57 protein-coding genes, 5 pseudogenes and 1 riboswitch (1 of these 63 only partly in view) are annotated in these 55,260 nt (G+C 64.8%); of the genes and pseudogenes, 34 read left to right on the top strand and 28 right to left on the bottom strand.

Annotation, left to right across the window (positions count from 1 at the left end; genetic code table 11):
* From ABIN76_RS15130 to ABIN76_RS15095, 8 genes are all read left to right on the top strand, one after another.
* Window positions 1–412 carry the 3' portion of a DUF305 domain-containing protein gene (locus ABIN76_RS15130; protein WP_346960496.1) on the top strand. 194 nt of this gene lie to the left of the window's left edge, so 412 of the gene's 606 nt are visible here — the last part of the coding sequence; its start codon lies beyond the left edge, outside the window; it ends in the stop codon at window positions 410–412.
* 77 nt (window positions 413–489) lie between these two features.
* Complete coding sequence (locus tag ABIN76_RS15125; protein WP_346960495.1) at window positions 490–1,380, top strand: F510_1955 family glycosylhydrolase; 891 nt, start codon at window positions 490–492, stop codon at window positions 1,378–1,380.
* A gap of 4 nt (window positions 1,381–1,384) precedes the next feature.
* Entirely contained in the window at window positions 1,385–2,134 is a 750-nt protein-coding gene (locus tag ABIN76_RS15120; RefSeq protein ID WP_346960494.1) for a cytochrome c biogenesis protein CcdA, read from the top strand.
* Between the two features lie 40 nt (window positions 2,135–2,174).
* Window positions 2,175–3,743, top strand: coding sequence for a multicopper oxidase family protein (locus tag ABIN76_RS15115; RefSeq protein ID WP_346960493.1), 1,569 nt, complete (start codon window positions 2,175–2,177; stop codon window positions 3,741–3,743).
* A gap of 12 nt (window positions 3,744–3,755) precedes the next feature.
* A complete protein-coding gene (lgt, locus tag ABIN76_RS15110) occupies window positions 3,756–4,661 on the top strand; it encodes a prolipoprotein diacylglyceryl transferase (protein WP_346960492.1) in 906 nt (301 codons plus the stop codon).
* On the top strand, window positions 4,658–5,293 hold the full coding sequence (locus tag ABIN76_RS15105; protein WP_346960491.1) for a DUF3105 domain-containing protein: 636 nt from the start codon (window positions 4,658–4,660) through the stop codon (window positions 5,291–5,293). The genes lgt and ABIN76_RS15105 overlap by 4 nt, the downstream gene beginning before the upstream one ends.
* Window positions 5,294–5,323: 30 nt before the next feature.
* Window positions 5,324–5,581 carry a hypothetical protein gene (locus ABIN76_RS15100; protein WP_346960490.1) on the top strand — a complete coding sequence of 86 codons (258 nt, stop codon included), beginning with the start codon at window positions 5,324–5,326 and terminating at the stop codon, window positions 5,579–5,581.
* A gap of 2 nt (window positions 5,582–5,583) precedes the next feature.
* On the top strand, window positions 5,584–6,492 hold the full coding sequence (locus ABIN76_RS15095; protein ID WP_346960489.1) for a cytochrome c oxidase assembly protein: 909 nt from the start codon (window positions 5,584–5,586) through the stop codon (window positions 6,490–6,492).
* Window positions 6,493–6,536: 44 nt separating this feature from the next.
* Here the strand turns inward: ABIN76_RS15095 and ABIN76_RS15090 are convergent, their stop codons facing one another.
* Both ABIN76_RS15090 and ABIN76_RS15085 read right to left on the bottom strand, forming a co-directional pair.
* On the bottom strand, window positions 6,537–6,869 hold the full coding sequence (locus ABIN76_RS15090; RefSeq protein WP_346960488.1) for a M23 family metallopeptidase: 333 nt from the start codon (window positions 6,867–6,869) through the stop codon (window positions 6,537–6,539).
* Between the two features lie 156 nt (window positions 6,870–7,025).
* Window positions 7,026–7,178, bottom strand: a complete 153-nt coding sequence (locus tag ABIN76_RS15085; RefSeq protein WP_346960487.1) for a hypothetical protein — start codon at window positions 7,176–7,178, stop codon at window positions 7,026–7,028.
* Between the two features lie 443 nt (window positions 7,179–7,621).
* Here ABIN76_RS15085 and ABIN76_RS15080 point away from each other — a divergent pair, with 443 nt between their 5' ends.
* From ABIN76_RS15080 to ABIN76_RS15070, 3 genes are all read left to right on the top strand, one after another.
* Window positions 7,622–8,281 (top strand): TlpA disulfide reductase family protein, encoded by a 660-nt coding sequence (locus tag ABIN76_RS15080; protein WP_346960486.1) that lies wholly within the window; start codon window positions 7,622–7,624, stop codon window positions 8,279–8,281.
* 177 nt (window positions 8,282–8,458) lie between these two features.
* The gene (locus ABIN76_RS15075; RefSeq protein ID WP_346960485.1) at window positions 8,459–8,869 is read left to right on the top strand and encodes a four-helix bundle copper-binding protein; all 411 of its coding nucleotides are present in this window, start codon (window positions 8,459–8,461) and stop codon (window positions 8,867–8,869) included.
* A 372-nt stretch (window positions 8,870–9,241) separates the two neighbouring features.
* Window positions 9,242–9,760, top strand: a complete 519-nt coding sequence (locus ABIN76_RS15070; protein WP_346960484.1) for a hypothetical protein — start codon at window positions 9,242–9,244, stop codon at window positions 9,758–9,760.
* Window positions 9,761–9,790: 30 nt separating this feature from the next.
* Here ABIN76_RS15070 and istB read toward each other — a convergent pair whose 3' ends face one another.
* The 3 genes and pseudogenes from istB to ABIN76_RS15055 form a co-directional block, all read right to left on the bottom strand.
* Complete coding sequence (istB, locus tag ABIN76_RS15065; RefSeq protein ID WP_346960483.1) at window positions 9,791–10,609, bottom strand: IS21-like element helper ATPase IstB; 819 nt, start codon at window positions 10,607–10,609, stop codon at window positions 9,791–9,793.
* A pseudogene (istA, locus tag ABIN76_RS15060) lies at window positions 10,606–12,277 on the bottom strand (IS21 family transposase). The gene istB and the pseudogene istA overlap by 4 nt, the downstream one beginning before the upstream one ends.
* Before the next feature lie 184 nt (window positions 12,278–12,461).
* The gene (locus ABIN76_RS15055) at window positions 12,462–12,626 is read right to left on the bottom strand and encodes a hypothetical protein (RefSeq protein ID WP_342451796.1); all 165 of its coding nucleotides are present in this window, start codon (window positions 12,624–12,626) and stop codon (window positions 12,462–12,464) included.
* 558 nt (window positions 12,627–13,184) lie between these two features.
* Here ABIN76_RS15055 and ABIN76_RS15050 point away from each other — a divergent pair.
* From ABIN76_RS15050 to ABIN76_RS15040, 3 genes are all read left to right on the top strand, one after another.
* Window positions 13,185–14,579, top strand: a complete 1,395-nt coding sequence (locus ABIN76_RS15050) for a peptidoglycan DD-metalloendopeptidase family protein (protein ID WP_346960482.1) — start codon at window positions 13,185–13,187, stop codon at window positions 14,577–14,579.
* 112 nt (window positions 14,580–14,691) lie between these two features.
* Window positions 14,692–14,853, top strand: a complete 162-nt coding sequence (locus tag ABIN76_RS15045; protein ID WP_346960481.1) for a hypothetical protein — start codon at window positions 14,692–14,694, stop codon at window positions 14,851–14,853.
* Window positions 14,854–14,893: 40 nt separating this feature from the next.
* Window positions 14,894–15,391, top strand: coding sequence for a hypothetical protein (locus ABIN76_RS15040; RefSeq protein ID WP_346960480.1), 498 nt, complete (start codon window positions 14,894–14,896; stop codon window positions 15,389–15,391).
* Between the two features lie 466 nt (window positions 15,392–15,857).
* Here the strand turns inward: ABIN76_RS15040 and ABIN76_RS15035 are convergent, their stop codons facing one another.
* The 3 genes from ABIN76_RS15035 to ABIN76_RS15025 all read right to left on the bottom strand — a co-directional run bounded on the left by ABIN76_RS15035 (window position 15,858) and on the right by ABIN76_RS15025 (window position 19,101).
* A complete protein-coding gene (locus ABIN76_RS15035) occupies window positions 15,858–16,676 on the bottom strand; it encodes a M23 family metallopeptidase (RefSeq protein WP_346960479.1) in 819 nt (272 codons plus the stop codon).
* Between the two features lie 10 nt (window positions 16,677–16,686).
* A riboswitch (cyclic di-AMP (ydaO/yuaA leader) is annotated at window positions 16,687–16,931 on the bottom strand.
* A 923-nt stretch (window positions 16,932–17,854) separates the two neighbouring features.
* The gene (locus ABIN76_RS15030; RefSeq protein ID WP_346960478.1) at window positions 17,855–18,505 is read right to left on the bottom strand and encodes a hypothetical protein; all 651 of its coding nucleotides are present in this window, start codon (window positions 18,503–18,505) and stop codon (window positions 17,855–17,857) included.
* A 338-nt stretch (window positions 18,506–18,843) separates the two neighbouring features.
* The gene (locus ABIN76_RS15025) at window positions 18,844–19,101 is read right to left on the bottom strand and encodes a hypothetical protein (protein WP_346960477.1); all 258 of its coding nucleotides are present in this window, start codon (window positions 19,099–19,101) and stop codon (window positions 18,844–18,846) included.
* A gap of 285 nt (window positions 19,102–19,386) precedes the next feature.
* Between ABIN76_RS15025 and ABIN76_RS15020 the strand changes: the two genes are divergently transcribed.
* The gene (locus ABIN76_RS15020) at window positions 19,387–19,689 is read left to right on the top strand and encodes a four-helix bundle copper-binding protein (RefSeq protein ID WP_346960500.1); all 303 of its coding nucleotides are present in this window, start codon (window positions 19,387–19,389) and stop codon (window positions 19,687–19,689) included.
* Between the two features lie 465 nt (window positions 19,690–20,154).
* Here the strand turns inward: ABIN76_RS15020 and ABIN76_RS15015 are convergent, their stop codons facing one another.
* The 3 genes from ABIN76_RS15015 to ABIN76_RS15005 form a co-directional block, all read right to left on the bottom strand.
* The gene (locus ABIN76_RS15015) at window positions 20,155–20,466 is read right to left on the bottom strand and encodes a hypothetical protein (RefSeq protein WP_346960476.1); all 312 of its coding nucleotides are present in this window, start codon (window positions 20,464–20,466) and stop codon (window positions 20,155–20,157) included.
* Window positions 20,467–20,755: 289 nt separating this feature from the next.
* Entirely contained in the window at window positions 20,756–21,460 is a 705-nt protein-coding gene (locus tag ABIN76_RS15010; RefSeq protein ID WP_346960475.1) for a TIGR01906 family membrane protein, read from the bottom strand.
* 378 nt (window positions 21,461–21,838) lie between these two features.
* The gene (locus ABIN76_RS15005; RefSeq protein ID WP_346960474.1) at window positions 21,839–21,961 is read right to left on the bottom strand and encodes a hypothetical protein; all 123 of its coding nucleotides are present in this window, start codon (window positions 21,959–21,961) and stop codon (window positions 21,839–21,841) included.
* Between the two features lie 109 nt (window positions 21,962–22,070).
* On the opposite strand from ABIN76_RS15005, the gene ABIN76_RS15000 reads away from it, so the two are divergent.
* From ABIN76_RS15000 to ABIN76_RS14990, 3 genes and pseudogenes are all read left to right on the top strand, one after another.
* A complete protein-coding gene (locus tag ABIN76_RS15000) occupies window positions 22,071–22,328 on the top strand; it encodes a hypothetical protein (RefSeq protein WP_346960502.1) in 258 nt (85 codons plus the stop codon).
* A pseudogene (locus ABIN76_RS14995) lies at window positions 22,325–22,549 on the top strand (AAA family ATPase); the annotation flags it as partial. The gene ABIN76_RS15000 and the pseudogene ABIN76_RS14995, both read left to right, overlap by 4 nt.
* 14 nt (window positions 22,550–22,563) lie before the next feature.
* Window positions 22,564–22,842, top strand: a pseudogene (locus tag ABIN76_RS14990) (integrase core domain-containing protein); the annotation flags it as partial.
* A gap of 2,038 nt (window positions 22,843–24,880) precedes the next feature.
* Here the strand turns inward: ABIN76_RS14990 and ABIN76_RS14985 are convergent.
* The 4 genes from ABIN76_RS14985 to ABIN76_RS14970 all read right to left on the bottom strand — a co-directional run bounded on the left by ABIN76_RS14985 (window position 24,881) and on the right by ABIN76_RS14970 (window position 28,849).
* Window positions 24,881–26,194, bottom strand: a complete 1,314-nt coding sequence (locus tag ABIN76_RS14985; RefSeq protein WP_346960473.1) for a type II restriction endonuclease — start codon at window positions 26,192–26,194, stop codon at window positions 24,881–24,883.
* Window positions 26,195–26,641: 447 nt separating this feature from the next.
* The gene (locus tag ABIN76_RS14980) at window positions 26,642–28,003 is read right to left on the bottom strand and encodes a phenylacetate--CoA ligase family protein (RefSeq protein WP_346960472.1); all 1,362 of its coding nucleotides are present in this window, start codon (window positions 28,001–28,003) and stop codon (window positions 26,642–26,644) included.
* Between the two features lie 19 nt (window positions 28,004–28,022).
* Window positions 28,023–28,595 carry a sulfocyanin-like copper-binding protein gene (locus ABIN76_RS14975; RefSeq protein ID WP_346960471.1) on the bottom strand — a complete coding sequence of 191 codons (573 nt, stop codon included), beginning with the start codon at window positions 28,593–28,595 and terminating at the stop codon, window positions 28,023–28,025.
* On the bottom strand, window positions 28,592–28,849 hold the full coding sequence (locus tag ABIN76_RS14970) for an SHOCT domain-containing protein (protein WP_346960470.1): 258 nt from the start codon (window positions 28,847–28,849) through the stop codon (window positions 28,592–28,594). Before ABIN76_RS14970 ends, ABIN76_RS14975 begins: the two co-directional genes overlap by 4 nt.
* Window positions 28,850–29,171: 322 nt before the next feature.
* On the opposite strand from ABIN76_RS14970, the gene ABIN76_RS14965 reads away from it, so the two are divergent.
* Window positions 29,172–29,597 carry a hypothetical protein gene (locus tag ABIN76_RS14965; protein ID WP_346960469.1) on the top strand — a complete coding sequence of 142 codons (426 nt, stop codon included), beginning with the start codon at window positions 29,172–29,174 and terminating at the stop codon, window positions 29,595–29,597.
* A 1,312-nt stretch (window positions 29,598–30,909) separates the two neighbouring features.
* Here the strand turns inward: ABIN76_RS14965 and ABIN76_RS14960 are convergent.
* The 4 genes from ABIN76_RS14960 to ABIN76_RS14945 are packed head-to-tail and all read right to left on the bottom strand — an operon-like array spanning window position 30,910 to window position 34,127.
* Window positions 30,910–31,587 (bottom strand): TIGR00730 family Rossman fold protein, encoded by a 678-nt coding sequence (locus tag ABIN76_RS14960; RefSeq protein ID WP_346960468.1) that lies wholly within the window; start codon window positions 31,585–31,587, stop codon window positions 30,910–30,912.
* Window positions 31,584–32,312, bottom strand: coding sequence for an ABC transporter ATP-binding protein (locus ABIN76_RS14955; RefSeq protein WP_346960467.1), 729 nt, complete (start codon window positions 32,310–32,312; stop codon window positions 31,584–31,586). Before ABIN76_RS14955 ends, ABIN76_RS14960 begins: the two co-directional genes overlap by 4 nt.
* A complete protein-coding gene (locus ABIN76_RS14950; RefSeq protein WP_346960466.1) occupies window positions 32,309–33,415 on the bottom strand; it encodes an ABC transporter permease in 1,107 nt (368 codons plus the stop codon). The genes ABIN76_RS14955 and ABIN76_RS14950 overlap by 4 nt, the downstream gene beginning before the upstream one ends.
* A 37-nt stretch (window positions 33,416–33,452) precedes the next feature.
* Window positions 33,453–34,127, bottom strand: coding sequence for an isoprenylcysteine carboxylmethyltransferase family protein (locus tag ABIN76_RS14945; protein WP_346960465.1), 675 nt, complete (start codon window positions 34,125–34,127; stop codon window positions 33,453–33,455).
* Window positions 34,128–34,633: 506 nt separating this feature from the next.
* Between ABIN76_RS14945 and ABIN76_RS14940 the strand changes: the two genes are divergently transcribed.
* Window positions 34,634–34,978 carry a heavy metal-associated domain-containing protein gene (locus ABIN76_RS14940; RefSeq protein WP_346960464.1) on the top strand — a complete coding sequence of 115 codons (345 nt, stop codon included), beginning with the start codon at window positions 34,634–34,636 and terminating at the stop codon, window positions 34,976–34,978.
* 63 nt (window positions 34,979–35,041) lie between these two features.
* On the opposite strand, the gene ABIN76_RS14935 is transcribed toward ABIN76_RS14940, so the two are convergent.
* Together ABIN76_RS14935 and ABIN76_RS14930 are read right to left on the bottom strand one after the other, a co-directional pair.
* The gene (locus tag ABIN76_RS14935; protein ID WP_346960463.1) at window positions 35,042–35,473 is read right to left on the bottom strand and encodes a hypothetical protein; all 432 of its coding nucleotides are present in this window, start codon (window positions 35,471–35,473) and stop codon (window positions 35,042–35,044) included.
* A gap of 48 nt (window positions 35,474–35,521) precedes the next feature.
* A complete protein-coding gene (locus ABIN76_RS14930) occupies window positions 35,522–35,974 on the bottom strand; it encodes a universal stress protein (protein ID WP_346960462.1) in 453 nt (150 codons plus the stop codon).
* 208 nt (window positions 35,975–36,182) lie between these two features.
* Between ABIN76_RS14930 and ABIN76_RS14925 the strand changes: the two genes are divergently transcribed.
* The 3 genes from ABIN76_RS14925 to ABIN76_RS14915 all read left to right on the top strand — a co-directional run bounded on the left by ABIN76_RS14925 (window position 36,183) and on the right by ABIN76_RS14915 (window position 38,423).
* Window positions 36,183–36,653: a hypothetical protein gene (locus tag ABIN76_RS14925; protein WP_346960461.1), complete on the top strand. Its 471-nt coding sequence runs from the start codon at window positions 36,183–36,185 to the stop codon at window positions 36,651–36,653.
* Window positions 36,654–36,797: 144 nt separating this feature from the next.
* Window positions 36,798–37,442 (top strand): DUF305 domain-containing protein, encoded by a 645-nt coding sequence (locus tag ABIN76_RS14920; RefSeq protein WP_346960460.1) that lies wholly within the window; start codon window positions 36,798–36,800, stop codon window positions 37,440–37,442.
* 165 nt (window positions 37,443–37,607) lie between these two features.
* Window positions 37,608–38,423 (top strand): F510_1955 family glycosylhydrolase, encoded by an 816-nt coding sequence (locus ABIN76_RS14915; protein WP_346960499.1) that lies wholly within the window; start codon window positions 37,608–37,610, stop codon window positions 38,421–38,423.
* A 196-nt stretch (window positions 38,424–38,619) separates the two neighbouring features.
* On the opposite strand, the gene ABIN76_RS14910 is transcribed toward ABIN76_RS14915, so the two are convergent.
* From ABIN76_RS14910 to ABIN76_RS14895, 4 genes and pseudogenes are all read right to left on the bottom strand, one after another.
* Window positions 38,620–39,042, bottom strand: coding sequence for a sulfocyanin-like copper-binding protein (locus tag ABIN76_RS14910; protein WP_346960459.1), 423 nt, complete (start codon window positions 39,040–39,042; stop codon window positions 38,620–38,622).
* Between the two features lie 145 nt (window positions 39,043–39,187).
* Window positions 39,188–39,439, bottom strand: a complete 252-nt coding sequence (locus ABIN76_RS14905; RefSeq protein WP_346960458.1) for an SHOCT domain-containing protein — start codon at window positions 39,437–39,439, stop codon at window positions 39,188–39,190.
* Between the two features lie 108 nt (window positions 39,440–39,547).
* A pseudogene (locus ABIN76_RS14900) lies at window positions 39,548–39,983 on the bottom strand (recombinase family protein); the annotation flags it as partial.
* A 336-nt stretch (window positions 39,984–40,319) separates the two neighbouring features.
* Complete coding sequence (locus tag ABIN76_RS14895; RefSeq protein ID WP_346960457.1) at window positions 40,320–41,273, bottom strand: potassium channel family protein; 954 nt, start codon at window positions 41,271–41,273, stop codon at window positions 40,320–40,322.
* 66 nt (window positions 41,274–41,339) lie between these two features.
* Between ABIN76_RS14895 and ABIN76_RS14890 the strand changes: the two genes are divergently transcribed.
* The 11 genes from ABIN76_RS14890 to ABIN76_RS14840 all read left to right on the top strand — a co-directional run bounded on the left by ABIN76_RS14890 (window position 41,340) and on the right by ABIN76_RS14840 (window position 52,858).
* On the top strand, window positions 41,340–41,762 hold the full coding sequence (locus ABIN76_RS14890; protein ID WP_346960456.1) for a four-helix bundle copper-binding protein: 423 nt from the start codon (window positions 41,340–41,342) through the stop codon (window positions 41,760–41,762).
* An 83-nt stretch (window positions 41,763–41,845) separates the two neighbouring features.
* On the top strand, window positions 41,846–42,448 hold the full coding sequence (locus ABIN76_RS14885; protein WP_346960455.1) for a DUF305 domain-containing protein: 603 nt from the start codon (window positions 41,846–41,848) through the stop codon (window positions 42,446–42,448).
* Window positions 42,449–43,081: 633 nt separating this feature from the next.
* Window positions 43,082–43,432: an NADH-quinone oxidoreductase subunit A gene (locus tag ABIN76_RS14880; RefSeq protein WP_346960454.1), complete on the top strand. Its 351-nt coding sequence runs from the start codon at window positions 43,082–43,084 to the stop codon at window positions 43,430–43,432.
* The gene (locus tag ABIN76_RS14875; protein ID WP_346960453.1) at window positions 43,423–44,556 is read left to right on the top strand and encodes a hypothetical protein; all 1,134 of its coding nucleotides are present in this window, start codon (window positions 43,423–43,425) and stop codon (window positions 44,554–44,556) included. The genes ABIN76_RS14880 and ABIN76_RS14875 overlap by 10 nt, the downstream gene beginning before the upstream one ends.
* Window positions 44,557–44,564: 8 nt before the next feature.
* Complete coding sequence (locus ABIN76_RS14870; RefSeq protein ID WP_346960452.1) at window positions 44,565–45,494, top strand: complex I subunit 1 family protein; 930 nt, start codon at window positions 44,565–44,567, stop codon at window positions 45,492–45,494.
* Complete coding sequence (locus ABIN76_RS14865) at window positions 45,494–46,177, top strand: NADH-quinone oxidoreductase subunit J (RefSeq protein WP_346960451.1); 684 nt, start codon at window positions 45,494–45,496, stop codon at window positions 46,175–46,177. Before ABIN76_RS14870 ends, ABIN76_RS14865 begins: the two co-directional genes overlap by 1 nt.
* Window positions 46,174–46,476 carry an NADH-quinone oxidoreductase subunit K gene (locus ABIN76_RS14860; RefSeq protein ID WP_346960450.1) on the top strand — a complete coding sequence of 101 codons (303 nt, stop codon included), beginning with the start codon at window positions 46,174–46,176 and terminating at the stop codon, window positions 46,474–46,476. Before ABIN76_RS14865 ends, ABIN76_RS14860 begins: the two co-directional genes overlap by 4 nt.
* Window positions 46,473–48,398, top strand: coding sequence for a proton-conducting transporter membrane subunit (locus tag ABIN76_RS14855; RefSeq protein ID WP_346960449.1), 1,926 nt, complete (start codon window positions 46,473–46,475; stop codon window positions 48,396–48,398). Before ABIN76_RS14860 ends, ABIN76_RS14855 begins: the two co-directional genes overlap by 4 nt.
* Window positions 48,399–48,400: 2 nt before the next feature.
* On the top strand, window positions 48,401–49,879 hold the full coding sequence (locus tag ABIN76_RS14850; protein WP_346960448.1) for an NADH-quinone oxidoreductase subunit M: 1,479 nt from the start codon (window positions 48,401–48,403) through the stop codon (window positions 49,877–49,879).
* 15 nt (window positions 49,880–49,894) lie between these two features.
* Window positions 49,895–51,301, top strand: coding sequence for an NADH-quinone oxidoreductase subunit N (locus tag ABIN76_RS14845; RefSeq protein WP_346960498.1), 1,407 nt, complete (start codon window positions 49,895–49,897; stop codon window positions 51,299–51,301).
* Window positions 51,302–51,826: 525 nt separating this feature from the next.
* Complete coding sequence (locus tag ABIN76_RS14840) at window positions 51,827–52,858, top strand: DUF4192 domain-containing protein (RefSeq protein WP_346960447.1); 1,032 nt, start codon at window positions 51,827–51,829, stop codon at window positions 52,856–52,858.
* Between the two features lie 8 nt (window positions 52,859–52,866).
* On the opposite strand, the gene ABIN76_RS14835 is transcribed toward ABIN76_RS14840, so the two are convergent.
* The 3 genes and pseudogenes from ABIN76_RS14835 to ABIN76_RS14825 all read right to left on the bottom strand — a co-directional run.
* A complete protein-coding gene (locus tag ABIN76_RS14835) occupies window positions 52,867–53,958 on the bottom strand; it encodes an alpha/beta hydrolase (RefSeq protein ID WP_346960446.1) in 1,092 nt (363 codons plus the stop codon).
* Between the two features lie 85 nt (window positions 53,959–54,043).
* A complete protein-coding gene (locus ABIN76_RS14830) occupies window positions 54,044–54,493 on the bottom strand; it encodes a hypothetical protein (protein WP_346960445.1) in 450 nt (149 codons plus the stop codon).
* Window positions 54,490–55,260 (bottom strand): annotated as a pseudogene (locus ABIN76_RS14825) (hypothetical protein); the annotation flags it as partial. The gene ABIN76_RS14830 and the pseudogene ABIN76_RS14825, both read right to left, overlap by 4 nt.

The following is a 55,260-nucleotide window of genomic DNA, read 5'->3' as shown; positions in this document are numbered from 1 at the left end:
CACCCAGGCCGTGGAGATGAGCGACCTGATTCTCAAGAAGCAGGGTATCGACCCCAAGGTCACAACCCTGGCCACCAGGATCAAGGCCGCACAGGCACCCGAAATCGAGAAGATGACGGGCTGGCTCAAGCAGTGGAACGAACCCGCCCAGATGGCCGGCGGCGACATGTCCGGGATGACATCCGGAACGATGAGCAGCGACGACATGACGAAACTGGACGCCGCGCAGGGCACCGAAGCGGCCAAGCTCTACCTGACCCAGATGATCGCCCACCATCAGGGGGCAGTGACGATGGCCAAAACCGAGGAATCGACCGGTAAAAGCGCCGATGCGGTCGCCCTGAGTAAAAGCATCGCCACATCCCAGGCAGCGGAAATCGAGGAAATGAAGAAACTGCTGGCCGCCCTGTAGCCAGCACTGCATGGCACCGGTCCCCGGGCGGGACCGGTGCCGCGGACCCATTACCCTCCCTCGATCTGGAGTCACCCATGCCCTTCCCCACCATCCTGCAGCGGCCCATTGCCGCAGCCACGGCTGCTGCCGGTCTGCTCCTGGCCCTCTCGGCCTGCACACCGGCCTCCTCTACCCCGGAATCAGCCCCGCCCTCCTCGTCGACAAACGACGCGGCGGCGGGCCTGCCCGGCACCCACGTCCATGGCCTCAGCGTTAACGGCGCAGCCGGTCAGGTGCTTCTGGCCACTCACGAGGGCCTCTTTGACGTGTCCAAGAAACCGGCCGTCAAAATTGGCCCCGCCAACGACCTGATGAGCTTCACCGCCGCCCGGGGCCAGGGCGTCTTCTACGCCTCGGGACACCCGGGCAAGGACTCGTCGTTGCCGAGCCCGATGGGCCTGATCAGGACCATCGACGGCGGCAAAACCTGGGAACAGCTCTCCCGGCAGAACGAATCCGACTTCCATGCCCTCGCCGCCACCAAGTCCGGGATTGTGGCTTTCGACGGGAACCTGCGCACCAGCACCGACGGCGCCACTTGGAAATCCGTCGCCGCAAGCTTTACCCCGGCAGCCCTTGCGGGGAATCCCTACAGCGACACCGTCCTTGCCACCACCCGGGACGGTGTGCAGCGTTCGACCGACGGCGGTGCCACCTGGACGCTGGACAAGGCCGCCCCGGTGATCCAGTTCGCCGCCTTTGCCAGCGCCAGGGAAGCCGTAGGGGCCGCACCCGACGGGACCGTGTATTACTCCGCGGACGCCGGCTCAACCTGGAAACAGACCGGCAAAATCCCCGGCGAGGTCCAGGCCGTCGCCGCCACGGAAGGCACGGATGGCAACCCCTGGCTCTGGGCCGCCACCCCCACCGGGCTGGTGGTGTCCACCGACGGCGGGGCCACGTTCCGGCCCTCAGACGCGGACTGAACCGATGGACATCGGCGGCTTCTTCGCATCTACGGTGACCTCCGGGGCCCTGATCATCGCCATACCCTTGGCTATGGCAGCAGGCCTGGTGTCCTTCCTTTCGCCATGCATCCTGCCCTTGGTACCGGGCTACCTCGGTTACGTGTCCGGGCTGACCGACCCGACCCAGCCGCATAACCGCCGCCGCGTTCTGGCCGGGATCGGACTCTTCGTACTCGGCTTCGCCGCCGTTTTCACCCTCTACGGAGCCGCCTTCGGCGCGATCGGGTCCTGGCTGCTGCGCTTCCAGGATGTCCTGATGCGCGGCCTGGGCGTGGTCGTGATCCTGATGGGCGCGTCCCTGCTCGGATTTGTACCCTGGCTTCAGCAGACCCGCAAGCTCACCCTCGGCCGCAGGACAGGCCTGGCGGGGGCGCCCCTGCTGGGCATCGTCTTCGGACTCGGCTGGACCCCCTGTATGGGTCCGACGCTGAGCGCTGTCCTGTCCCTGAGCGTCACCACCGCCAGCGCCGGACGCGGAGCACTGCTGGCCTTCGCCTACTGCCTGGGCCTGGGCATCCCGTTCGCCCTGACCGCCTTGGGTCTGAACTGGGTCAGCACCGCGCTGGCCTTCGTCCGCCGGCACATCCGGGTCGTCAACATCGCCGGAGCCTCCATGCTGATCATCCTGGGCGTCCTCATGGTCAGCGGACTCTGGGTGCAGTGGATCTATCAGCTCCAGAACCTCTCCGGAACCTTTCTCACACCCATCTAATATCTAGGCCCGTCACGGGCCCCACCGCGAAGGACTTCACATGAACAACCACACCGATCACCACCTCGGCCGGCGCCGCTTTCTGGGCCTGTCAGTCGCAACGGCCGCAGCGGCGGCCCTCGCCGCGTGCACCAACACGAAGGTCCCCACCGGCCTCCCGGACCGAGTCATGCCCGGAGACGCTATTGTCGCCGATTACGAAGTCCGCCGGGCGTTCAGCGGAAAAACTGTCACCCAGAAGCTGACAACCGAATCATTTCAGGCAACTGTCGCGGGGAAGCCGGTCACAACATGGGGCTACAACGGCGCGCTGACCGCGCCGACACTCCGGGCCAAGGCCGGGGACCGGCTCCAGGTATCACTGGCCAATAATCTGAAGGACGTAACTAGCATCCACTGGCACGGCCTGGCCCTGCGGAACGATCAGGACGGCGTTCCGGACGTCACCCAGGACCCAATCGCCGCCGGTGCCAAATTCACGTATGATTTCCGCCTCGCCCATCCCGGCACCTACTGGTACCACTCCCACGTTGAAATGCAGCGCGAGCGCGCCCTCTACGGGGCGCTGATCATTGAGGACCCGGCGGAGAAACTCATCTACGACCGGGACTGGGTCATCGTCCTCGATGACTGGATGGACGGCATCACCGGGACCCCGGACGACGTCCTGAAAGAACTCTCCGGCGGCATGTCCATGTCCGGGATGTCCATGTCCGGCATGGACATGGGTTCCTCCCCCTCCCCCTCAGGCGGCTCGATGGGCACGGGCATGAAGCATATGCTGATGGGTTCCCGCAGCGAATTCCTCGGCGGCGACGCCGGGGACGTCAGCTACCCGTACCACCTGTTCAATTCAAAAGCCCCGGACCAGGCCGAGATCCTGTCCGCGAAGACGGGTCAGGTCATCCGGCTGCGGATCATCAACGCCGCCGGAGACACCGCCTACCGCGTCGGCATCCCCGGCCAGAAACTCACCATCACCCACACCGACGGGTTCCCCGTCCAACACCAGGACGTCGACGCCGTCGTACTCGGAATGGGCGAACGCATCGACGCCCTCCTCACCGTCAAAGACGGCTTCACCCCCGTCATGGCGCTGCCCGAAGGTAAAACCGGGCAGGCACTGGGATTCATCAGCACTGGCACCGGCAAGCAACCCCTTCCCGCAACCCTGCCGGGCACGTTGGAGGGAACCGTCGTGGACGGCGGCCAGCTCAAAGCCGACCCCGCCGTCAACCTCAAGGACAAGACCCCGGACCGTACCCACGAAGTGCACCTCACCGGCGGGATGGCCAAATACGACTGGGGCATCAACGGCCACCGCTTCGACATGACCAAGCCGTTCGAGAACACCTTCGACATCAAGGCCGGCGAACGCGTCGAAGTGAAATTCATCAACGACACCGACATGTGGCACCCCATGCACCTGCACGGACACACATTCCAGATGGGCGCCGGGGGCGCCCGCAAAGACACCGTCATCGTCCGCGCCAAACAAACCGTCACAGTGATCTTCGACGCCGACAACCCGGGCCAGTGGCTCACCCACTGCCACAACGCCTACCATGCCGAACGCGGCATGATGGGCGTCTTCTCCTACATCAAATAAGGGACACCGACCATGAACACCCCTGTCGCAGCAGAACTGTTCTTCCCCTCCCCGGCCGTCAGCGCCTTCCAGCTCGGGCCGCTCACCATACGCTTCTACGCCCTCGCCATCCTGGCCGGCATCGTCTTCGGCGTCTGGCTCACCGCCCGTCGCCTCCGGGCCCGGGGCGGCACCACCGCCCAGACCCTGGACATCGTGGCCTGGGCGGTGCCCTCCGGCATCGTCGGCGGAAGGCTCTACCACGTCATCACCGACAACCAGCTCTATTTCGGACCCGGCAAAGACCCCTGGGGGGCGTTGCGGATCTGGGAGGGCGGCCTCGGGATCTGGGGAGCCGTCGCCCTCGGGCTCGTCGGCGCCGGCATCGGCGCCCACCGCGCCGGTGTCCCCTTCGCCGCGTTCGCCGACGCGGCCGCCCCCGGGCTGCTCCTGGCCCAGGCCCTGGGCCGCTGGGGCAACTGGTTCAACAACGAACTCTACGGCGAACCCACGGACCTGCCCTGGAAACTTCAGATCTACAAGATGGACATGGCCACCGGCCAGGCCCTGACCGGTCCCGACGGCACCCCGGAAATCCTCGGCTACTTCCAGCCCACCTTCCTCTACGAATCGCTCTGGTGCCTGGCCGCAGCATCGCTGCTGATGTTCCTGGACCGGAAGTACACGCTCGGCGCGGGGTCAATATTCGCCCTCTACATCGTGCTCTACACCGCCGGGCGCTTCGTCTTCGAACTGATGCGCTCGGACCCCGCCAACCTGATCCTGGGCCTGCGGATCAACACCTGGGTCTCCGGCCTGCTCTTCCTCGCCGGCCTCGCCCTCTTCCAGCGGCTCAGGACCCGTCCCCGCTCCGCCGTCCCACCCGCACCCGTCCAGAAGCACGACACTGAAGTGCCCGGCAAAGGAATCCCCGCATGAGCAACACCAGCAAACGCTCCTCCGAACATCAAGCCATCGTCGCCGCGATCCGCAGCCGGCAACAAGCCAAACAGCGCCGCTTCAACATACTCGTCTACGGCGGCTTCGGCCTGGTCCTGGCCGCTATCATCACCGCCGTCGCCTTAGTTGTTGCCGGGTCCGTCCAGGAACGAAACGCAGCCGCCGAAGCGGCCAAAAAACCCATCGACGGGATCCAGACCTTCGCCGGGCTGTCCCGCAACCACGTCCAGACCGCCGTCGCCTACCCCCAGCAGCCCGGCGCCGGAGGAGACCACTCCCCCGTCTGGACAAACTGCGGCATCTACACCGACCCCGTCAACGGACAGCGCGCCGTCCATTCCCTGGAACACGGCGCCGTCTGGATCACCTACAACCCCGGCCTGCCGGCAACCGAGATCACCAAACTCACCACTCTGGCCAAAAACAAGCCATACCTCCTGCTCAGCCCGGACAAGAACCAAACCACCCCCATCACCGCCACCGCCTGGGGCACCCAGCTGGCAGTCCAGGACGCCGCAGACCCGCGCATCCCCGCCTTCATCGGCGCCTACGCCCAATCCCCGAAAGCACCGGAACCCGGCGCGCCCTGCACCGGCGGAACCGCCGGCTAAGCACACCACCTCTCAAGCAAAAGGAAACCCATGAAGAAGTTCCATAGGCCCAAAGCAGCGGCCGACGCCGGGTCACGCTACCGCCGGCACCGGCTGTTCGTCCGGCTCGGCCAGGTCCTCATGGCCGCTGGCGCCCTGGTCGCCATCAGCCACTGGATCGCCCACCTCGCACCCACCGGACAAGGACCGGGCATCACCGAGGACATATTCATCGGCTACCCCACCGGCGGCGTGCTGATCCTCCTCGGCGCCATCATCGCCGGCCGCACCGAGACCGAGAAGCGCTGAACATGCCGCCCTGGGACGTTGTCCTGTCATCGTGGACCCTGAACTGGCCGGCCCTGGCACTCCTGGTCCCCGCCGCCGGACTGTATGCCCGCGGCCTCCGCGCAGCCAGGCGCCGCGGGATCCACTGGCCGAGGCGGCGGACACTGACCTTCTACGTCCTGGGCCTGGGCAGCTTCGCTGCGCTCAGTTTCGGCTTCACCGGCGTCTACAGCCACGACCTGCGCTGGGTCTTCACCCTGAAGATCACCTCATACCTGTTCATCGTCCCGCTCCTGGTCACCGCGGGCAAACCACTGACGCTTGCCAGGGAAACGCTGGGACCGGCCGGGGCGCAACGGCTCCGGATATCTCTGGGACACCCGGTGATGCGTTCGCTGAGCAATACCGTCGTGGCCGCGCTGCTGGGCCTGGGAATGTTCACCCTCTTCCTGACCCCCCTGTTCCATCCCCTAAGAACCGACCCGCTCTGGGACGTCGTCCTGACCGTTCTGGTGCCGCTAACAGGGATGCTGATGGTGGTGCCGATCATCGAAGACGAGTCGGCCAAGGCCGTCAGCGCGCTGATCATCGTCGAATTCATCTACGTGTTCATCGAACTCGTCGCTGATGCCGTGCCCGGGATCATGATGCGGATCAGTCCACAAATCCTGGACGGGGCAACCCAGGCCCTCACCGGGCATCCGGGCTGGCTTCCCGGACCGCTGCGGGACCAGCAGCTCGCCGGAGACCTGCTGTGGTTCCTGGCCGAAATCGTCGATGTGCCCCTGATCATCCTGATGTTCGTCAGGTTCGCCCGCAGCGACCGGAACGAGGCGACCTCCTTCGACAGCCTCACCAACGAACAGCTCGAGGCGCTGAACCGCGAACACCTCAGTGGTCCGCACGCACCCCGCGGCGGGCGCGATGCGTAGAGCCCTCTGCGCCCTGATTGTCCGGGGAACCGCGGAAAGCCCGCTCAGATGAACGCGGCGGGATTGACCGTCCGGCCGTTGACCATAACCTCGAAATGGAGGTGGCATCCGGTGGAGTTCCCGGTCGTCCCCACACCGGCGATCAGCGCGCCCGCGGCTACGACCTGCCCGACGGAGACACCGATGCTCGCCAGGTGGTTATACGTGGATTTCAAGCCGTTGCCGTGGTCCACAACGATCCTGTTTCCGCCGCCGTACTGGCTCCAACCCGCCTCGAGCACCGTTCCAGCACCGGCGGCGAAGACCGCGGTGGAACACGCCCCGGTTAAGTCGATCCCGGTATGCCACTCACCGGATTTTCCGGTCAGCGGGTTCACCCTGAGACCAAAGGGGGAACTGACATTCACGGAGGACAATGGCGCCCGCAACCCCATGCCCGGAACGGACGCCGGAGCCGGGCCAGCCCCCGGCCCGGTCGTTATTGGAGCCCCGGCCGACTGGGCGATTGGTGCAGGTGAAGCCTTCGGTGCAGGTCAGGAGCGGACGGCGGGCCGTTCAAAGGCGACGCCGGCGCCTGCGGCCGCCGTGACCGCTGGCTGTTCAGCTGCCGTTGCCGAGGCGGCCGGGCGTTTCTGGGCGGCGTTCAGGCGGTCCGGATCGGCCTGCGGTGCGGAGAGCATCGTCATGGCAATCAGCCCCGTGACTGTCGCGGCGGCGCCAAATCGCTGCCCACGGCTTCCCCAGACGGCGGACGGAAGGACGGCTGCCCTGCGGCGGCGCTTGGCAGGTGAGGACGCGGCAACAGCGCGGCGGCGACCGTGTATACGGTGGGAAGGCAAAACGCCAGTCCTCTCGGCGCCGGCGAAGTTAGCTGTCGGATTCGGACGAGTGGGCTGTCCGGCCCGCTCCGCCGGCCGCCGCACAGGCGTGTACTCACAGAGCCGGCTCAACCTCAAGGCGCGCTATGGCGCCGTTTGTGAGTCCTCCGCCGCCGCCAGAAGACTGAAAGTTCGTGGACCGCCGGCGGGGCATGGCGAAGCGGCCTCACGCATACCCGTGAGGGGTATGTATTGCGTCAACCCTATCCAACCTGGCCTCGAAGTTACAATTCCGTTATCAAAGGATCGCCATGCATAAACCCAGCCGCCGGACACCGCCCGCCCCCGCTCCCCGGGCTCTGGAGACATTTCCGGGTTTCTCCCGGCGCCGCCTGCTTTCGTCAGCTCTTCTGGGCGCACTGGCCGCCCCGGTTCTCGTAGGATGCGCCTCCGGCGACCCCCTCGCCCAGCAGGCCAAAGCCGGTGACAACAAGAACTACATCGCCGGGGACGGCTCCGTCACCGAATATGCAGCGGCCGAGCGGAAGCCACCGGTGGTAGTAACGGGCGAACAGTACGACGGGACGGTCGTTAACTCCAGTGACTGGGCCGGAAAAGTGATTGTCCTGAACTTCTGGTATGCCGCATGCGCCCCGTGCCGGCTCGAAGCTCCCCGGCTGGAAGCACTCTGGAACGAGTTCCAACCACAGAATGTCCTCTTCTACGGCGTGAACGTCCGCGACGAGGAAGCCGCCGCTGTCGCCTTCGAGCGGACCTTCGGAATCACCTACCCCAGCATGCAGGACAAAAACGGGGGCATTCTGCTGGCCATGACCCAGTACGTGCCGCCGCAGGCGGTCCCGACCACCCTCGTACTCGACAGACAGGGACGGGTCGCCGCCAGGATCCTCGGCCTGGCCGATCAAAGCATCCTCAAATCCCTCATCGCCGCCGCCGTGGCCGGCGGCTAGCCCGGAATCGTTTGCTCCAGGAATGCGGGGGAAGGAAGCGCGTGGGAGATCGGAAGGTCCTGGTGAAGATGCCCGAGTTAGCGGGTCGTTGGCCTCCAAGGGCCGCAGAGTTATTGTGGAGGCGGCGGCCGGCTCCAGCCCGCCGCTCACGTCACCACCAGCGACAGGAGAAGCACAATGAGCCATCACATCAGTGCGATGCTTGACGCCCACACGACGGAGCCGGGCTCCATCGAGAGGAAGAAACCCGCCGAATGCATCACTGCATGCTTTCAATGTGCCCAGGCCTGTACGGCCTGCGCTGACGCCTGCATGGGCGAGCACATGGTCGCCGATCTGACCACGTGCATCCGCACGGATCTGGACTGCGCTGACATCTGTGGCGCGACCGGCAGCGTCCTGTACCGCCAGACAGGAACCAACGAGGGCGTCCTCCGAGCGGTTCTTGAGGCCTGCCGTGCTGCCTGCGGCGCCTGCGGCGAAGAATGCGAGCGGCACGCGGACATGCACGAGCACTGCAGGATCTGCGCCGAGGCGTGCCGTCGGTGCGAAGCCGCCTGCACAGAACTCCTGGCAGCCCTGGCCTGAGCATCACCGATACGCGCCGAAGTCCGAAAGCCTGGCAACCCGCGGGTCTGAACTTTGCGCCCACGACAGATCCGGTCGGAACTTCACCTTCAGCCCGGACAAGGCCAGCGATGCCCGGACAGGGCCGGAGATGAACAAGACTAGCCAGTTCCGGTGTCCCGGTGGTGTTTCCTTGGCCAAATTCAGCTGCCCAAACGTTGGTCTGGAGTAACGTGAATATGTCAATCTGAACGGAGCCCGGCATGGCGGCCAGAACGGTACCCACCCCACGACTCGCCAAACACTAGGGGACGCCCTGGACATGCTTCGCGTTAGGCGTGAAGATCATGGGCTTCCTATGTTTCCGATGCTCGACATGCGAGGCTTCATGCCATGGGAAAGCCATTGGTATTCAGAAATGCCCCTATTGCCGGACTGAGTTTCGTCCGTAGGGCTGCTGTCCTTCTTTCCCTTACGCTAGCGGCTACTGGGTGCTCCTCTGAAAGCCCGTTAGCTGCTTCCGCCGAGCCATCAACGACCAAGGCTGAATGTGCATCACCCTCGCGAATCGTAAAAAGTGCTGTCAACGGTACCGAAGTTGAGGGTTCGTCCAAGGACGGAATCACACTGTATGGCCAGGATCAGTCGGAAGGATTCCTTCTGGCCTCTGATACTGAAAAGAAGATTGTTTGGCGCATCAGCGGCTCGGGCCAGCCAGCCGTGACGGTGACCCGACCCGGCGGCGACGAATCGGGTCTGGCGTGGGGTCCTGAATTCCACTCATCAAGCAACTACGCCCGCCCCGGCGATGAATACGGCACTGCTCTAGTAGTTGACCAGCCAGGATGCTGGAATATCAAATTCACCAGGGACTCCCGAACCGCTAATGTTTGGCTGCAGGTGGGCACCTGATCCTCACCGGCTCACGAGCCGGCTGGTGCTCTAGGGGGCTGCCTGCCGGGCGAGTGTGGCAGCGAGGCGGTAGGAGTCGGTGCCGGTTTCGATGATGGTGCCGTTGAAGGTGAGCCGGTCAACGATCGCGGCGCAGAGGCGCGGGCCGGTGAAGGTCTTGGTCCAACCGGAGAACGACTCATTGGAGGCGATCGCGGTGGAGTTTTTCTCTTCGCGTTCGGTCAGGACCTGGAAGAGGAGTTCGGCGCCGCGCCGGTCCAGTTCCATATAGCCCAGCTCATCAATACACAGCAGGTCCACCCGCCCGTAGCGGGCGATGGTCTTGGCGAGCATCTTTTCGTCGGCGGCCTCGACGAGTTCGTTCACGAGCCGGGTCGCGAGGGTGTATTTGACCCGGTAGCCTTTCTCCGCCGCGGCGGTGCCGAGGCCGATGAGCAGGTGGGATTTCCCGGTCCCGGAGTCCCCGATAAGGCACAGGGGTGCGCCTTTGCGGATCCATTCCCCGGTCGCGAGGGTATGGATCGTGGCGGGGTTGATGTTCGGGTTTGCGTCGAAATCGAAATCCCCCAGCCACTTATCCCGAGGGAAGTTCGCGGCTTTGACCCGGCGGATCGAGGAGCGCCGGTCCCGGTCATCACACTCGGCCAGCAACAGCTCGGCCAGGAAGCCTTGGTAGGAGAGCTGTTCCTTCCCCGCAACGGTGAGGGCTTCGTCCAGGACCGCCCTCACGGTGGGCAGACGAAGCCGCCGGCAGGCCTGGTCCACGGCCGCCACCGCGGCTTGCTCGGTGAGCCCGCGCCGCCGGCGCAGGGTCGGGGTGATGGTGGTGGCCGGTGCGGTGGGGCTCATGAGATGTTCTCCTTCGACACGGTTCCTGCAGGGTGTTCGGTGCGTTTGGCCAGCAGCTCGTCATAGGCGCTGACCGAGGGCAGCGGCCGGGTATCGGCCGGGAGCCCGGCGATGACCGCTGCCGGGTCCATGAGCCGGCGCTGGGTGAGGCTGACAACCCGGTGCACTTTCGTCTCAGCAAGTGCACCGGGATGACGGTCCGAACCGGACCCACCCCGGGAGGGCATCGTGGCGTGTCGGAGGGCTTCGACGGCAACGACGTCGGCACTGACAGCACCGACTTCCAGCGCCGCACTGATCCCGGCCTGGATTTCGGATGCGTCCAGGGAGCGGTGGAGCAGGAGCACGTCGATGAGTTCCCGGGTGCCGTCGGCATCGCCGTTGACTCTGCGGGAGGCGGCCCAGAACGCCTCGTGGGCGGAGGTGAAGGCCCCGGACTGGCGGGCCCGGGCCAGGGCGGTGGAGCCGGGCAGGGCTCCGGGTTTGGTCTTGAGGACCTCGAGGTAGTGGTCCAGCTGGACTGAGCACCCGGAGCGGGCCGCGACCCGCTGATGCCTGGCAGCCACGGCGCGGCCGTCGAAGACCACGACCTCGGAGGCCCGCAGCGAGACCCGGACCTTCCGGCCGATGAACCGTGCCGGGACCGAGTACTTCACCATCCGCACCGTGACCATTGAAGACCTGTCCACCCGCGGGTTCAACACCAGCCCCGGATCAAAGCCCTCCACCGGCAAGGGTGCCAGGAAGGGCTGCTCGGCGGCGAAGTCCTGCCCGATCGTGCGGATCCTGTCATTGATCCGCCGGGCATCGTCTTGGGCTTCCCAATCCCGGATGCGGTCGTTGAGCTCATCCAGGGATTCAGCGACAGGCATTGGGGAGAGCCGGTTGCGCCGGAACCAGCCCACCTCGCCCTCAACGCCGCCTTTCTCGTGCGCCCCGGCGATGCCTGGCTGGCAATAGAACGCATCGAAATTGTAGAACGATCTGAATAGCACCCACCGGTCATTTTCCTGACGCTGCCGGCCCTGGCCGAACACCACGGCCGTGACCGCGGCGGTGAGGTTGTCATAGCGGATGTGCCTCACCGGCACCCCGCCGATCTCGTTGAACGCCTCGATATGGCCTTCCAGGAACGCTTCCTGGGCCTGGGTGGGGTAGATCCGGTGGATGGCCTTGCCCGAATGCGAGAGCCGGAAGACGAACATGTGGCACTTCGTCTTCACTCCGTCCAGCACCACCCAGACTTCCCCGAAATCCACCTCGGCCTCCGCACCCGGGGCGTGTTCCTGCGGGATGAACGCCTCCACCCGGCGCCCGGCCTCCACATCGATCTGCGCCCGGCGGATGCGCACATAGTCACGCACGGTCGAATACGAGAGCTCCCCCGCGCCGCGCTCCTCAATGAGCCGGGCCAGGATCCGGCGCGCGGTATGGCGCTGCTTCCGCGGCGCCGTCGTGTCCTCGATGAGCATCGCATCGATCGCCGGCTTGATCCAGCCGGGGCGAGGACCTCTGAGGGGTTTTCCGCTCCGGCGGGACCGGGCAGTTCAACGCCGTCCGCACGGTCTTTCTCGCCACCTGATGTCTGCGCGCAAGCTCTCGGATCGACACGCCCTCGACTCGGGCGTCCCTTCGGATTCTCGCGAACAACTCCACTCTTGACCCCATCCCGGCCCTCCTGCAGTTGACCTCCACAATGATGGGATCAACGCTCACAGGTGGGTACCATTCAAGCCGTCATTAGCTCCGGCATGTCCCGCAGGTGGGTACCGTTCTGGCCGTCCTAACGGGCTCCGTTCAGATTGACATATTCAGTAACGCCTGCGCTGGCGGCGTTCACCGGGTGAAGCCCTTAGTCTGCGGTGTCGCCGGCATCTCCGGCGTCACTGAGCTGCCCGCGGTAGCGAACACGCCGGATCCGCCGTGTCATGGACACCATCAGCAGAATGACGGCGATGACCATGAAGGCCGTCATCACGAAGCCAAGAAGCCCGGGCGTAATCTGGTCAGCAGTCAAGCCAGCACGAAGGCCCCCATCGCCCGGGGACGGGGACGGCGACGGCGCCGGCGACACAGTCAGGACCGTGAGTCCGCGGGCCAGGAACACGGCCATCAATCTCGACCCCACACCAGATTGTCTCCCGATGCCGGGTCATGCCAAAAAGCAGGAGCGAGTTGGCGGCGTGTGCGGGTACTTCCAGAGCCGGTGCTCATAACGGAGTGTCCTTGTCGGTTGTGGAGACGTGAATCAGGATCCTGGCTTGTCCCGCTTTCGCCCTCCGGAGAGCCGGCGGGTTTGGGCTCCGGGCATACGGAAACAATACCGGTCAGCCGGCGTGAGCGAGGACGACACAGACGGCGCTACTTCGTTACTGCTCGTAGATTCGCGCCCGCGGGTTCAAAGCCGATATGTTGCGTGTCGGCTTACCGCCCGTCCCCTGTAGCACTGCCGGCCCGGGAACGATGGAAGACTCCCCCGGGCGATTCTCCCGGCGTGTCACCAGGCACCATTTGCCGGCCTTACGCAAAAGTCCCGTATTCTCGGTCGGGTCCCCTGCTGCGAAGGTCATCAAGCATGCGTTCCATCTCCGGAGTTACACCGGGTCCGTCTTCCCTTCCGTCGCCCGGCCCCCGCCGTGTCAGGTTCGCCGTCCGCGTCTTGGTGGCCGGCCTCCTGTTCAGTGCTTTGGGTGGCGCGGGGGCGCAGGCTGAAAATCTGCAGGACACGCAGTCGCAGCTAGAGGATCAGGCGGCACAAGTCCAGGAATCGTTGGAGTTCGTGGACTCGTCGCTCGTTGCCACCGCTTCGCAGCTTGCCACCTACCAAGCCCGGATGCCGGCGGCAGAGCAGACGGTCGCCGAAGCGCAGTCCCGGGTGGCAGCCGCGGCCCGTGAAGTCGATGCATATACCCTGCGCATATCCGCCGCCGAACAGACACTGGCCGACATAGACCGCGAACTGGGACAAAGCCGGAAGGCGATGGCGGAGAGCCAGAAGATGGTAGGACAGATAGCTACCGATGCCTACAAACGCGGAGGCATACCCCAAGACCTCAGCCTCTTCTTCGGCACCGGAGACCTGGCAGAAGCCGCGGACAGTATCAGCCACACCGAACAGGCCCTGAAGGCCCAGAATGCTGCCGTCTCCGAAATCCGGGACAAGAGATCGGTGGATGAGAACTCCCAGAACAGGCTCTCAGCAGTGCGCCAAGAAATTGCGAACCTGAAGCAGCAAGCCGAGACGGCCCTGAAAGCTGAGCAGGCCGCCCGGGCCAAAGCCACCGCCGCCAAAGAAGACCTCGATCAGCTGATTACATCGACCACAGCAACGGCACAAGATCTAGCCGCCAAGAAACCTCAGATCATGGCCGAACTGGCGTCCGTCAAAGCCCAGCAGCAGGCCATCGCGGCTCAAATTGCTGAAAACCAACGCCGCGAACGCGAAGCCTGGCTGGCCGAGCAGGCGGCGAAGGCCCAGGCCGCTGCCCGGACCCCGCAGGGACAGAACCCCGCCCCGCCGCAGGCTCCTGCGCCAGGGAATCCTTCTTCGTTCGGGATCAGCCGCCCTTTTGGCGCGGGAGTTCCGATCACGTCCGGCTTTGGCTGGCGCGCTACTCCTCCGGGGACGATCGACTTCCTGGGCACGGGCAGTTATCTCCACTCCGGTATTGATTTCGGTGTGGGTTGCGGCACCCCGGTCTATGCTGCGGCCTCCGGAACCGTCACGACTGCCGGCTGGACCAACGGCGGCGGCGGCTTCACCGTCATGGTTTCCCACGGCGTGGTCCAAGGCAACGCACTCACCACGATCCTGTACCACAACAGCAGCGTCACTGTATCGGCCGGGCAGAGGGTGGACAAGGGCCAACTCATTGCCTACTCGGGCAGCAGCGGAAATTCCACGGGATGCCACGCTCACTTCGAAACGTGGCTCAATGGATCGCCTGTGGACCCCATGGGCCTTCTCTGACCCGTCCCGTGCCCAAAAGCAGCGTTGGCCGGAGACAGCCGGTGACTCACCTGCGTGGAGGCCCGGCCGGGCGCTGAAGCGGTGTGCAGCAGCGGCTTGTAAACTGAGGAACATGCCGCTGCCGAAAACCCCGCTCTTCGACCAAGCGGCGACGTCCGGCGGAATCCCGAAGTTCATGGCAGTCAGCATCACAGTCGGCGTCCTCGCCGGGCTGTTCATCGTGAAGCGGCGATGTGCCGTGTCGAACGGCGGGGTCATATGGGTGCGGGCCTGACCTGCTGCCGGCAGACCCGGACGCATCCTAGGCTATATCTGTGAATACCGGAGATATCTGGGTCACCGATCCGGCGACCCTGCGCGACGTGGTCCTGGACCGGGGAGCGGTGCACGCGCTGCTCGGAGATTGCACCCCTCTGGAACAGGTGTGGATCCTTTCCCTGCTGGGGCGGGACGAGGAAGCAGTTGCCGCCGGCCTGGCCCTGCTGGCCGCCGCCCCGGACCGGCTCCGGCCGCTGCTCGTACTCGCCCAGACTTATCAGCGCCAGTACTGCTGGCACGATGCGGCGAGACTGCAGGAAGAGGCCATGCGGCTGACCCGCACGCCTGCTGCAGAAGCCCTCGTCCGCCACCACATCGGCAGACGGCTCTTCGATGAAGCCCGGTACCGTGATGCCGCGGCCGAATTTGAGTGGGCCCAGGATCTCTACCGGGCCGCCGGCCGGGAGCGCCTCGCACGCGACTCCGCGCGGGCCATGGACCGCGCACGCGAAGTTTATGGGCAAGCCGCATTTCCGGACGGCCAGCAAGTGTGAGGATCCGCAGGGGGGAACTTCACCCGGTAGGGCTGCCCACGCCGGTAAAGCCCACCCCTGCACGGCCTTTTGCTAAGTTCCAGTCCTCTGCTTCACCGGTGGATCCGGGCCCCGACAATCCACGCTGTCACGTCGCAACTTCCACTATCGATTCTTTGCGCGGAACTGAGTTACGCAACGTTCTGAGTATGGCAATCTGAGCGGGACCCACTAGGACCGGGTTTGAACTGTCGTTGCTTTCCTACAACCAATGCGACTCTTGAAATGCTCAGGTGTTGCGACGATCTTTAGAATCCGCCCTGACATATTCAGCCCTGGTGGTATTGGCGTCGTAGCCGGTGTGGCAGGAGGTCGATTTCGTGGCCGTTGTCCTCCACACGGACGCTGGTGACGTCGGCACAGGGACGCTGCCCAAGGACGGTCAGCAGTGTGTTCGGCCTGAGTCCGAGCTCGCCCTCAGTTGACTCTAGAGCCAGCCGGTCGGGTCGACGACTTCACCGTTGACGTCCACCTCGAAGTGGAGGTGGCAGCCGGTGGAGGCGCCCGTGGTTCCACTGAAGGCCACAACGTCCCCCCGGGACACTCTCTGCCCCTTGGTCACGTTGAAGGAAGACAGGTGATTGTATGTGGTTTTCAGGCCATTGCCGTGGTCCACGACCACGCGGTTGCCTCCGCCGTACTGGTCCCAACTTGCGAAGGTGACGGTGCCGGCGGCGGCGGCCAGGACGGAAGTGCCGCACTGGGCCACGAGGTCCACTCCCCGATGGAAGTCCCCTGAGCCGCCCGTGATGGGACTGACCCGGTACCCGAACGTCGAAACCGTGGTCATCGCAGCGAGCGGAGCGCCAAGAGTTCCAGCGGAAGCCGCGCGGGTGATGGCACCGGCCGACTGCGCACTGAGTAGCTGTTTCAGCCTGCTGTCCGGGTCCGCCTGGGTGACCACGGGGGAGCGGCTGAACTCGATCCGGGCTCCGGCCGCGGCGGAAATTTCAGGCTGTGGCGCGGCGGAAACGACTGACGCGGCCTGGCCGGGTTCCTGCCCGGCCATCACCGGGCCAGTCACCGGAACGGTCACGGTGAGTACCAGGCCCGTTGCTGCCAACACGATACCGGCCTTCTGGCCGATGCCGCTGGCTGCGGCGAAATCTGTTATCTGGCGGAAGGGTCCCCGGCGACGGCGTGCTTCCCGCTGCGGATCGCGGGGCCTCTCCGCGGTAAAAACCTCGGCCACCCGGGGCGCCGAAGCGGGGCCTGTCGCCCGGCGGCGGCCTCTGGAGTATTGCATGGCCAAGATTTGTCCCTCTCTGGATAGCCTGCGAAGTTAGCTGTCGGATTCGGGGCAGAGAGTTCAACGACCCGATCCGCCGTAACAAGCACTTTGCGCAGAGATGCCCCGTAAGGATCCTTAGCTGGAAGAGGGCTTGCTGCTGACGGACTTCACCCCAAGGCAGACCTGCGACTGCCAGTTGTGGCTTCCCCGCCTTTGCCAGTTGGTGACTCGTACACCTGATCCGCTGGCAGAGCTCGGCTCCGGATCAGGTAGCGCTTTGGTATCGACGGTCAACTATAGCTGACAACTCGCACCGTAATAATTCCCTTATCTATGCGGAACGGCCGTCACTGCGCCGGTGAGCGCTACTAGTAGGGCTGGCGTCTTCGGCGTTGCAGGGTCATGGCATTCGCGCATGCAGTGCACAATGATGGCGATGACGACGGTTAGGCCGGATCCTCGTCATACGTGAGGTAGGAATTCGATGGCGAGGGCAACATTATCCAGAGCCAGGGTGCTCGTCCTTGCGGCTCTGATCCTGGTCGTCCTTACGATTACTGCTGTGGTGCTGCTGCTTGCCGCAGCCGAGCACAGACCGGATCGTCGATTGCCTCCCTGAGTACCACAACGTTTCTGGTCCAGACAGGGATTGCATTCCCAACACACCCGGATCCGCGCCGTCATCCTGATTCAGCTTCGGCCATCGACTCACGCACGTGGGGACGGCTAGGGGCGACGCCAATAGCGCTGAGGAAAAGATGCCAGATATCTCCGAAGATCACAATCAACGGCTCTCAATCTCAGAAATTATGCAGCCAGGGACCGGCTACGGCCGGTCCGGTACGGGCAGGATGACGTGGCTCGCCGCGGGCGCTGGTGCTGGTTGCCGGGATCGGCCGGGCAATGAGCGGTTGATCCCCGAAGATACCGACCTGATCCTGCAGCCGACCGGCACTTGGCTGTACTTCATGGCCGGCGGTTGTCCCTGGCGCTGCGGACGCGGCGGACGCGCATGAGCTGGACGGCACTCTTCGGCGCAGTGTCACTGGCCGCGACGCCGTGGATCCTCGCCTCCGGGCTGCGCGTCCCCGAACCCGGCGCGGCGGAACGCACCATGGACTACCCGATCATCCTGGGCTTGTCGCTGGTGGGCCTGATAGTGACCCGGCGTGTACAGCGGGAGGCCAAGCTGCTCAGGGCCGCCGCACGGGTTGCCGGGCGTTCCGCGGGGCGGCCCTACGGCCCAGGAAAACGGCAGTCCCGCCGGCCAGCAGGCTCAGCAGGAGCAGCACCCACCCCGCAACCGTGAGCGCCGACGCGAGGGCCACGGCATCGGCGTCGGGAACTGCGGGCGCCAGCGCGGCATCGATGGCGACGTTGCCCCACAGCCGCACCACGGCAAAGAGCAGCGGCAACGCCCACAGGGCCCACCGGAGTCCCTTCTTCGCGACGTTGGTGCCGATCAGCAGCAGCCAACTCAGGCCGAAGATCAACGGGAACAGCGTGCCTGCCGTCTTGTGGACGTAGGACAGGTGCCCGCGGGCATCGTCGTCCATGACGGCGTGCAGCTGGGCGGCATAGTCGGCAGAGAAACCGCCGACGAGCGAGTCAGGCATGGCCATCCCGCTGGACAACTGCGTCATCTGGTTCAGCGTCAGCAGATGCAGGTACCAGAACAGGAAGAGGCTGGCCACGACGCTGGCGATCACAATGAGGTTGCTGTTGCTCTGGGCCCTCTCCGGCGTCCGCGAGATGGTGGGATTGACTACCGGGGGCAGCTGGTGCGCGGGGACTACGGCCTTCGCGCCGTGCTTCCTGATGCGCTGGGCGGGGGTCTTGGCCATGGCTCCATTATCCCGCACCTTAGGGTGCGTCACGGCGGGGGCAGGGGCGGCGGCCGGAGGTCGCGGGCGGCGCTGATTTGGCCCATCCCGTGGTGAGAAGGATGAGCGAGCACGGTTCCGGGCGGAGCAAACGGCGGCATTTAGGAACCGGTTCGTGGACGAGCTGCGCGGGTCAGATCCTCCAGCAGGGTGAGGCTGGTCCCGTACGTTGCCCCAACCTGCGGCTGTCCGGCCTCCCGGTTCTGTCCCGTGCGAGTTGTTTTTTGCTGCCCGTGCCACACGTCAGCCCCCATTCCGCTGGTCAGACCGCAGCCGCCCGACGTCGGGGAGGAACCGGCTCACCCGTGAGGCGTATGTCCAGCCGCCGCTGCGAACCTTTCAGCCAACGGCTGGATTTCCTCCGGCCAGCTGGTGGCGGCGACCGCGACGCGGGCGTTGCGGACTAAACCTGACCAGTTTCTATCGATCTTAGGAGAGGCCCCGGTCAGGTTCGTCGAAATAGCGTGGAATCCGACATGGTCGATGTGCGTGAGCGCTGCGACCAGTCCGGCTGTCGTGACCGCCGCCTCGCTGCCTCGATCTCGGTCCTCGTTCATTGCCGTCGCCTTTGTGGTTGCAGTTGCACTCAAGGATGGTCCGTGCCGACGCTTGGTTCAAGGCCCATGCGACGAGTCGAACCGGCCGGACCACCTGAACGTCGACGATCCACGGCGTAGAAGAAACGTAATCGGTGAATGCCTTGGTGGCCACGATTACACATGAACGCTCGATGATGCAGGACAGCATGGCCGTCGTCAGCGGCTCCCGGTTCCCGGGACGTTTCAAATCATGGAGGTTTCGATGCCTACCCGAAGGACCTTGGCGGTGTTGACCAGCATAAGCTGGCCGAGTGCATCGACGCGTGCTTCGAATGTGCCCGGACCTGTACGGCCTGCGCCGACGCGTGTCTGAGCGAAGATATGGTCTCGGAACTGACCAAGTGCATCCGCACGAATCTGGACTGCGCCGACATCTGCGTCACCACCGGGAACATCCTCTCCCGCCATACCGGCTACGACGCCAATGTCACCAGGGCCCTCCTGGAGGCCTGCGTCACCACCTGCAAAGCCTGCGCGGACGAGTGCGAACGGCACGCCGGCATGCACGAGCACTGCCGGATCTGCGCCGAAGCGTACCGCCGCTGAGAGCGGGCGTGCAGGGAGTTGCTGGCCTCGCTCGGATGAAGCGTGAGACAGCCCGGACGACAGGGGCAGCTGCCCTTGCTGTCCGGCCGCCCCGTTGGCCTTGATGTCACCGCATGCCGGGGACGCCTACGCCGCGGTACCGGTGACTTCGGAACTACTGGACCAGAGAATTCATCTGGGGTTACTGTCCGATTTTTACGGGGTGCTGGAGGAAGACCGGATTGTCAAGGAACGCCGGCGGCCGGCCAAATACCCGCCGTGTCGTTCCTGAGCTGGTGGCCACGGCCCCGGGACAGGGCTACCCCCGGAATATCACCCAGCTCCCCGGCCCGGCCGGAAGAATTTGCCTGCTATAGGAAGGTTGATGTCCACTCGAGGCTGAGCGGCTTGTCGGCTGACCGTGCCCCTCCCCGGGTGAATCGTGAATCGGGAACGTTCCGTTTTCCGGACCGCCGACGGCAGCCCTCAGGCGCCGGAGTTTCTGGCCCGGCGGCGCTGCGCCAGGTAGAAGGTGCCCCCGCCCAGTGCCAGCAGGGCGGCCGCGATCCCTACGGTCAGGGGTGCGTTCTCGTTATTGGCTGATCTGGCCGGGTCCGGCGCGGCATCCGCCGGTGCCGTTCCCACAGGGGAGCTGGGAGTAGTTGCGGAACTGGATGACATGCCGGAGTCGCCCATGTTCATGCCGGGCATACTGCCGCCGGAGCCGGTCGAGCAGCCAGCGAGGGCAATCACTGCGGCGATCGCAGCGGACGACATGGTCGTGTACTTCTTGTTCATGAAAAATTTGTCCTTCAAGACATCCACAGACGCTGGGGCCAGAGTATAAACGCATGCTAGCTGAGTATAGGGTTTTCTAAAAGCGTGGCCGGTGTACTGGTGTCGGTTTGCAGCGGACGGTCCACGAAGAGGCCGGAGCGATGGCCGCAAACAGCCGGGCAGCGGGCCCGATGGGTGGCGGAAAGTTTGGCTAGGCTCGTGTCTTTCGAGACCTGGGCCGCTGAAGTTGCGGTTCATAGCGTGTGCCCGTGCCAATCCACGCAGCGTGGCAAGATAACCACCAGATATTTCACCGGGGGTTCGCTGTCAGGCCGCTGTTGCCGTCAACGGGAAGCCGTGGCCGCCGGACAGGCCAGCCGAAAGCAACAGTGAGTGTCGTTACGAGGAACACGAGGGCGGCGATCGTAATCGCCGCATCGGTCCAGAATTGTTCGGGAAAAAGCCGGATCAGCGTGTCGTCCATCCGGAAGGTCCAGGTACCCGCGGCGAAGAACAACGCATGAACCTGCGCAAAGAAGGCTTCCCAGGCCAGGACCGCAGAAACGGTCAGCGCCGCGATCAGAGCCAGTGTCAGCACCGCCCCGGAGAACAGCGCCCTTCGAACCGCGCCGTGATACCTCCGTGCGAGGTACACGCACGAGGCGACAGCGGCCAGCAGCATCACGAACGCGACGAGGAAGGAGACCGAGAGAACACCTTTGACGTCCGCCATGTGGCCCACTTCGCTCTCTCGGAACAGCCTGCCGCACCCTGCATTCACGAGCCTGCCGAGGTACCCGGCAGGGGCGAGGTTCAGAACATAATCGAGGGTGTACGAGCCGTAGATCAGGCGCTCTTCGGCAGAAAAACCAAAGCTGTCCGCCGGAAATCCGGGGCGTTGATAGTCGACCCAGAGGAACAGCGGCGAAGTCACGGCACGCACGGCACCGGCGACCACGATCACCGGGAAGAACACCACGACAAGGAACTGAAGAAACCGTCCGAGCAGGGACATCCGGGGCGCCTCGTGCCCTGCGGGAGGTACGCCGCTGGCACCAGTGCGTGGGTCGCTGCTTGATCCCCCGCAGTCCGCACCGGGTGTCACTGGGCGGACCGCATCCCCGGGGCGGCCAGCGATGTCACCGTCGGCGCCCTGGCCGTCTGTCAGCTGTTGCGCCGGAACCCCGGAGGCAGCTCGCAGGATTCCACTGTCCTGCGGGGGTTTTCGGATCCGGCCATATGGGTTCTCCTTGACTGTGCGCCTACTCACCGCGCACGTCAGTGCGCCTTCTTCCAAACAAGGCTACAGCCCTCCATCGCCGCGTGTTTTCGGCTCCGCACGAGCCGGCCACCCGGAACAGTCGACCGTTTTCAGTCCGCCGCCCGACTCCCGTTACGGAACGGCGAGAACCGCCGCCTCCGCGCCCTGGACGGTCACCGGTAACCGGTCGAGGAAGCCCAGCAGCACAATGGGGAGCCAGGATCCGCCGAACAGTTCGGACCGCAGAGGGATCACGGTTTTCGGTGAGCGTCGGGGCGGCCTCTTCGAGTCAGGGCACGCTTGTGACCTTCCGAACCATGCGTCCGGGGCGTTCGCTTATCCGGCAACACCAAAAACTAAATCCTTGCAGGAAAACCTGCGCCCTGACGCGAAGATTCAGCTTCGCGGGTCCCTTGGCCCGGACCGTCATCCCGGTGCTCGAGAAGACGCGAATGTGCGGCGGGTTGTCAGCCTTACCCAGCGCCGGCTCATGGATCCGGCGGCAGTCATCGCCGGACTCCCATCCGACACACGGCCGTTGCCATCGGTCGGTGTCTATGACGAACTGCTGACCAAACGCAGCCACACCGCCGGAATCGCGTCAAAGGAGAGCATCTCATGAGCCCTGCAGCACCCTCTATGACCATCACTCCGACCCTGCGCCGGCGGCGCAGCCTGACTGAACAAGCCGCCGTGGCGGCCGTGGATCAGGCCTGCCGGCGGCTCCGCCTGCCCACGATCCGGGCCGTCCTCGATGAAGCGCTCACCGTTGCGGGGAAGGAACAACTGTCCTACCAGGGGTTCCTTGCGGAACTGCTGCTGGCCGAGTGTGATGACCGGGACCACCATCCACACCCTCCCGCCGCTTCGTCGAATCGCTCCGGCACCACGGGCTGACAGGGTCGATGGGCAGAGTGGGTGCGTGCGCGCACAACGCCGCAATGGAGTCGTTCTTCTCGCTGCTGCAGAAGAACGTCCTGGACCGTCACCGGTGGCTCACACGCCAGGAACTCCGGCTGGCGATCACCACCTGGATCGAGCGGACCTACCACCGCCGGCGACGGCAAAGACGGCGGGGGAAACTCACGCCAATCGCATATGAAACAATCAACCGGACCGCGCTCACAGCGGCCTAAGACCCCGAGTCAACAAAAGCCGGGGCAGTCCCTTTACAGGGTATGGAGTCGGTGCGATGCTGAACGCATCGCGGTCGCGTGGGCTGCGGTCGAACAGGGGGTAGCGAGAGATGCAGAACACGCCGACGCCAGGGAATCCTTGGCCGCATGACATGGTGATCATCAGTAGATGATCATCCCTTGTCGCTGAACCTACTGCTGTTCGTTCGGCACGCCTGGTCAATTGCGCCGGACGTCGATATTCCGGCACTCATCCCAGCCCCGAACCCGGGGGCGTCCGAAATGCCAGTGTCTGCCAGCAATGAAGAGTGGGCTGATCGCTGGCACATCGCTTGGGATCGGGCATGGGACTGGTACAATATTCGGGAGCCGGACCGGATGAAGCACCCCACCCAGGGGCTCATGCCGCAAGTTTTGCGGCCGGGGCAGGGACTTCATCCGCTCATACCGCCCCCTTTGGACCGCTGAGTACGACTGGGACGGCCTGGATAGTGATGCTTTCAATTATTGGCATAACGTTCTAAGCCCGATTCCTCCCAGCGATGCGGAGCGTAGGAACCTATCAGACCTAATCCCCGCATGGGAGAGCGGCCTGGACACGGTTATCGTGCTGCCGTACGCGGGGTACTTCGCTAGACGAGTTACCCGTCGTCACCTTGCAGTTTCGGCCGCAACTCGAAATGATCCCGCCACCTAGGCCAGGGCTTTGCGAGAGGCTGCACTGTCATAACTTCCCCCTGAGAGTTAGTTCTACTTCCTTCGGCTACTTGCACGAGGCGCCGCGCGAAGTAGACGATGGCGGCCACGCTCACAACTCCCAAGATCCACGTTCCTTCGACCCCGAGCAGTGGACCACAAGTACATGCGCCCGTAGTGGGTTTGCTTATGCGGGGCGGTTAGACCGTCCATGTTCACCTGCGGGGTGGGGCCAGTTTCAAATGCCCTCCTTGGGCCAGAAATACTTGACACGATCAGACTTTCCCGAGCATTGGTCCTCAAGCCCCGGCCCCTGACCGGCGTCTACGATCCGACCGGCACCGGCCGGGTGTTGTTTCGCGTTCTTCGCCGCGATGGCCGAGACCGAACGCGAGAACATCCGCGAGGCCACCCTCGAAGGCTTGAATGCCCCGGCCCGCAAGGGAAACCACGGCGGACGCCCGCCGGTGATCACTGACGACATGCTGCACTCCGTGCTGCGCCGCCGCGCGAACGGTGAGTCCGTGGAGGACATCCGCCCGGACCTGATCATACCCACTGGCAAGCGCAAAGGCCGCAACCCCAGCCTGGCCAGCATCTACCGGGCGCTCAACGAGCACGAGAAGCGCCAGGCCTACCCGAAGCCGTTGACCAGGCCCACGCCGACTTCGCCGCGCTTCTGCCGAGCACCTGAGGCGCCTGAACGGCCGGGGTACCGCTGGTCAGCCATATCCGCCCGATTTTCGGCGAGTACTACGGCGACCCCGAAACAACGTGCGGGACGGCCGGTTACACCTGGAAGTACAGGGGTTCGGTGTGTATCAGGTGCCGTGTACGCGCCAAGGTAATGCTTTCCTCCGATCGCGAGACACCTCGCCAGGGCGCCCCTGCGAACTGTGGCAATTGTCGCCAGGCAGCAACGACTGGGCCACGATTCCGGTGACATATCGCGCTAGCGTTGGATATTTCACTTTTTCACAAGCCACCCCACTCGGGTCACGTACGCGATGGGCGCCCAGGAAGAAGAACCGGCGGCGCGGGACTAGCCAGGACTACGCTTCCGGACGGCCAGGGAAGTTACCAAAGAACATCGGTTTCGGAAGTTCGCGGTGAAGCTGCCCACGCTGGCAGATCGTTAGCCCGCAACGGCTGCAGGGATACTGTGTCAGCGGCTGCTGGCCTCGGGCCGCCGGCTGACGGCTGACGGCTGACGGCTTTTGGGTTGCCCGGCGAGGCATCGAAGCCGGCCCCGGGTGGAGGAACAGTTACAAACGTAGATCAACTACCTTAGACGGGAGTACCGCGACGGCCGCCGACCTTAAGCTGCAGCCGGGAGAAGCGTTCAGCTCAAGTCTCGGGCAAGCTGCGCGATCGGATGCAGGCCGCGCCCGAAACGGGCTATTGCTTCTCGGTGCCGGTCAAGCTCGCCGTAGGGCAGGTAGCGGACGTGCAGATCAGCGACCCGGCTGAAGGCCGGTCGCCTGAGCTGCGCGCGTACCTCCTCCTCGCGGGCATCCGGAGCAACGAGATACATCGCGTGAACTGCGCCGGTTTCGCCGGAGAGGGCCAAGTCAAGCATTCGAACGATTCCTGAGTAAATGGATGTGCTGTGCTCCACTTCAAAAGCGGCAGTGACGCTCCCTCCAGATTCCAACCAAAGTACGTCAATGAGCCTGATCGCGCCGGCCGCAGTGCCGTGCACGAGCCCGGCTGGAAGCTCGGTCAGGCAGCCGTCGGCCAGGCAGCCGCCGCCGTATGATCTGCTGCGATCGTTGCTGGCGATCCACACATCGAACCCGAGTGAGAGACCGAGGTCGCGCAGCCACCCCTGGACCTCGGTATGTGTGACGTCGTCTCGCTCAGCGACCATTTGCGCTTTGTCCAGCTTCGCTTCCTCGCGCACCCGAGCAAGGTCGGCGTGCCAGGCTGCCCGAGCAGCTATTGTGTCAGTGCCTGGGAGCGGTGGAGCAGGGAACCGGCCGGTCCCGATGTCGAAGAGCAAGCCGGCGACCGCGCCAAGGTCGTTTGACAGTAGATCCCGAAACGTCTCGTTAATCAACATCACACCTTGGCGCATGCTGAGGTATTCGACCCAGCTGCCGAGCTTCACCTTGCTGCCGGTCAACGCGTTGTACCCCTTGACGATTGCGGTGTTGAACGGCGGCATGAGTGTCGGGTGCAGGAAGTACAGCAAGTTCGCCGCGGCTGGCCCCAGACCCTTGATTTTCCGCTCGGCGAACGACCGCACCGCCGTCAGCAACTGCGCTTCCGTTGTGCAACACCGACACGTCTCCAGCATTCTGCCGAACGCCAGCTGGTTGCCACGGTCTTCATAGATGTCCGGGATCCTGAGCTTGGGTTTCCAATGAAATGCGTGATCCGCGCCCTTGAAGATCTGGCGCTGCTCGGCAACCCCACGCACCACGGTCTCGAGCGAAGAACCCCGGAAAGCGGTACCGAAAGTGTCGGCTTCGATCTCCGCGCTCACCTGCTCAATCCCGCGGCGAAGTGAGCGGAAGTTCTTGATGCGTTCAGGCCAGAGGAACCATGTTCTGTACGTACCGGCAGTATCATCCCGCCAGCGCAAAATCAGCTCCCGAAGGGCTGACTCATCGAAAGGGGAAGTAGACGGTGCAGAGGCGAGATCAAGGGTCACATATGAAGTATGAGTCAACGAGCCCGCATTACTTGCCATGACGCGGGCGCCTCCCCCGCAGGTTCCGCGCCGCAGCGTTCCCTTCCGCGACGGCGGAAGCCGCTGACTCCGAGGCGCTCTCCTACTCAGCACGGAGCTCGGGCAACGCGGCAACCCCGGGTCACGTCCCAAAGAGTTCCCGCCGAACCAGACCGAACACTCTCCCATGCGGGGGCGTTCAGCCACAGACTACCGGTCACGACGTCGGTACGGCCGGCCGCCCGCGTAGCGGGGGCGCAGCACAATTCGCAACACGCTACTGCCCCCAAAACCGCACCTACCAAGGTTCGTTCGAAATAGTTCGCTGCGCCAGACTCGGTGACCCGCCACACCCTTATGTCGCGTCTCGTTTCTGCGTGTGGCCGAGCAGCAACGGCCATCACCGACGGAAGCACGGCGGAAGTGCGATCAGGATCTGCGGGGAAGTCCGCGCACGAGTGGTGCTTTGCCCAGGGCTGTGCGCTCGAGGCTCTCAACGAGGTGGATGTCCAGCTGCGTTCCCACCACGCCCGATGATGCGAGAACCTTGGCCAGTTCGGCGCGGACCCGCTCGGCTGAGACGTCTTTCGCCACGCCCGCAAGGAGCACGCGCAGCGCCCCGGTTTGTTGGATGACCTGCCACCCCGCGACAGTGGCCTCGTCCAGGACGTTGTGAAATACATTCGGGTGGACACTGACCGGCCCCTGCCGCCCGGGTAAGAGCAGGACATCCTCCACCCGTCCCTCCACCGTCTTCAACAAGGCGAAGGACCGGCCGCACGGGCATCCGCGTCCGCCGATTCCTACCCGGTCGGACATTTCATAGCGAATGAGCGGAAGCGTTCTTGAGAACAGCACCGTCACCAGCAACCTGCTGCCGACGGTCCCTGGCGGCACCGGCGCCCCGGCTTGATCGACGGGCTCGACGATCACCAGGTCCTCGTACAGGTGGCTGTTCCGGTAGGAACACGGGGACGCGATGCCTGCCGTCTCGGTGGCCGCGTAGACGTCGAAGGGCCAGCTGCCCCAGGCGGCTTCCATTTCAGCCGCCGCCTGGGCGCTGAGCACTTCGGATGCGGACATCACGGCCTCCGGCGCGATGGCCAGCCTGCCGGCGCGCTGTTCGGCGGCCAGGGGCCGGAGCGCGGAGGCATAGCCGACCAGGCTCCTGGGCCGGAAACCGTTGAGGGCCGCCACCGTTTCCTGCATGGGTGCGGTCACGTCGAGGCGGAGGGTCGGAACCAGGCGGGAGCGCAGGGAGGCCCCGACGACGGCGGACTGGTGCGTCGGGACCCGGGAACTGACCACCGCGACTTTCAAGGGCCGGGTCAGCCCGGCGGAAATTCCGGCCCAGTCATTGGCGCGAGCGTACGAGGCCAGGACAGTGCCCCACTCGGACCGGTCCCAGATGAAGGTTCCCCGGCGGCCGGTCGTGCCCGCCGTCGCGGCAGCCCACCATCGCCCTTTCCACGGGATGCCCGGGTCCCCGCCGGTGTCGCTCAACGCCTGCAGATGGTCCTCCACATCCGCCAGTCTCAGCCCGTGCACGGTGACGGCCTGATCGAAGTCCGCCATCAGCTCCGCCTTCGTCACCACCGGCAACTGCTCCAGCGGGGCATCCAACAGACCCGCGTGATGCCTCCGATAGAACGCCGAACCCGAGTAGGCCACGCGACGCAGTTCCCGCAAAGCCTTGTCCTGATGCTCGGCAATCCGGCCGGCGTTCCACCGGTCTCTCCTGCGCCAGGCCACCCGGAGGCCCAGCAGCCGTGCCAGCAAGGCGATGTCCATGACCGCTATGCCCGTGGGACTAGTTCACCGTGAGCTGGGTGTACATCCCGGCCGCGTAATGGCCGGGGAGGTTGCAGACCAGCTCATAGCGGCCCGGTGGCAGCGTGACGGTGACCCAGCCTGACGCGCCGGGCAAGATCCCCTGACCAGCACCGTCGGCGCAGGTATTCGACGCTTCCCCGAGACTGCCGGACTCATCAATTTTGGCGTCCCCGCCCATCGGGCGGGTGCCAGGTATCTGGCTCTCGGGAAGGGGAAGGATGACGAGTTCGTGGCTGATGGTGCCGGCGTTGGTGACCAGGAAAGACACCTGGCCATTTGCCACCGTGCTTCGGTCTGCCGTCATCGGCATGGCGCCGCCCATCATGCGGTCGGGCCGACCCATCATCGGACCGCCCATATTAGTCAGTGAAACGCTCACGACAGACCCGGGAAGACTCGGAGCCACGCACCGGGTCCGGGACAGAAAACCGGCGCCCCCGGGGTTCACAACACTGCCCACGACGCCGACCGCCACGAGCGACAGTGCGGTCAGAAGAACCACGGCTACGATCCCGAAGATGACCTGCCCGCGCCGGGACCAGGTCTTCATTCCTGGCGCCTGAGCGCCGCGCGCCGGGCAGTGAACCCCTGCTCGTCGATTTCCCCGCGGGCGAAGCGCTCAGTAAGAATACGCTCAGCGTCGTGGTGCGGCGGCCGCTGCGCGGCCGGTCCCTCACCCGGATGGGGACGCCGGAGCAGGAGCACAACGACAGTGACTACTCCGCCCCAGAAAATCAGCATCAACACGGCCATGGCTACCCACGCGCCGATACCCCAGCCATTCCCGTCCCAGCCATACATCATGATCAGACCTCCACTGGCGAAACTACGTCGGTCCCGCTTCCCGAAACAGTGCCCAAAGGCCCGGCGGGTGCACATCGTTGGGCCATGGGCCGGTGCGCGCGGGGAGGCAGCGGCGCCTGTTTCGCGTCCCAGGAGGCCTCCGGTCCGGAGGCAGGCCGGGTCTCAGTCGGCTTGGAGCTCTTTCAGTGCGGCCCGGAGCCGGTCGGGCGAAGCGCAGGGACGCCGCCACAAACTCCCGTCGCGGAAGGACCGGCAAGCCCTTGATCCCTCCTCCGGCGTGGATCATCCTTGAATGCAACCGGAAACAGCAAAGGAGACTGCCATGAACCACCACGGTGATCCAAACGTCGAGGCCGTGGTCCCGACGGAAGGACTCGTCGCAGCCCTGACCTTTATCGACAATGTTGGCTTCCACGGCATCGCCACCAGCCTTACGGGGACAGCACCACTGGTCGAGCGAAGCTGGCCGGTCTTGATCCGGAATGCCCGGACAGCGGTCGCCGTCATCGGCTGGCCGGATGAACTCCAGACCCTTGCCAAAAGGTTCGCTGCAGCAGCCGGACGGCTGGCGGCCGCGCTCGATCAGCCAGACGTACGCGCTACCGGGGAGCCTGCACAGGAACTGCACCTGGCATACCACGCGCTTAGTGACGCCGGGTGGGCTTACCTCGCACGGGCCGCCGGCATCCCAGAAGAAGGCAGAAACCCGCACCAACACGACCACGCCACTCCGCCCCCTGCGCACTAGACCCCATTTTGCACGCATGTCTCCTCAAGATGCCCCCACCGATCGTGCGCCGGGGGCTACCGCCCGGTATGGGATTGGGGAGCGTGCACGGACCACCGGCACGGCGCAACCGGAGTGGTGCACTTTCTGCGTTGACACGGATCCGAGTCCGAGCAGCAATCTCCCCTTATTTGCCGAGCCCCCTGAGCCGACGACAATGAGATCCGCTCACTTGGACCCCTTAGCGAGGTCGGCACCGGCCGTGCCCTGCGTGACTTCAACTGTGTCGGGTAAACGTCGACGGCGTTACGCTTCAAGGCGTCGGTGGCGTCGTCCTGGCCGTCCGCTCGAATACGTCAAGGTCCTATGTCGGCCCTTCCGTACCGACCGTCACAGGCGGATACCCACGGCGTCCGGCCACGGATGTGATCGTGGCGCAGCCGGGCTTCGCCACGGCCCAATCAAGGACTACGCGGGAATCGCCCGAACCGACCGGCATTAATGCTGAGGCTAGCGGGGGCGGGGCGGGGAAGCCTGAGCCTCTTGAGTGGCAGGGCGTTGACGGCGACCAGGAGGCTGGATCCGGACATCGACAGGGCCGCGATCTCCGGGCCGAGGGCAAGACCGGCGAACGCGAAGACCCCTGCTGCGATCGGCAGGGCGATCGGCACATCCAGACGGTCAGAGCGCGATCGCCACGTCGGTGCCGGCGCCGATCGCGATGCCGAGGTCGGCCTGGGCCGGCGTCGTTGACGCCGTCGCCGACCATGGCGATTTTCTTCCCTGTCTATCGAAGTGCGGCGATCTTCGCTGATTTGAAACCCACCCCATCAAGATGTACCCCAGAAGCCCATGGTCCGGTCCAAATACATCATCACTGTCTCCTGCTTTCACACTGACGCTCGAGCGCGCTCCTGCGGTTCACTAATCGTCCCGTTCGTCCTTCGGCGTTAAAGTCTTTGGTCCCCGCGCCCTGGCCTGCCCGGACGTGGGGTGACAGGACGCCCAACCCGGAGCGAAACCATGACCAGGCCGCTGTTCCCCGGGGAGGAATAGGGAGTCTGGGATGCCGACAGCGCACACGAGCCTGTTCAGGCGGTCAGGTGGTCCAGCCGGGAGCGCTTCGCTTTCCTGTACCAGGGAAACCAGCGGCAGTGCCCCGGCCGCGATCGGTGCCTGAGGGCAGCGGAGTACAAGACCGGCGCATCCTCCAGACCATCGCAGATGGCTATAAGACACACGGCCCACGCCGCGGTGATCCAGAGCATCGCTCCGGGGCGGTGGGCTCTGTTGCCTTGTTCCGGACCCGGTCCGCTCAACTTCAGCCCCGTTTTCAGAGGGCCAGCCGGCGGAGGTGGCATTGCTGGATCAGTTCGACGGCTTCATCGATGTCGTCCGTGCACCGCAACAGGCGGATGTCGTCGGGGGCGATGAAGCCCTGGTCCCGGAGGCGTTCCCGGATCCAGGCCATGAGGCCGGCCCAGTGCCCTATTCCGATCAGGACGACGGGGAATTCGTGGATTTTTCCGGTCTGGGCGAGTGTCAGGGCTTCAAAGAGTTCATCCAGGGTGCCGAACCCGCCGGGAAGGACGACAAAGGCCGAGGCATACCGGACGAACATGAGTTTCCGCGCGAAGAAGTACCGGAAGGTCATGGACACGTCCAGGTAGGGATTCAGCGACTGTTCGCGCGGCAATTCGATGCCCAGACCCACGGAGGTGCCGCCGGCGTCCGCGGCTCCGCGGTTGGCCGCTTCCATCAGGCCCGGGCCTCCTCCGGTGATTACCGTGAACCCGGCCCCGGCGAACCGTGTGCCAAGTATCCGTGCTGCCGCGTAACGGGGGTCCTCCGGTCCGGGCCGTGCCGATCCGAACACGGCTACTGCTTTCCCGACCCGGCCCGAGAGAAGGCGGAATCCGGCGTCGATTTCAGCGCTGATCCGTTCCATCCGGGCGGGGTCTTCGGCCGGGTCAGCCAGCGCAGCGAGCAGTTCTTCATCCGTCATTTTCATGCCGGCGCCGATTCCGGATGCATGCGGCAATTCAGGTTGTGGTCGCCGGCTTCTTCGGCGGTCAGGCGCCCGTCCTCGATGGTGATGACCCGTTTGGCGGCCGTGCGGAGCCGCTGGTCATGGCTGACAATAATCACGGCCCGGTTTTCCCGGCAGGCCGTTTCACACAGGAGCAACGTGACATCCCTGCCGGTCTTCGCGTCCAGGTTGGCTGTGGGTTCGTCGGCGAGGATCAGGCGGGGGTCATTCGCCAGGGACCGGGCGATCGCGACGCGTTGTTTCTCCCCGCCGGAGAGGTCCCGGGGCAGGTTCCGCAGCCGGTGCCCGAGTTGGAGCTGTTCCAGCGCCGCCCGGGCTTTGGCCCTGGCCTTTTTCCGGGGCACCCCCGCAGTAATCAGAGGCATCATGACGTTTTCCTCCGCGGTCAGTACCGAGAGCAGGTTGAAGGTCTGGAAGACGAACCCGAACTCCTGGAGCCTCAGCCGGGACAGCTGCCCCGGCCCCAGGGTGGAGGTGTCCTGCCCGGAGATGAGGATCCGCCCGGTCGTGGGGGACATGAGGGTGCCGATCATGGACAACAGGGTTGTCTTTCCGGATCCGGAGGGGCCCATCACGAGCACAATGTCCCCGGCGTCAATACTCAGGGATACGTGGTCCACGGCGGTCACCGCCGTGTGGCCGGCTCCGAAGGTCTTGGACACGTCCTGGACTGCGACGACGCTCATGCGCGGAACACTTCCGCCGGGTCGATGTGTGCCAGCCGGCGGACCGGCAGCAGTGAGGAGACCACGGCCATGAGCACGGTGACGCCGAAGATCCACGCGGCATCGAGCCATCGGATTTCCGTGATGAATTCCGGGACGTAGTTTCCCGCGGCGGCATTGACGACCAGGGCCAGGGCCGCCCCGACGAGATACCCGAGCACCGCCGCGGTGATGGCTTGCTCGACCACCACGGTGTAGAGCTGGCGGTTGCTCACTCCGATCGCCTTCAGGACCCCGTATTCGCGTGCTTTTTCGATGGTCGAGGTGAAAATGGTCAGGCCGATCACGGTCATGCCCACGGCGATTCCGATCAACAGCAGGACCAGGATGATCGGCAGGAAGGTGTCCCGGACGATGTTCGTGTTGTTCTCCACGAACCTGTCCTTGGTGATGGCATCGACCGCCGGGTCGGCCTCGATCCGGGACGCGACCGCGGCCGCGTCGGCGCCGTTGTCCACGGTGATGAGGAAGAAATTGGTGGCTCCGGGCAGCTGGAGGATGCTTTCGGCGTCGTCTTTGGTGGCGAACGCGAACGAGAAGCTGAGGATGTAGCCGCCCTCGGAATAGCCGGCAACTTTCAGTTCCCTTCCGGCGACCGGGATGGTGTCCCCGATCCGGATGTTCTCGCTGCGTCCGACCACCCGGTCGATGATGATTTCGCCCTTGTCCGGGACGGCCTTGCCCTCAACGACCCGGGCGGGGGCACCGACCATGTTCTCCGTGTCGTCAGCGATGACGTAGAGGTTGATGTCCTTGCCGTTGTGCGCGAAGGCGACGCGGCGCCCGCTGAACGGTTTGGCGGTGGCAACCCCGGGAACGCCGGTGAGGAAGTCCCGCACGGTCAGGGGCAGCACGGACGGGGTGTGGAACATGTCCGTCGCGCCGGTCTGGGTGATCCAATAGTCGGCCGGGACGGTGCGGATGTATTCGCCGATCTTACTGCTCCAGCCCTGGTACAGGCCCTGGATACTCATGATCAGCAGCACACTGAACGCCACCCCGCCGACGCTGATCAGCAGCCGGGTCTTTTCCTGGACCAGATTCTTTATTGCCAGGAACAGCATGGCGCCACCTCTCGTGCTGCCTCCGGCCGCCCGGTCACTACAGACCCTCCTGCGGTGTCCGCCCTCCACGTCCGGCGGGCCGCCGTCCTAACCGGGGGACGAACCCGGGGACCTGGCGCCGGTAGGCGGCATACTCGCCGCCGAACTCAGCCTCCATCATCCGTTCTTCCTTCCGGGCCAGGCGCAGGTACACGATGACCAGGACAGGGAACATGAGAAGGGTCAGCAGCGTGGGCCACTGCAGCAGGAACCCGGCCATGATGGTCAGGAACCCGACGTATTGCGGGTGCCGGACCCTGCCGTAAGGGCCGGTGACCGCGAGGCGGTGGTCCCGTTGGGCCGTCAGGAGGACCTGCCAGGACAGGTAGAGCAGGATGAACCCTGCCGCGATCAACAGGTTGCTGAGCAGGTGCAGCGCGCTCAGGTGCGGATCACCCTGCCAGCCGGTCAGGTCCTGCCACAAGTGACCGGTGTTGTGGTTCAGCAGGTCAAAGCCCCGGATCCGGTTCCCCAGCCAGCCCGAGAGCAGGTAGATCGTCAGCGGGAAACCATACATCTCCGTGAAGAGTGCCACGATGAACGCGGAGAATCCGCCCAGAGCCCGCCAGTCCAGCTTGGTCCGGGGCCGGACGAAGCTGAAGGCGAAGATGATGAACACGGCGGAATTCAGGATCACCAGCCACCACAGGTCGTAACCGTAATCAGTGGACATGCCCGCCATCTCCCCCGCCCCCGGGGCCGGCAGGTCCCCCTGGGGCTGCCTGCCCGCCGTGCCCCTGATGCGTGGAGTTGCCATGGCCGCCGTGGCCACCATGGCCGAACATGCAAAAGCTCATCACCAGCACGACACCTAGATAGGGCAGCGTGTCCAGGACATGGAGCCAGTGGTTGGAGATCAGGTACACGGCGGCCCCGGCGGTAAGGACCGCCACAAGGCCCTGCGTCCAGGGCCCGGGCCCGGGTCGAATGCGCTCCGGAGCCGGAAGATTGCTCATGCCACCAAGTGTCAGGCCGGCTCAGCCGGAGGGGTAGTGCCTAACGACCCAGCCCCGGATGGCAACCCAAAGCCTGCAGACGCCGCGGCAACCCCTTGTCTAATATACCCCTAGGGGGTATATTCGAGATGTTGCCAGTGACGTGGTTTGTCCAGGCCCAGGCCCTCACAGCCGTTCAACCGCAACATCCCTTTTCGTATCCCTTGTTCGAAGGAAAGCTGACATGTGCGGAACATCCGAATCACGTACCCATCTACCCCTGGCCTCCACGGCCCAGCAGGGCTGCAGCTGCTGCTCCTCGGCAGCGGAAGCGGGCCCGGCAGCTACCGCCGAGGTTCGGCCGGCGGCCCAGGGGTCCAATGCCCAGTACGCCGTGGAAGGGCTGACCTGCGGGCATTGCGTCCGGACCGTTGAACAGGCCGTCTCAGGAGTAGCCGGAGTTGAGGCGGCAACGGTGGACCTGGTCCCCGGCGGCACGTCGCGACTGAACGTCACCGGCACCGCGGACCGGGCGGCGCTGGCCGAGGCCGTCAGCTCCTCCGGATACGTCCTTACGGGCCCGAACTAGACGGCCCACGCCCGGGCCTTGCGGCATCCGAAGGAACATCGGAGGTCCGCGGGCCGGGGCTGGTTAATGGCCCGGGTGATCGGTGTGGTCCACAGTCGGAGACGGGGCGGGTGCCACGTCCCCTCCGGCGCCGCTGATGGCCGGGCCGATGACAAACGCGGACAGGAAGAACATGATGGCGAAGACCAACAGACCCACGGCCGGTGCGACCCAGCTGCCGAATCGCCGGTAGAGGCGGATCAGCATGGGTATGGATGCCAGCAGCCCGAGCGCTCCGAACAATGCTGTGCCGCCGGATCCTGCCACCAGCGCGGTTCCTGCCAGCAGCCCGATGTGGTGCAGGAGGTGCGGGAGGAGGCCCATGACGAGGCCAACCGCGCCGACGAGCGTGTGCCACAGGCTCTGGAGCCTGCCTCGGAAGGTCCCCGACGCAACCATCCCGCTGCGGGGTCCGGCAGCAGGCGGGTCCAGGTGGGAGGCGTGGTCACCGGTCATGGCCGTTGCCTTCGCCGTTCCGGTCGCCCATCGGGCCCGGGTGGTAGTTCATTCCTCAACGCCGGTCCGGGCCCGGGTGCGGACAACGAGGACCGGGCAAGGCGCGTGATGAAGGATCTGCATGGACACCGAACCCAGCAGCATTCCTTCAAATCCGCCCAGGCCGCGGGACCCCACGACCAGGAGGTCGGCGTCCTTGGCCGCCCGCAACAGCACATGGGCCGGGTGGCCCTGAACAACATCGCCGGTCACTGTGACGCCTTCGCTGTCCACGCGCCGCAGGGTCTCGTTCTGGAGGCGGCGGGCGACTTGCGGGAAGACATCCGGGTTCCGGATCAGGCCCTCCATCCCGACGGTGACGGGCGGAAAATCCCACGCCGTCACAACGCGGACCTGGCCGTGGCGCAGGTGCGCCTCCGCGACTGCCCATTCCAACGCGAGACGCGACGGGGCGGAGCCATCCACCCCGGCAAGAATCCTGAATTCTCCGTCGCCAACCATACATGCAGCCCTCCGCGCGGTCCTTCGCAACTGTTGTCTTTAGTGTGTCCTGCGCTTGTTTTTCACCGCAAGGGCCTAAGTTCCCAGTCTGTGTCTCCAACCCAGGAGATGAAACCGAATCCGGTACGGGTTCGTTGTACCGGAAGGCGCCCTGCCACGGGGCCGGTAATCTTAATCGAAAGCCCGCAAGGAATGGAGGAGGACCGTCATGACCGCAGCTGAACATCGCACCGCGATCACGTTCCTTCGCCATGCGGGTCTTTTCGGAGCCGTCCTGACCCTTATCGCCGGAATTTTTGGCATGCATGTCATGACCACCACCCACGCGCTGCACGCACCGGCGATGGCGGCAGGGGCCGGCAGCGCACATCACGAATCATCCAGCGCCCGTCACACGGAACCTCTTCCCGCGTCTTCCAACCCGGATATGCCAGGAGTTCAGACCGGTTCAGCTCCGGGTGCCGTGCAGTGCTCGGACTCGGACAACTGCACCATTATGCACGCCATGACCGCGGCCTGCACCCCGTCAGCGAAGTCAGGGTCCCTGGCCGCACCGTTGCCGGGCCCCGGGGTCACCGTGAGAACCACCACCACCGGGGCCCTGACCGATAACAGCACAGGCTGGTCATATCTTCCCGGCAGTCCTTCACCGGGTGAACTCTGCATCAGCCGAACGTAAAACACCGGCCTGCGCTGTGAACTGACCAGCGCTTATCCCCGCCTGGTGCCGGCTCGTTCGAGCCCACTCTCCGGCGAATCACCGATGCGCTCCCATCCACCCCGGCGCCCACGCGCCTATTGAAGTCGTGAAGGACCCAGAACCATGATGAACAAAAAACTCCTCGCTCTTTCCACCACCGCCGTCGCCGCAGCCCTCACCCTCGCCGGCTGCTCCACTGGTACGACCTCCGGTTCCGCCGCCACCTCCAGCTCCGCCGCAGCCGGCAATTCGATGCCGGGCATGGATCACGGCAGCTCGGGGATGATGTCCAGCAGCGCACCGGCAGCCTCGGCCGAGTACAACGCGGCCGACACCATGTTCGCCCAGGGGATGATCCCCCACCACGAACAGGCCGTAGAAATGAGCGAGATGATGCTGCAGAAGAAGGGCATTCCCGCCGCGGTCACCGACCTGGCCACGAGGATCAAGGCGGCCCAGGCACCGGAGATCGAGACGATGACGGGCTGGCTGAAGAACTGGAACGAATCCGCCACCATGGGCGCCGGCCACACCATGGACGGCATGATGGGCGACGACGACCTCAAGAAGCTCGAAGCTGCCCAGGGCACCGAAGCGGCCAAGCTCTTCCTGACCCAGATGATTGCCCACCACGAAGGCGCCGTCATGATGGCAAAGACCGAAACGTCCCAGGGCAAAAACGCCGACGCAATCAAGCTCAGCAAGGACATCGTGACCGCTCAGGAAGCCGAGATCAAGGAAATGAAGGACCTGCTGGCCACCCTCTAACCAGCACATCTCACGGCGCCGGTCCCTCCCCGGGCCGGCGCCTTCGGCTGCCTCCCCCAACATCCCCTGGCCCCCTTCGTCTTTGGAGTCCCCATGCCCCTGCACGCTCTACGCCCCCATCGCTCAGCGGCCGCCGCCGCCGGAGCAACCGCACTGATTCTCGCGTTGTCCGCCTGCGCCGCCCCGGGGACGACCTCCGGAGCTGCCGGTACCGGCCCGTCCCCCGCCTCTGGGCAAATCCCCAGCTCCCACGTTCACGGCCTAAGCGTGAACCGGGAAACCGACCAAGTGCTCCTCGCAACCCACGCGGGCCTGTTTGACGTCACCAAATCTCCCGCCAGCAAGATTGGCGGTACCAACGACCTCATGGGTTTCACCGCCGCCGCCGAGCAAGGTGTTTTCTATGCTTCCGGGCACCCGGGCCCAGGCTCCGACCTGCCCAATCCCCTGGGACTGATCAAGTCCGTGGACGGCGGAAAGACCTGGGAACAGCTCTCCCGCCAGGGCGAATCAGACTTCCACGCCCTGACCACCGCCCGGTCCGGGATCGTCGCGTACGACGGGAAAATGCGGATCAGCCACGACGGCAAAACCTGGACCGACATTGCAACCGGTTTCGTTCCCGCGGCCCTGGCCGGCACACCGGAAACAGACACTGTTCTCGCCACCACCCCGGAAGGGCTGCAACGTTCCACAGACGGCGGCAAAACCTGGCAACGGGTCACCACGGCTCCGATTATCCAGTTCGCGGCATTCGCCAGTGGGACTGAAGTCATCGGTGTAGAGCCCAACGGCACGGTCCATCATTCAGCCGACGCCGGAAATACCTGGACCCGCGCGGGCCGCATCGAGGGCCAGGTCCAGGCGATCACCGCAGTGAAAGGAGCAGAAGGCAAACCCTGGATCTGGGCCGCCACCACCGAAGCTATGGTCACGTCCACCGACGGAGGGGCGACATTCCACCCCGCCGATGCATCCTGACCCGGTGGTTGTGTCAAGCAGTTTCGGCTCCGTGGTGACGGTTTGATGTGGCTTTTAGCGTCCGCGGCACCTCTTTAGCGATGTACCTTCCAACTCGAGCCTGTCACAGCCACCCCGAACGGGTTCATCAATTCGTCACCGGCGCCTCTTCGCCTCATGTGACATCACTGCTCGCCTTCTGATGTTCGCGGCCGGTTTAGGTGACGGTGAGCTCGGTGTACATCCCTGCCCAGTAGTGGCCCGGGAGATTACAAAACAGTTCATACCGCCCGGGCTGCAGGTCAAGCGTGACCCATCCGGTCGCGGACGGCAGGATCCCGTCGCCCTCCCCCTCGGCGCAGGTAGCTGCGGCCTCGCCCAGGCTGCCGGCCTCGTCGACCCTTCCGTCCCGGCCCACCGGTCGGGTTCCCGCGCTCTGGGTGCCTGCCAAGGGGACGACCAGCATCTCATGGGGAATGGTGCCGGCATTGGTAACCAGGAAGGTTAGTTTGCCATGGACCACGGTGGCCCGGTCGGCGGTCAGGCGCATGCTGCCGCTCATCATCCCGGGCCCGGCCATCATGGACCTTCCCCTGTCGGTGGTGGTGACGTCGATGACGGATCCGGCGAGGGTCGGCACTGAACAGCCGTTGGCTGCGAGATTTCCTGCCCCGCCCGGATTTATGCCACTGTCTAGCCGCGCGACAGCCGTCATGGACAACGCGGTCAGCAACAGGGTCGCGATAAAACCCCGATCATGGTCTGCGTGTTGCGGGAGAGTGTTTTCACGGCTTGCGTCGGAGAGCAGCCCGGCGTTCATTCAGCTCGGTCGCGTCGATTTCCCCCCGCGCGAAACGTTCGTTCAGGATCCGCTCAGCCTCATCGTGAGGAGACCCGTAGGATGCGCCCCGCCACTGTCCTCCGCCGCGGACCAGAAGAATCACGACGGTGACCACACCCGCCCAGAACAGCAGCATCATCAGGGCCATGACAATCCAACCGACCACACCCCAGTCGCCATACCCTCCGTACATCATCCCCGGACCCGCCTTTCAATCCCTGCCGCCGTTGCTTACACCTTGGCGTGGTCAGAGTGGGGCGAACAGAGCCATTAGTCACCCATGTCAGCCCGTCCTAAGGCCAGGTCACTTGGCGTGAAGGAGTTTCCGGCCATCCCGGCGCAACTCTCCCGTGGGTGAGATATGCCGGCATAGGGTCTGGCGGGTGATGCCGAGTTCGGCGCAGAGTTCGCAGACTTTGGTTTCGGGCTTACCCATGGATGCCATGGCGAGCCGCAGCTTCGCCGGGGTCATTTTGTAGGGACGTCCTCCGCTGCGGCCGCGGGTCCGGGCCGAGGCCAAGCCGGCGAGGGTTCATTCCGAGTTCAGTTCGCGTTCGAATTCTGCGAGGGCCGCGAAGATTCCGAAGACGAGATTGCCGGAGGCGGTGGTGGTGTCGATAGCGGCGCCCTGCCCGGTGAGGACCTTGAGTCCGATGCCGCGTTCGGTCAGGTCGTGGACGATGTTAACCCAGATGGCGAAGGTCCCGGCCCAGCCGGTCCAGTTTCCACACCACCAGGGTGACGCCGCGATCACGTGGTCGCCCATCAGGCGATTGCTAATGCCAGGGCACTGGCACCTGCAAAGGATTTTTCCTTTAAGCGAATAGTTCCTTACCCTCCCTTATGGCTCGCCGAAACAGCTCCATCCGGTCCTTCGATAGAGCCCTACCGGGTCAGTCGGTCACACTCGCACCCGTACGTCGACTACGTCGACGACTGAGAATTCTCCTGCAGACCGATATTGGCAAGCCTACTGACTATCCAAGCGTTGCCGTTCCATATCGGTAATGCTGGGTTTCCCCTGGACAACGGCCTCGGTTTGCAGGGTAGGGTCTCTCAGCTTCTGGCTGGCCTTTTCAGGTGTTTTGTTGTGTTGGGCGCCCATGGTCCTTCGCGAAGGAAGCGAATATTTCTGAGGTGAAATTCCCTGCCAGGCCGAATTGCTTTTGGAGGGTGTGCCCGAGATCATCGAGGGCCGTTTGGAGAATCCGGCCGTTGAGTTGGACGTCCCTGTCGCCTGAGTCCTGGGCTTTGGCACAGAGGGCGAGAGTGTAGGGGATGGAAGCAGCCAGGGCGATGCGGGAGTCGGCTTCACGGAAGTAGTAGGTCTCGGCGTTCTGCGTCATATCGATCCGGACCTCGGTGATGCCCGCGGTCAACTCCTCGAGTATCCGGCTTCCGGTCACCGCCCTGACTTCGGTGAGGCTTTGGGCGTACTGGTTTTCTTCCAGGTGGTGCAAGCGGACAGCAAAAGCCCGCCTTCGTCCAAGCGCGGGATAGATCTGGTTAAACCAGGACAACGCGGCGGTGAGCAGGGCGAACCCGATCAGGCCCTGAAGGGGAGAGAGAAGGCGGAGCCAGGGATTGATGGGAACGACGTCGCCGTAACCCAGCGTGGCGAGGGTAACCAGCGAGATATACAGGGCTTCAGAGAAATTGTCATACCGGCCCGGGTCCACTCCAGGGGAGTAACTGAAGCCTTCCGGGACATGGGGGTAATAAATGAGCGCCCAGCCCAGTGCCTGCAACAAGGTCCAGACGGCAATGACCGCGACCAGCGCCGCCGGACCGGCTATGCCCCCCAATCTGTGCCCGCTCATCCGGGAACTCCGCCAGACTCCCGCGGTAATCCAGTGACTTAACCGGCCCCTGCCGCTGGGATGCAGCAGGGTATGGAAGATGTCGTTCAGGCCAGCCACTACTACCGCAACCCCTAGAACGGTCAGAAAAACATCCACGGCAGGTTCACTCTCCACTTTCCCTGTTCGCCCGGCCACCACTCCTGGCGGGATAGCCAAGCCATTGATCATAAGATTACTGTCTATTAGGGTCGGCGGCCTGCCGGTCCCCTTCGTACAAGGATCAGGAGCAGAACGATGACTCATATCACTTCAATGCTGGAAACCTATCCCAAAGACCTCGGCGGCATCGATCGTCAGAAGCTGGCCGACTGCATCGCAGCATGTTTTGAGTGCGCACAGACTTGTACGGCCTGCGCCGACGCCTGCCTCGGTGAGGACATGGTCGCTGAACTGACCAAGTGCATCCGTACTAGCCTGGACTGCGTGGACATCTGCGCCACTACCGGCAACGTCCTGTCCCGCCATACCGGCTACGACGCGAACATCACCAAAGCCGTCCTGGAATCCTGCGCGGCAGCGTGCAAAGGCTGCGCGGACGAATGCGAAGAGCACGCCGGCATGCATGAGCACTGCCGTGTCTGCGCCGAAGCCTGCCGGCGCTGCGAAACCGCCTGCAACGAACTCCTTGCCTCCCTTGGACGCGAAGCTTCGCAGTAAGACAACCCCCGCCCGCGCCCACGCGGTAAGGCGCGGGGCACTGATATGGCCTGTGCAGATTCATATTGGAGGTAAGAAAAACGATGCAAAATAACATGGTGGGAACAAAAGTCCGTGCAGTCGCGGCCTCAGCGGTACTCGCACTGGGGGCCGCGGCGGGCGCCGGTGTCGCCGGAGCGGCCCCAGCGCTGGCGGATGCACCGGCGCAAAGCCAGGAGGCAGCCACTTTCGAAGTGGATTTCCTCACCGGCATGATCGATCACCACGCGATGGCAGTTGCCATGGCACAGACATGCCTGGAGAAAGCCACCCATCAGGACCTAAAAGACCTGTGCCAGTCGATCATCGACGCGCAGCAGCAGGAGATCCAGAAGATGCAGACCTGGCTGCAGGACTGGTACGGCATCAACTACGAACCGCAGATGAGCGAAGGCGACATGCGCTCGATGGAGCGGTTGGCTAATTTCAGCGGGGCCGAGTATGAAATCCGCTTCATGCAATCCATGATCCGCCACCACTGGCGCGCCATCCGGGAAGCCGAGGAATGCCTCGACAGCGCCGAACACCCCGAACTCATCGAACTATGCTCAAACATCAAGGAAGTGCAACTGGCCGAAATCAGCCAGATGCAGACCTGGCTGGAGCAATGGTACGACCGTAATGGCGGACGGCCGGCACGGACCTGATCGAACGCATCGCCGTCGCACCAACCAATGACGAACCCCGCGCTGCCTACATGACTGTCTCCGCACAAACGGGAGCGTGTTTTTGGCGGCGCGGCCGATCGGAGCAAAGATTCGATTTTTCCTCCGGTTTTGACGTTACCCCCGGGTTGAGGCTTTAGCGTGTGAGGTACCAGGAGGAGGTGGAAGAAAATGGCATTGCAACAAGATGAGGTTTACCGTTGCCCGGATTCGTCGTGCGCCTGTGAAATCACAGTCACGAAGGGTGCGGCCGAAGGCCACGGCGGGGACAGGAATCCGACGTGCTGCTGAGGGCACACCATGGAGAAGGTCAACTAATAAAAGTACGGCTACGGGCCGCCCAGTATCCGGCTGCTCTTCACGTACCGGGTTACCGGAGGCTGTGCCCTCGCAACCGTGGCGCTAACTCTGCTGGTGCTGGAGCCGACCGGCTCCGACTTGGGTGTCACCGGCGTTGTCGGTGCCAAAATCGTCCCGGTTCTTCTGCTCGGCCCGGTGGCCGAACCGACATGAAGAGCTCAACATCGAGGAGCTTCAGCTCGTAGCGGCCCCGGGGTACGGTACGGTAAGCATACTGATGATCCGAATTTTGGGCTCACGAACGAAGGGAAGCGCGTGTCCGCCTACCTGAATCTGGCGATCACCTTCGCGGTTGCGCTCGTGGGGGTGGGTGGCCTGTACGCGTTGCATCAGTTGACGGCCGTAGCCAGGAATCCCTTGGTCAGCAAGCCTTACACCAGCGGCTGGATTCCTGAACAGCACGCCCTCTCGCGGTATCACGCCCGCTACTACCCGGTGACGCTGGTCTTCCTGGCGTTCGACGTTGAGATGCTCTTTATGTACCCGTGGGCTGTTGTGGTGTCTCGGTTGGGCGCTTCGGCTGTCATAGAGATGTTTGTGTTTCTGGGTGTGTTGATGGCCGGTGTGGTGTGGGCGTGGCGCGAAGGAGCCTTCAAATGGGCCTGAGGAACGTGCTGGCGAGGGCTGCGGTGACACGCTGCCATGTGTTTTTGGTCGAGGCCTTGGCGGGCAGCGGCTCCAGGATGGCTGTGGAACGCTTCATCGCCGACAGGGGGTGGGTGGAGGCTCTTTCACCTGGCGACGCGGACATCCTCTGCATCTGCGGAGAGGTTCCGGATGACCAGACCGACGCGGTGGAGCGCCTCTGGGATCAGTTGCCGGGCCCAAGGAGCAGGACCGTGGTCACCGGGCCGGAACATGCCGGGCGGGCGCTGGACGGCTGCGTGGACGAACTGCTGGCCGTGGACGGACAATCCCGGCTCGAAGCGGGACGCAGCGCTACTGAACCGGAACAGGCCGACGACGGCGGCATGGACCACGGAGGCGGGGACTCCCACGCGGACATGGATCACGGCGGCATGGACCACAGCGGAATGAGCCACGAGGGCATGGATCACGGCGGCATGGAGATGCCGATGCCCGGCGGCATCGGCTTGGCGGGCGAGGGAAAGGACCGCGACGGTCTTGATTTGGATGCCCTGAAGGTGCCGCTGGGCCCGTATCTTCCGTTCTGGCCTGCCGGGTTGGTCCTGCACTGCGAGCTGCAGGGGGATATCGTTTTCGCCGCTAGGGCTGAGTACGCGTTCGGCCAGTCCACTGAATCTCATGTTGGCGGGCCGTTGGGGACGGACCGGGCGGCCTTGGTGCGGCAGTCGGATCTCGTGTCACGCCTCCTGCATCTGGCCGGGGCCGCACGGGAATCCGCGAGGGTGCGGGGTGTTCGGGACGCTGCCCTGGATGGTGCGGCGTTGGATGAGTGCCGGCGGTCGCTTGCGGCAGTCGGCGCACGGCTGCGCCGGGACTGGCTGTTGCGGCGGACGCTGCAGGGAGTCGGCCGCATCCCGCAGGGCGGGGAACCCGGGGAACTCGGCGGCACGGATGCCTGGGATCGGCTCCTGGCCACGCTGAATGGCGCTGCGGCGGCCGGCACTGCAACCGCGGGTGGAGTGCCGTTGGGCGTCCTGCCGGACCTGGTCCGGGGACTGGAGTTGTCCGTGGTGCGGCTTATCGTTGCAAGCGTCGACCTTTCGCCCCTACCGGTACCGGCAGGGGAAGGGCAGGCACGATGACTCCGGGCATGGTGCAGCAGCTTCCTGCCTGGGGGCCGCTGGCGGCCCTGGCGGCGCTGGTGATGGTGGCCTTGTCCGGGGCGACGATCAACGGAGTCCTCGCTGCACGCTTTAGTGGGCGCCGGGGCGGAGGTTTCGCTCCAGTTGCGGAGGCGGCCCGGCTGCTGCGGCAGCGAAGGCGGTCCACTGTGGCCGCCGACGAGCTGCTGCGCAAGGTGGGCGTGGCCGGGTTGACCGTGGCCGCGGGGCTGAAGGTGGCCGTGTTGCCTGTGGGTGCGTGGGTTGTGTCCGACCTCGCCGTGGGACTGGTTTGGTTCAACGCGATGGACGTTTTGGTGTGGGCCTTCGTATGGCTGGCCGGTTGGGGGCAGAACAGCGTGTTTCCGCTGGTGGGCGCCTACCGGTTCCTGGCCTTGGCCGTGGCCTATGAACTGCCGTTGATGTTTGCGTTAACTGCTCCTGCCGTGGCGGCGGGCAGCCTGCGCATGAGTGACATCGTTGCCGCGCAGGAGGGCCTGTGGTTCGTGGTGTGGATGCCGGTCGCCTTCGTGGTGTTCCTGGCCGCGGTGCTGGCATTTTCCCTCCAGCGGCCCTTCACCGCCCCCCTGTCCGCAGACATCACAGGCGGCGTGACGGCAGAGCTTTCCGGTGTGGACCGTTTCCTTGTCCTGACCGGCCGCTATGCGCTGCTGTCGGCAGGTGCCGGCTTCGCCGTGGCCTTGTTCCTGGGCGGCGGGTCAGGCCCGTTGCTGCCGGACTGGCTCTGGTTCCTTGGTAAGACCGTCCTTCTGCTATGGCTGCTCGTGGCCCTGCGCCGCCGCATCCCGCAGCTGCGTCCGGAGCAACTGATGGCCCCGGCCTGGGTGGTGGGACTTCCCCTTGTCCTCCTGCAGGTCCTTGTTGTCGCCGTCATCACCATTAACGGAAGGAGCAGCTGATGCCGGAAACAGTACTTTTTGCCGTCCTGGCCCTGATCGCCGTTGCCGCCGGGGTGGCGGTGTTCCGCACCGATTCGATGGCGCGCGCCAGTTACGCGTTGGCCGTGTCCTTCGTGGCGGTGGGCCTGATGCTGCTGCAGTTCAGGCTGGAGTACATCGGGGTGATTACCGTCCTGATGATGGTCATGGAGATGGCGGTCATGGCCATCTTCATGGTCATGTTCATGGGCATGAACCCGGCGCTGATGCCCATGGACATGGTGCACAACAAGAAGCTGTCAGCGGCGACCGCCGTCGGGCTGTTTCTGCTGCTGACGGCAGGGATTCTACTCGCGGACTGGCCGGAGAGCAGAGGCCCGGCAGGTGGAGAGCTCACCGCGTCCCTCGGTGAAGCCCTCATGGAACCCAAGATGCTCGTGATGCTCGTCATCAGCCCGGTACTGTTCGCCACGGTGGTGTCGGCCCTGGTCCTGGCAAACCCGCGCGGAAGGTACAGCGTCTACCCGCTGGTCCCCGCGGGGCAGGATGCCGACGACGACGGACAGGGCCAGGAACAGGACCAGGCGGATGGGTCCGGCGGACACGTGGCCCAGGGCATGCAGGGGATGGACCACGGCGCCGGACAAACTGAGGGACACGCTGATGGGCACGGGCAGCACCACGGGAGCGGTGGGCGCCAATGACACTGGAACTTGTGTTGATTGCCGCGGCCGCCCTGTTCTGCGTGGGCCTGTATGGAGCACTGTCGCAGCAGGTGGTGGTCATGGTCATGATGGGCCTGGAGCTCATGCTCAACGGCGTCATCCTGGCAGCAGCCGCGTTCTGGTGGTTCCTCGCCCCGGCACCGGACGGCCAGGTGCTGCTCCTGGTGGTGATTGCCGCCATGACGGTGGAAATGGCCATGGGCTTTGCCGTTGCCATCCTGCTGCACCGCTCCCGTCAGACGGATATGACCGAGATGGCATCGGACCTGGCCGGATGAGCTGGCTGCTGATCCTGCTCATCGGGCTCCCGGCTGCCGCCGGAGCGGCGCTTGCCGTGGCCGGGACGAAGGCGGACCGTTTCGCGGCGGTGCTCTCCGTCGTCGTTTCTGCCCTGGTGCTGGGTGCCGCCTCCGCAGCCGCGGCCGTGCGCCCCTCCTTGGCCGCGCCCTTCCTGGCGGGAAGCGAGTTCGGCTTGGGCGTTGATGCCCTCAGCGCGCTGCTGCTCCCGGCCGTTGCCGGGGTGGCCTTCCTGGTCCTGCTGTACGCGGCCGCGTCCGGCCTCGGCCCACAGGCCCGGTTCCACGGACTCATGCTGATCTTCATCGCGTCGGTGCTGGTCACCGTGACTGCCACCAGTTTGTCCGCGCTGCTCTTTGCGTGGGAGATCATGGGAGCCGCCTCGTACGCCCTTATCGGTTTCCACTGGAGAGAGTCGCGGCGCGTATCGTCCGGGCTGACGGCGTTCGTGGCCACCCGCACCGCGGACCTTGGACTGTACGTTGCCGCGGGGGCGGTAATGGCGGCCGGCGTCTGGTCAGCGGATGGCATGTCGCTGGCCGGCCTGGACAGCCTGCCCGGGCCATGGCGGGACATTGCTGCCGGCGGGATACTGGTCGCAGCGCTGGGAAAGGCGGCGCAGCTGCCGTTCAGCTTCTGGCTGTCTCGGGCCATGGATGGTCCCAGTTCGGTCAGCGCCTTGCTGCATTCGGCCGCGATGGTGGCCATGGGCGGGTACTTGCTCCTTCGGGTCCAGCCCCTCCTGGCCGCCACCGGGTGGGCTGCGGATGCGGCGGCGTGGGCGGGTGCGGCGACCGCCGTGGTCCTCGGCGTCATCGCTGTAGGCCAGCAGGACCTGAAGCAGCTCTTGGCGGCGTCGACGGCGGCGCAGCTCGGGTTTGTGGTGATGGCTGCTGGAGTGGGTGATGCTGCGGGCGGCGCCGCGCACCTGATGGCCCACGCAGCAACAAAGAGTGCGTTGTTTCTGGCGGCGGGGGCCTGGTTGGCGGCGCTCGGGACCAAGAATATGCCCGCTCTTCGCGGGGCTGGGCGCCGCTGGCCCTTGCTGGGCGCCTCGTTTACCCTCGCGGCGCTTAGCCTGGCCGGAATCCCTCCGCTGTCGCTGTGGGCCACCAAGGACAACATCCTCACCGCAGCACGCGAACACTCCCTCCCGCTATATGTTGCCGGGCTGGCAGGCGCTGTACTCGCTGCCGCCTACGCCGCGCGGGCGGTCGCGCTGATCTGGAAACCGGTGCTCCCCGAAACTGCGTCCGGCTACGACACCGAGGAGACGGGCAGCAGGAAGGTCACCGGCTGGCAACAGGCCCCGATAGGAGTCCTGGCCGCCGGCGCCGCTGTTTCCGGCCTTCTGGTGCTGGGCGTAACAGGTGACATTGTCCGCGGCATGCTGGGCGGCAGGGCACAATCCTCCCTGCTCGAACTCGCCATATCAGGGGTACTCGCCGTGGCGGTCCTGGTTCCCGTGTGGGTGCTTGGCGGGAAACTTCCACCACTGCCGGGGGTGCTGTCCTGGCTTCACATGGAACGTGCCGCCCACATCGTCCTGGTACGCCCGGTTCTTGCGGCCGCCGGTTCCCTGGCCCGGTTCGATGATGCCGTCCTGTCCCGCGGCGTCGAGCGCGCCGCCGACAAGGTCCTGCAGGGCGCACGGGGCCTGGACCGAACCGATGCAGTGCTGGATCACGGCACCGAAGCTGCGGCCGCTGCCACCTCCCGACTGGCCGGCCGCTCCGCCATCACGGATCTCTCCATTGATAGCGCGGTGAGCAGCCTTGCCCGCACTGTGCGGCGCGCAGGTGCAGCCGCCCGCCGGCCTCAGACCGGCCAACTGCACCACTATTACGTCCAGGCCGCCGTGGTGATCGTGGTGGCCGCCGTCCTTCTGATCGTCGTGAGGTAACTTTGCTCAGTCTCGCCATCCTCTTCCCCCTCGCCGCCGCGGCGGCCGTCCTGGCGTCCGCCGGCCGCAGCGGCATGGCCCGTACGGTCTTCCTGGCGGCGACCGCCATCGAGGTGGTGCTCACCGCGGTCCTGTGGGCCGGATACCGGGCCCCGGGGCCAAACGGTCTGGCGTATGAGGAACGGCTGCGCTGGATCCCGAACGTTGGAAGCAGCTACCACGTAGGGGCGGACGGGTTTTCACTGCCCCTGATCGGCCTCACCGCCGTCATCTTCCTTGGCTGTGCGGTGTACGACTGGGGCGCACGGGACCGGCCGGCCCCCCGGGCGGCGCTGTTCCTGTTCCTCGAAGCGACCAGTGTGGGACTGTTCGCCGCCCAGGACCTCATCCTGTTCTTCCTGTTCTTCGATCTGTCCATCGTCGGCATGTATTTCGTGATCGCAGGGTGGGGCCACGGGGACAAGGCACGGTCGGCCCTGAAGTTCTTCCTCTACACCTTCCTTGGCTCGCTGGCGCTGCTGCTGGGCTTCATCGGCCTCTACCTCGGCGCCGCGCCGCACACGTTCGACATTCCGGAACTGCTCCAGGCCCAGCCGCTACGCAACAACCCGGCCGGCCTCTGGGTGCTCGGCGCCGTCGTCGTCGGCCTGGCCATCAAGACCCCCACCGTACCGTTCCACACCTGGCTGCCCCCGGCCCACACCGATGCACCCGCCACCGGCTCAGCCGTCCTGGCCGGTGTCCTGCTGAAAATGGGAACCTACGGCTTCGTCCGGATCGCGATGCCACTCCTTCCCGACGCGTGGCGGGCATGGGTCCCCGCCCTGGTGGCAGTGGGCGTGGTGTCCGTTCTGTACGGGGCGCTCGTGGCCCTGGCCCAGAGCGACCTGAAACGCATGATCGCGTACACCTCCGTCAACCACATGGGCTACATCGTCCTCGCCCTGGCCGCAGCCGGCGCCAGCGGCAATCCCGCGGCCCGGGAAACAGCAGTGACCGGGGCCGTCACGCAGATGGTCAGCCACGGCCTGATCACCGGCGCCCTCTTCCTGCTGGCCGGCGTCCTCCACAGCCGTGCCGGGACCTACGACATGGGGGCTTTCGGCGGCCTGGCCTCCCCCGCGCCCCGCTTCGCGGCGTTCTTCGCCGTGGCCGCCTTCGCCTCGCTCGGCCTGCCCGGCTTCAGCGGCTTCATCGCCGAATTCCAGATCTTCGCCGGCAGCATCGGCGCCGTCCCCCTGACAGCCTTGGCACTTCCCGGGATTCTGATCACCGCTGCGCTCTTCCTGCGCGCGCTCCAACGCGTTTTTACCGGGGAACCACGGGGAAAGTCGACAGGGCTGACCGATCTTCGTCCGGCCGAGGCCTGGTCGGCAGGAGGTCTGTTGGTGCTCTCCGTGCTGATCGGCCTCATCCCGGCACCCTTGCTGGACACCATCAGCCCGGCCTCGGCATCGCTGGTCAGCCTGCTGGGAGGGTAGACGTACGTGGAATCGATGAACCCCGGCGCTGACGCCCTCGCGCTGCTCCCGGAAATCCTGATGCTGGCCGGCGCCATCGCCGCCCTGCTGGCAGGCTCATTCCTTGCCAAGGAACAGCAATGGATCAGCCGGATCATTGCACTGGGTGCGCTGGCAGCAAGCGCAACCGTGGCTGCTGCCGCCCTGGCTGGGGCGGCCACGTCCGCTTACTCCGGAAGCTACGAGATCGACGCGGGCACCGGCGCCGGGCGGCTGGTGGTGGCAATATCGGCCCTGTTGGTCATCGTGCTGGGCACGGATGAACTCCGCGGGACCGAGCGCGAAAGCGAAACGTACACCCTGGTCCTGCTGGCTTCCCTGGGCGCGACCGTGCTTACGGGTGCGGCCGACCTCCTGGTACTCATCGCCGGATTCCTCCTTGCCAGCATCCCCCTGTACGCCCTGATCGGCATCGGAAGAAGCAAGAGTGGCGCGGAGGCCGCGCTCAAGACCTACCTGCAGGGCGCATTCTTCGGCATCCTGCTCATGTTCGGTGTCGCTGTGCTCTACGCCGCCGCAGGAACCACGTCCTACTCCGGCCTCCGGCTGGGACTCGAACATGCCACCGGCGCGATTACCGGCGTAGGGCTGGTGGGTGTCCTGGCAGGGCTGATGTTCAAGGCAGGCGCCGTTCCCGCCCACTTCTGGGTCCCGGACGCCGCCGAAGGAGCCGGGATCGCAGCTGCCGCATTCGCCACCACTGTCCCCAAAATCGGCGGAATCCTCGCCGCCTACCGTTTACTAGGGGAGATGCCCGACACCGTGGCGTGGCCGCTGCTGGTCGCCCTGCTCGCCGCCGTCACCATGACACTGGGAAACCTCGCCGCCTTCGCCCAAACAAACCCCCGACGACTGCTGGGCTGGTCCACCGTCAGCCAGGCCGGATACCTGCTCATGCCCCTCGCCGTGGCAGGGGCCGTCCCGCTGGCGCTGCCCTCTGTGCTGGTCTATCTTGCAGGCTACGCAGCCAGCAACCTCACGGCGTTCGCCATCGTCGGGGCCCACCCTGACCGCAAAGAGCTCCGCGGCTACGAAGGGTTATCCACCGCCCAGCCGTGGCACGCCGTGGCACTTGTCGTGGCCCTGCTCAGCCTGGTCGGGACCCCACCCACCGGAGTCTTCCTCGGAAAACTGGCCGTCTTTACTGCAGCCTGGGATGGAGGCTTCTGGTGGCTGACCGCCCTCGCAGCACTCAACACCGTCGCCAGCCTCTTCTACTACCTCCGCTGGCTCGCCCCCGCCTTCCACGCCGCCTCCCCGGAATCCCCCGGAGCGGGCGACTTCAGCCACCGCGCCTGGCCCGCCCGCGCGGCCATTACCGCAGCGTGTCTGACTCTGGCCGTAGGCATCGGCGCGGGTCTTCCATGGGCCTCCCTGGCCTGATTCCGGGAAATCCACCAAGACTTTGGCGGCCCTTCGGAATGCTCGACTCCGGGGAGCCTTACAGCGGCATGCTGCGCCAACTCCTTCTTCCGTAGCTTGGCATAGAAAATGCCCAAATAGGTGGTGGTTTGAGGGCACAGATGATGGCCGCTGGCTTTGGCTCTGCGCGCCCCAATGTTTGGCCGCCGCAGCGGGAGAGCACGCAGCAACACAATCTCGCAGGTAATGCTGCCCCGCTCCCCCACGTCCATGAACCACCAGATGCAACTTCGTTGTTTGTCATTCTGATCCCCCATCATCGCTGGGCAGGCCCTCCGCGCAACCAGGGCGCTCCGCGCCGCTCACGATTCAAAGTTTTGTTCGGCGCTCCTCCGTCGCTTATCTCCTCACGAAACTTTGAATCGCTCCCGGTTCCCCGAGTTGCACTCCGGCCCCTCAGACCCAGCGCTCGCTCCGTCTATCAGAACGACGCACAAAATCTGACAGACACATCCGGTGCCGGCCAGTCGTTGAAGGAGAAGGAACGTGGAACCGCTCACCATCAAAACCCCAGCCGACGTCCTGAGCTTCGTTGGGCACACCCTCGGGTTCTGGCCGCACGAAAGCCTCGTGTGCATCACCCTGGACGCAAACCGCGTCGGCGCAACACTCAGAGTCGACCTCCCCACGCAGGAGGGCGGACTCAGGTACGCCCGTACGGTTGCCGATTACCTTGCCCACGACGCCAGCGCCGCCAGCGTGCTCTTTGTCGTGTACACCTCCGAGCCCCAGAAACCCGGGCAGCCTAAGCCGTACGCGGCAACCATTGCGGCGCTGACGTGCGCGCTCGCCGAACGCGGAATGTCTATTCGTGACGGGCTCCTCGTCGGAGACAAGACCGTTTCCCAGTACGAGGGCGATCCCCAGGACGACCTGACGCTGCCGTTGAGGGCGACCCAGTCCAGCCAGATCAATGCCGAATTCGTCTACCGGGGTAGCACTATTGCGCCCTCCAACCGCATTACCCTGCCGGCCCCGACCAAAGAAGGCCGCACCGCGGACGCCGTCGACAACCGGGTTGACACAATTCTCGCAATGAGCGACCGCGATGCGCTCAAGAAGGCCAGGACGCTTTGGGAGGGCATGTTGGATGCGGTCTCCTATCCGAACGAAGATCAGACCCTCGACCTGATTGCGAACTTCCAGGCCCCATCGATCCGCGACCAGCTTATGGCCGATATCCCGGGCATCGATGAGCCATTGGACCGGGTGCTCCTTGCCCAGACAAACGGTGGGCCTCAGTGGTCCCGGGTCGAATGGGCCCAGCAACTGCTGCTCCACGCGTACACGCACAGCAGCGCCAAGCACTCGGCTCCAATCCTCACCGCCATCGCCTTCGTCAATTGGTGGGAAGGCCGAGGCAGTAAGGCCCATCAGTTCCTGCAACTCGCCCTCGAAGCAGACCCGACATACCGTTTGGCCAGGCTCAGCGATCTAATGATCGGCTCCGGAATGGTAGCCGGCTGGAACATGGACAAGGACAGGGCCTTCCGGCCCTGGGGCCTAGAAGCATCGTAGCCCCGCAGCTACAGGGAATCGGAGGACGATGGCGGGCCGTTCCGGAGCCAGTTCTCCACCGCCGCGTTCCACGCGTCCGGATCGGAATTCCATTCCTGCGTGTGCTCCGCAGAAGGGAAAGTGAGCAACGTCGCCATCTCGGGGCGCCGGCTGACGAACTCGCGGGAAATAGCAAAGGGTGTCGAGCGGTCCCCTTCGTTATGGATGACAAGGATGGGAACGCTCAGTTCATCCGCTCGGGCCAAAAAGTCCAAGGCATCAAAGTTCAACGGAGCATCCAGCCCCGTGACCCAGTGCGTTCCGGATGACCCAAGCATCTTCAGGCCGAGCGCTGCAACCGGCTGCGGAAGCTTACTGGAGGTGGCGTTGTCCGCCAGCGTTCTTCTCCAGTCAAATACAGGTGCATTCAGCACCAGACCGGAAATGCGCTCCCGAAACTCCGATGAGGCCGCCAGCTGAAGGGCAATTGAGGCACCGAGGGACCAACCGAATAGCACTATCCGGCTTGCTCCCTGGCCCACAGCATACGCCACCGCAGCTTCAACGTCGTGCCATTCCGACTGTCCCAGGTGATACCGGCCGTCCGCGGAGGCAGGCGCATCCCGGTCGTTCCTGAATGAAACGACCAGGGAGGTGTACCCCAGCCGGTCCGCCACAGGCACGCCGCGGAGTGCGCCAGCCTTCGATCCTCCCAAACCATGGATATGTATAGCCCAGTTGGAAGGATCTCCGGACGACTGCCTTGGTGTGAACCTCCAGGCGGGCGCCATACCGTTCTCAACGGGAATCTGCACGTCAGAGAATGGCAGCCCTAACGGTTCCGGCGTCGGATAGACGTATCCGCTCCAGATACCGGCTCTGGCTGTCCGCAAATCCCCGGAGTCAACCCGTTCAACACGGCGGGTCACCGTACCTGCGCCAGCGTCCGTGGAGACGATCTCGCCGATGCAGGCATGCCCTCTGCCGTTGCCAAACCAGATGCTGTAGCGACCTGGAGCCGTCGTCCGGGCCGATGCAGGCAACTCCACCATCATAGTTTCTTCGGCGGCGCGAAACACACGACCGATTTGCAGATCCTCCCTGCGCAGCGTCTTGGGCACTACAACTTTCCGAGCAAAATACGCCGCCGCAACGAAGGCGGCGACCCCGGCCGTGCCACAAGCTACGGCCACAGCTGCAGCGGCCCTACGCATCGGCGTCGTCCTCGGTAGCTTTCAAGCGTTCGTCTATGGCTTTGCGTAGCCGCAGGAGCGTCTCCGGAGAAATCCCCTGCAGTTGTCTCGCAGCGAAGTTTCTCACGCGGTTTTCCCGCAGTGTCCGCAGTAGTTCGAGCTGTGCATCCACCAACTTGGGAACCTCGCCGTCGTCGTCCAAAAGGTACCCGGGGTCCACGCCGAAGAATTCGGCGAGGTTCTTCAAGAGCTGCGGGTCCGTAGCCATGGAACTGTCGCCGGCACGCATGTAGGCCCAGCGCGAGCGGGACAATGGCGTTCCGCGGTCTGACATGTGCTTGCGTATCTGCGGGTAGGTTAGGGGCGATGATCCCTGGGCCTCAATAAGATCCAAAAGGAGATTCAACTTCCGCGCGAGTTTCGCCTGAGGCTGTTCGGGGATGCCAGCGTCGCTGTCGGTCACGGAGTCATGTCCTCTTTCCGTGACAGCCGGGGCCGTCGATGCCCGGCTCCTGTCAACCGCGCTCCGAGATGCTGCTCCGCTTCTCGGAGAACTTCCATATCATCTTGACTCAACGATTGGGCAAGGTCCGGGTCCACGAACAGGGCGTCCTGGATCTCCACCAACATCCGATGCAATCGGCGTTTGGGGCCATCGTTGTGGTCGATCGCGGTTTGAGCCAAATTGAGCCGGATCTCGGATCGCTCGGACGTGATCCGGTCCCAGGGCCCAGTCAGCCGTTGGACAAGTACAGCTGCGGCCCGGGCATCAGACCTGCGCTCCAGCCGACGAGCGACGGGCGGCAAGGCCAAACCCACGCTGAGGAAAACCATCGCGCCTACGAACGCGACGTCGTAGACGAAGGAGAGACGCGTCATTGACTCGAGCTCTCCCATGAGATGAAGAAGGTCCATCCCCAGGACCGCAATGACCACCACCACAGCCAGAGCGCAGCCCACGCCAATGAACACGAAGGCGACGCGAAAGTACAGCCTTGCCATCTCGCCGCGGAACTTGAAACAAGTTAGGCCGGTGATGGCCACCACCGCGCCGATGTAGAGGAACTGAACACCCGAGTACACGGCAGCCGGCCACTGGCTCCCAAAATCCCTCATGAAGGAGGTCGACGTCCGCGGAGCATCAACCAGGCTGAAGCTGACAATCAGGGCCACAAGGGACTGCCCCGGGTTTGCTTGACTCCTGACTTGTGAGGATTCGGTCCTTGCAGC

The organism is uncultured Arthrobacter sp., assembly GCF_964021775.1.
Classification (GTDB): Bacteria; Actinomycetota; Actinomycetes; order Actinomycetales; family Micrococcaceae; genus Arthrobacter.
The sequence above is the reverse complement of the archived record's forward strand: the minus strand, read 5'-3'. Positions and strand labels throughout refer to the sequence as shown.

Coding starts and splice junctions, on each gene's coding strand:
- ABIN76_RS15125 (WP_346960495.1), top strand. CDS start 490: ATGCCCTTCCCCACCATCCTGCAGCGGCCCATTGCCGCAGCCACGGCT.
- ABIN76_RS15120 (WP_346960494.1), top strand. CDS start 1,385: ATGGACATCGGCGGCTTCTTCGCATCTACGGTGACCTCCGGGGCCCTG.
- ABIN76_RS15115 (WP_346960493.1), top strand. CDS start 2,175: ATGAACAACCACACCGATCACCACCTCGGCCGGCGCCGCTTTCTGGGC.
- lgt (WP_346960492.1), top strand. CDS start 3,756: ATGAACACCCCTGTCGCAGCAGAACTGTTCTTCCCCTCCCCGGCCGTC.
- ABIN76_RS15105 (WP_346960491.1), top strand. CDS start 4,658: ATGAGCAACACCAGCAAACGCTCCTCCGAACATCAAGCCATCGTCGCC.
- ABIN76_RS15100 (WP_346960490.1), top strand. CDS start 5,324: ATGAAGAAGTTCCATAGGCCCAAAGCAGCGGCCGACGCCGGGTCACGC.
- ABIN76_RS15095 (WP_346960489.1), top strand. CDS start 5,584: ATGCCGCCCTGGGACGTTGTCCTGTCATCGTGGACCCTGAACTGGCCG.
- ABIN76_RS15085 (WP_346960487.1), bottom strand. CDS start 7,178: ATGACGATGCTCTCCGCACCGCAGGCCGATCCGGACCGCCTGAACGCC.
- ABIN76_RS15080 (WP_346960486.1), top strand. CDS start 7,622: ATGCATAAACCCAGCCGCCGGACACCGCCCGCCCCCGCTCCCCGGGCT.
- ABIN76_RS15075 (WP_346960485.1), top strand. CDS start 8,459: ATGAGCCATCACATCAGTGCGATGCTTGACGCCCACACGACGGAGCCG.
- ABIN76_RS15070 (WP_346960484.1), top strand. CDS start 9,242: ATGGGAAAGCCATTGGTATTCAGAAATGCCCCTATTGCCGGACTGAGT.
- istB (WP_346960483.1), bottom strand. CDS start 10,609: ATGAGCCCCACCGCACCGGCCACCACCATCACCCCGACCCTGCGCCGG.
- ABIN76_RS15050 (WP_346960482.1), top strand. CDS start 13,185: ATGCGTTCCATCTCCGGAGTTACACCGGGTCCGTCTTCCCTTCCGTCG.
- ABIN76_RS15045 (WP_346960481.1), top strand. CDS start 14,692: ATGCCGCTGCCGAAAACCCCGCTCTTCGACCAAGCGGCGACGTCCGGC.
- ABIN76_RS15035 (WP_346960479.1), bottom strand. CDS start 16,676: ATGCAATACTCCAGAGGCCGCCGCCGGGCGACAGGCCCCGCTTCGGCG.
- ABIN76_RS15030 (WP_346960478.1), bottom strand. CDS start 18,505: ATGGCCAAGACCCCCGCCCAGCGCATCAGGAAGCACGGCGCGAAGGCC.
- ABIN76_RS15025 (WP_346960477.1), bottom strand. CDS start 19,101: ATGAACGAGGACCGAGATCGAGGCAGCGAGGCGGCGGTCACGACAGCC.
- ABIN76_RS15015 (WP_346960476.1), bottom strand. CDS start 20,466: ATGAACAAGAAGTACACGACCATGTCGTCCGCTGCGATCGCCGCAGTG.
- ABIN76_RS15010 (WP_346960475.1), bottom strand. CDS start 21,460: ATGTCCCTGCTCGGACGGTTTCTTCAGTTCCTTGTCGTGGTGTTCTTC.
- ABIN76_RS14980 (WP_346960472.1), bottom strand. CDS start 28,003: ATGGACATCGCCTTGCTGGCACGGCTGCTGGGCCTCCGGGTGGCCTGG.
- ABIN76_RS14975 (WP_346960471.1), bottom strand. CDS start 28,595: ATGAAGACCTGGTCCCGGCGCGGGCAGGTCATCTTCGGGATCGTAGCC.
- ABIN76_RS14970 (WP_346960470.1), bottom strand. CDS start 28,849: ATGATGTATGGCTGGGACGGGAATGGCTGGGGTATCGGCGCGTGGGTA.
- ABIN76_RS14965 (WP_346960469.1), top strand. CDS start 29,172: ATGAACCACCACGGTGATCCAAACGTCGAGGCCGTGGTCCCGACGGAA.
- ABIN76_RS14960 (WP_346960468.1), bottom strand. CDS start 31,587: ATGAAAATGACGGATGAAGAACTGCTCGCTGCGCTGGCTGACCCGGCC.
- ABIN76_RS14955 (WP_346960467.1), bottom strand. CDS start 32,312: ATGAGCGTCGTCGCAGTCCAGGACGTGTCCAAGACCTTCGGAGCCGGC.
- ABIN76_RS14950 (WP_346960466.1), bottom strand. CDS start 33,415: ATGCTGTTCCTGGCAATAAAGAATCTGGTCCAGGAAAAGACCCGGCTG.
- ABIN76_RS14945 (WP_346960465.1), bottom strand. CDS start 34,127: ATGTCCACTGATTACGGTTACGACCTGTGGTGGCTGGTGATCCTGAAT.
- ABIN76_RS14940 (WP_346960464.1), top strand. CDS start 34,634: ATGTGCGGAACATCCGAATCACGTACCCATCTACCCCTGGCCTCCACG.
- ABIN76_RS14935 (WP_346960463.1), bottom strand. CDS start 35,473: ATGACCGGTGACCACGCCTCCCACCTGGACCCGCCTGCTGCCGGACCC.
- ABIN76_RS14930 (WP_346960462.1), bottom strand. CDS start 35,974: ATGGTTGGCGACGGAGAATTCAGGATTCTTGCCGGGGTGGATGGCTCC.
- ABIN76_RS14925 (WP_346960461.1), top strand. CDS start 36,183: ATGACCGCAGCTGAACATCGCACCGCGATCACGTTCCTTCGCCATGCG.
- ABIN76_RS14920 (WP_346960460.1), top strand. CDS start 36,798: ATGATGAACAAAAAACTCCTCGCTCTTTCCACCACCGCCGTCGCCGCA.
- ABIN76_RS14905 (WP_346960458.1), bottom strand. CDS start 39,439: ATGATGTACGGAGGGTATGGCGACTGGGGTGTGGTCGGTTGGATTGTC.
- ABIN76_RS14895 (WP_346960457.1), bottom strand. CDS start 41,273: ATGATCAATGGCTTGGCTATCCCGCCAGGAGTGGTGGCCGGGCGAACA.
- ABIN76_RS14890 (WP_346960456.1), top strand. CDS start 41,340: ATGACTCATATCACTTCAATGCTGGAAACCTATCCCAAAGACCTCGGC.
- ABIN76_RS14885 (WP_346960455.1), top strand. CDS start 41,846: ATGCAAAATAACATGGTGGGAACAAAAGTCCGTGCAGTCGCGGCCTCA.
- ABIN76_RS14875 (WP_346960453.1), top strand. CDS start 43,423: ATGGGCCTGAGGAACGTGCTGGCGAGGGCTGCGGTGACACGCTGCCAT.
- ABIN76_RS14870 (WP_346960452.1), top strand. CDS start 44,565: ATGGTGCAGCAGCTTCCTGCCTGGGGGCCGCTGGCGGCCCTGGCGGCG.
- ABIN76_RS14865 (WP_346960451.1), top strand. CDS start 45,494: ATGCCGGAAACAGTACTTTTTGCCGTCCTGGCCCTGATCGCCGTTGCC.
- ABIN76_RS14860 (WP_346960450.1), top strand. CDS start 46,174: ATGACACTGGAACTTGTGTTGATTGCCGCGGCCGCCCTGTTCTGCGTG.
- ABIN76_RS14855 (WP_346960449.1), top strand. CDS start 46,473: ATGAGCTGGCTGCTGATCCTGCTCATCGGGCTCCCGGCTGCCGCCGGA.
- ABIN76_RS14845 (WP_346960498.1), top strand. CDS start 49,895: ATGAACCCCGGCGCTGACGCCCTCGCGCTGCTCCCGGAAATCCTGATG.